Genomic DNA, 57671 nt, shown 5'->3' with positions numbered 1-57671 from the left:
GCGTCCCACACGGCGACGTAAGGGTTTAGGTGCTTCTTGCCCAACAAAGGGTAATAAAATAAACTCAGTAATTTTTGCTGGATAGCCGTTGTCGATCGCAGTTTGCTGGAGCGATCGCAATTTTTCTAAATGTCCGATTTGCTGTTCGGGACTTTCAATATGCCCTGATAGCATGGTGCTAGTAGTGTGCAAGCCTAATTGATGGGCTGTAGTGACAATTTCTAGCCAAGTAGCCGTGTCAATCTTTTCGGGACACAGTACCCGCCGCACTTCATCATCTAACACCTCAGCTGCTGTTCCTGGCATTGAGCCTACACCAGCATCGCGCAAAGCCGCAATTACTTCCGCATACGTCAGTCCATCAACTCTGGCAATAAATTGCACTTCCTGGGGCGAGAAAGCGTGCAAGTGTAATTGAGGAAACTCTTGCTTGATGGTTTCCACCAACTTGAGATAATAAGGCAACGATTTACCGTTGACCTGGGCTTGGGGGTTCAATCCCCCCTGCATACAGATTTCCGTCGCCCCTCGCCGCACTCCATCTATGGCTTTCTCCAAAATTTGCGCCCAATCTAACCAATAAGCACCATCATCACCATCATCACGACGGAAAGCACAAAAACTACAGTGCTGCTCGCAGATGTTAGTAAAGTTAATATTACGATTGATTACGTAGGTGACTGTATCGCTGGCTTGAATGCGACGGAGTTTGTCAGCTGTGCTTTGAATCGCAGCGATCGCCTCTGGATCTGTTTGTTTTAACAATACCACTCCCTCTACGGGAGATATATCGTATCCCAGCAGGGCACGGTCAAGAATAGCATCAACAGTTTTATGCTTCACAAGGCATTAGTGAAAACCAAGTTACTCCTACCATTTTGCCAGGAATTATTCAAGTGCAGGAATTGCAGCCAAAAATTTATGATTATGGAATTGTTTGGCTCGAAAATTTCAAGACATCTCAGTAATTAAATATTGCTAGAGAAATTTTGATGGAAATATCCTTAAGTTTCCTTATTTGTTAATTTCCAAAGTAAAGGATAGAGTGTGTTTAACTTTGAGGTATAAACTTGTTCAATTCCTGCTTTTAATGAATCAGATGGTTTGAACAAGAATATATCAGTAAAGCCATCAGCTTTTTTTGGTATTTGCGGTTGAGCGACAATTTGAAATCGCACTTTTGGATCGAGGGAGTGACTAAGAATTTGTAGGGAAATGATTTCAGAATCACTAATTACAAGTGGTTTATTAGCCTGATTAATAATGTCAGCAATTTTAGGATATTCTTGGTATAGCTCAGGCAGTTTGTCCCACCACATTTTGCTTTGAGAACTGAGCGTACACGATACGACTCCGCTCGTAATTACTAAGAACCCTACCAGTGACCAGAGCTTTTTTTGCCAACTGTTAGTGTCAACAGATGTGATTTTAGTGCCAATCAAGTAAGCAACAGCTAACTCTATACCTAAAATAGAGGGAAGTATATATCGGGTAGTCCCGTATCGCTTTCCCAATATGAAGTCTACTAGTATTAGAGGAAGCCCTATAGAAGCAATTAAGGTTAAGACAAATAACCACACACGCTTAGAGGAACTTCTACAAAGAAAATAAATTGAGTAGATAATTAGAGCTAAGACCAACAAAATCAAAGGAATTAAGGCAAACTTAAGTTTCCCTGAGTCACTATGGCTAATACCTAAATCAAGAAACGCACGACTCACAATCCCAGCCCACCTTGTAGCTGAAGCAAAGACTGTTTGTTTTGTATTAGTCCAATTCACCATTCCTGGAGGAGTTGGATTGGTAATCATAACCAAAAGCCAAGGTATGCAAATTAAAACTCCTGCAAGCAATGAAAGTAGGTAAATTATGAATGTTTTACTCAATCGGAAGCGTTCAATTGCAAATACATAGATTCCCTGTGCAATAGCAACCAAACTAAAAAACAATTGAGTATAAAACCCTAATGATAATGTTGCTGTATAAATGCACCAATTAACCTTTTTTTTCAGGCGCATAGCTCTCAGTAGTGCTGCGCTCGATGCTAAGACAGTTACTATCCATAAACTGTAAGGTCGCGCTTCTTGTGCATATAAGTAATGAACAGGTGAAATGGCTACCAACGCAATAGCTAGCCACCCGATTAGTGAAGACTTAAATAATTCTTGGCATAGCCAATAAATACAAGGAAATGTAAGCAGGCTAATTAATGCTGAAAAACTTCTCGTTACTGCTACTGAATTGCCAAACAACTCTACCCACCATCTGACCATTACAAAGTATAGCGGCGTTAGCTGCGATTCTTCTAAAGCTAATCCTCTAATTGTATCAATTGTGTTTTTTTCAAGGTTGGGATACTGGTATTTATGTAAATCTTCTATACTAAGTAAACTACCTGTACGTAACTGCTCGTCCATTTCCTTTAGAGTATAGCCAGATACTCGTAAAGAAGTATAAACTTCATCATTCCAGTAAAGTTTGCGGTCAATATTACCTAGGCGAAAAAATATACCTAATACCAATAAAATAACTATTAAAAAGCGTAACCAAGTTGGAGGAAGATGCCATTTTTGTGATACTTGCATGGTTATTTACTTGTATAAATGCTTAATCTAATAAAAGTTTTATAAAAACTTTGATATTATTTTGGTATCCTTTTATAAAGAAATAAATATGTCAATCGAGGGATGATAAAAAATTATCATCATTCAGTTAGTTATTAAACTAAATTTTAGTAAAAATTGTATAAAGATATCACCAAGATTAACAATCAGTATTAACCGTAGAGTAAATTCGTACTTTAATTAAGCTAAATCAAATAGAAAATTCTTTTATTTACTATCTCAGCATTTGGATGTAGCTAATGTTTCACAACCAAGCTAACTCTTTATTAAGAGTACCAACTGGGTCATTACAGATTCCAGAATTGCCTCCCAAAATTACAGATACTCATGGAGAAGCTATCCTGCTTTCCTTAGTAATTCCCACTTATAAAGAGCGCGAAAATATTACAAATATCGTTAACGTATTGAGCCAGTTGTTGAATGAGTCGATTCCCGGACAATATGAACTAATTGTAGTAGATGATGATAGTCCAGATCGCACTTGGGAATTAGCACAATCCTTGACGGAGCAATATCCTCAATTGCAGGTAATGCGACGCCAAAACGAACGGGGACTGTCCTCAGCAGTGATTCGCGGCTGGCAGGTAGCAAGAGGAAGTATCCTAGGAGTGATTGATGGAGATTTACAGCATCCACCAGAGGTATTAACGCAATTGCTGGCGCAGATTCAGCAGGGTGCGGATTTGGCTGTAGGTAGCCGTCATGTAGAAGGAGGCGGTGTCAGTAGTTGGAGTATCGTGCGGCGGTTTTTGTCCCGTGGTGCCCAAGTTTTGGGATTAATTATCTTACCAGGAGTGTTGGGGAGAGTTTCTGACCCGATGAGTGGTTATTTTATGGTGCGTCGCCATGCGATCGCCAACACAACTCTCAATCCAGTAGGATACAAAATTCTGTTAGAGGTAATTGGGCGAGGTAAAGTACGAGAAATTGCTGAAGTGGGCTATGTATTCTGCGAACGCCAAGAAGGTGAAAGCAAAGTGACATGGAAGCAATACGTAGATTATTTACATCACCTACTGCGATTGCGGCTTTCCACAGGACGTTTGCAAAGAGTTAGCCAAGCCACAGAACAGTTAGAACAGTTGAGTCAAAACATTGGTTTTCCTATTGGTCGATTTCTCCGGTTTGGATTAGTAGGACTAAGTGGGGTATTTGTGGATATGGCAATACTTTATTTACTTAGCGATCCTACAACCCTAGCCCTACCCTTGACTCGCAGCAAAATTATTGCTGGTGAAATTGCAATTTTCAATAATTTTTTGTGGAATGACGCTTGGACTTTTGCTGATGTCTCGATGAAGCAGCAAGAATGGCGTCAACGTTTGAAGCGCTTTTTGAAATTTAATTTAATTTGCTTGGCTGGATTAGTATTAAATGTGCTGGTTTTGAATTTAGTATTTAATTTCCTCATTCCCAATCGCTATATCGCCAACCTAATTGCGATCGCAGTTGCTACAATTTGGAATTTCTGGGTGAACTTGAAACTTAGCTGGCGAGTAACTGATGTTAAATAACTAGCTACTTAGCAAAAGTTATCGCTTCTTGCTACTTTGAATAACCTTGCGGTATACCTACAGGTGACAAACCTGCGATCGCCCGTAAGTTTTGGCAACGGATCAGCTCGGTAAAATGTAAACCAGAACGCCCCTCAATCTTAGCTACTTCTTCAATTGCAGATAACAAATGTTCTGCGGCTTCAGCTTCTGAGTAACCCCGTCGCCCTGCGATGCGAATTGCAGCTGCATCAGCATTTAATTCTAACTCTGGAGATTTATGGGTACGCCAAATCCGAAAACCAGCGATCGCACTTAATCCTACTGCGATCGCTACACCTACAACATCAGACTGTGATGATTCTACGAGTCCACCCAACAGGCCTACTAGTATAACACCTTGATAAATATCGGGTTTGAACCATTTCACACCCGTCAACCAGCTAACCATTTGCAACAACAGTAAATCTCTTTGTGATTTCGACAGACGAAACCACAAATCGAAATTAATACATATTGGTCGTTCTTGATTCCAAGGAAGCGGAAAAGAAGCGTCAATTACCTTTGACTGTTCGGGCTTGCTCACAATTTTTGTCATCATGCGCCCAGAAGCAGGCATTACATCTAGTAAACGACGAATTTCAACGTTTGGCTCCATAAATTTAACGATTAGCCATAATTATGCATAGTATTTAATTATGCAAAAAATAAACTTTTTGTGCTAACCTTTGATTTGCGAATCACTTCCCAAATACATGGATGCTTTTGCTACTAACCCGCCTGAATGGACAAATCAAGCAACTCACGCTCATCAGTTTTGCTGTCCTAACTGCAACTCAAGTAGCCGAGAAGCTGTAGAAGTTTGGATTAATAGGCGATCGCCTGTGATAACAGAAAACTATCGCCGCAAATGGCAGGAGTTCTACAATTGTCACTGTGGTTGTGCGTGGTGGGGTTGGAGTAGCGATCGCCCGCCAACAGATTTGTCTAATCAACAAGATATTAAACCCACATAGCTATTGTCGATCGCAAAAAACCCGCCTATGGGCGGGTTAAGTTTTTGTAAATTAAGAAGTTAGTAGTAATGTTTATAGTGCTACTAACTTCTCATCGATTTTAGAAGCTGAAAGTAGTACGAAGAGTACCTACGTAAATAGTATTGTTGTTATCGTTGTGCTCTGGATTAAAGATTACCAACAAACCAGGAGTAACCTGAATATTATCAGATACGTTCAGCTTGTAAAGTCCCTCTAAATGATAAGAAGTACCAGATTCTGAAGCAATACCGCTACCACCAGTGATTTTGGGTGGTTGGCCGAAAATCACACCAAGTACGTTACCTTTACGACCTAAGTCTCTCAGTGCTACTGCACCAGCCCAATACCAAGCATCTGCACTTCTGTCAGCACCAGTGAGAGAATCAGCATTGGTATAACCACCCCAACCACTCAAAGCCAACTGAGGGCTGGGTTGGAAGGTAGCTTCTATACCATAGTGGTTGGCTTCAGTACGAGCACCAGCAAAAGGGTTATTCGCAAAGGCACTTCCTATCCCTTGGAAGAGGCTGGGAGTGACTTGATAGGTGCGGGCATAACTAAATCCAACATTGAAAGCTTGGCTGGGCTTGAAAGCTACCTGACCAAAAAAAGTATTACTACCATTAAATAAACCGCTACTTTCAGCTGGATTATTAGGACTACTTATTGCTTGATTTTGAGCGAAATAAGCTGCACTCAATGTCAAAGGGCCTTTAGGAAGGAAGTTCACAGTTATACCAGCACCGTTACCAGCTTGGCGATAGATGGGGCTGAAACGTCCATAGGCTGATAGAGCACCTTTACCAGAACTAGCAAAATCAGGATTGAAGTTGTTAACGTTCTCAAATATCTCAGCACCAGTAGCATCAACCTTGACCCGTACTGCATCGCTCAGATTGAAAGCATAGTTGATTTTATCAATACCAACAGAGTTGTTTTCACTACCGTCATAAGACAAACGGGTCATATTGGTTCCAGTTACACCAGCATTAGAGATAGTATTGCGTGCTTGCAAACGAATTTGCAACTGGTCTTTACCAACAAAACTACTGTACAAGTTCAAACGAACCCGGTCGGAGAAAACTGTATTAGAAACTAAATCACCACCACCAGCTCTTGTGTCACCGAAAGCCTGAGACACACTAAAAATTGCTTCCCCAACGAGCTTGGTAGTGGTAGAGAACTGATTAGCTTCTAATTCCGCAGTACGAGCTTCTAAACCATCCACACGACCACGCAGAGTAGCTAATTCAGCTGCAAATTCTTCTTGCAAGCGCTGTAAAGTAGCTAAATCTTGTTTTGTCACCAAGTCACTGGTAGCTGTCGCAATCAGCTCGTTAACTCTGTCTAAACAAGCATTCAAACCAGCAGCAAATTCATAACGGGTCAAAGCACGGTTTCCACGATAAGTACCGTTGGGATAACCTGCAATACAACCATATCGCTCAACCAAGGATTGTAAAGCTTGAAATGCCCAGTCTGTGGGCTGTACATCCGAAAACTGGGAAACAGATGTAACTTGATCCATGCTGCTAGAGTCTTGCGACAACTGAGCCACACTATTTACAGGTTCGTTGGCTTCAGCTACCAATGTACTATTAGCCGCTAAAAATGTAGCAGCAACAACAAATGGGCCAACCTTTATAAGATCCCAAAATACTTTTGCCATTGTTTTTTCTCGCTCACACCTAAACTAACTCACTCTCAAGAAAACTCTCCCAAAATTTTTATATTGGGGAATCTACTTACTTAATTCAAACATCATTTTACCAAACTGAATTGGTAATTGTTCAAGTAAACTAGGATTATTTTACCCTATTTTGTGATGACTTTATTAGGTAAGCGAAGAATCATTCGGCGTTTTTTGCGCAAAATTTGACCTGCTTCTTCAAATTGCTGTAAAAGTCTGGTGACAGTGACTCTTGTCGTATTTAAAACTTCTGCTATTTCTTGATGAGTCAAATTTAGGTCAAGCAATTTGCCATCTTCTACTTCACGACCAAATTTTTCACTTAACCAGATTAAAAATTGCCACAAGCGTAATGCAATAGGTTTTCGATGTACTATACTCAGCAATTCTTCGGCTTGTTGAATGTGAGAGACTAAAGCGTTGATATCTTGATACCAAAGATGTGGCGGCAAAATACTTACCTCCACGCTTGTTAAAGATTCAATTTGATAAGGTTTAACTTTAGATAATGGATAACCAATGATATCGCCTGGCCCCCAATAACCCAGAGTGATAAATGTTCCATCTTCACTCCAAGTTAAGGTACGAACTGCTCCGCGCTCAATTCTCCAGAGTACTTCATTCCGAGGTGGAATTACTTCTCTACGGGCAAATAGCCTTTGCGGTAACTCTCCGTTTATTATGGAATTATTTAATTTAGTAGAAGATTCTGTGGTCAGGCTTGTAGAATACATTCAGATAGTGGTTTTATGGACGAAAAATACTTGATTGTTGTTACAATATTCAAGACAAATTTAATATTTAATTAATAGATTACAACAGTTGTTAAATTTATTTAAAATCTAAATAGAAAGAATAATAAATACTTTAAATAAAAAATATATTATTAAAACAATAAATGGATATCGGAGCTAAGACGTATCTAATTAAAGATGAGAAGAGTTAAAAATTAAGATTTACAGTATATTTTATTTTTAGATCTAAATAATCTGAACTAGTAAAGATAATCCATTGGAATATATGACTCTAAATATAGATACTACTCAATAGTATATTCCAAAAACGTGAGAAACTTTGAATTAGTTGTGAGTCTGCATTAATAGCTAAATTTTTCATTTACTATGTTCATTTAATGAAAAGTTAACTTTATTTTTACAGTTCATACTTGCTTAAAAATTTTTTGCTTGGTATGACTTTAGGAAAATTCATAGCTTTAATGATTTGTTTGGTAGATTAAGTAAAAAATAAAGTATTAATTCTAACAATATTGTTAAACTTTCTCAGTTCTAAATCTGTGATACTCCATACATTTTTCTACTTAAATCAATAATCAAAAACCAGAAATAAATAATACTTGGTACTATTTAAGTACAGCGATCCTCGAATAGGTAAGCTACACGGAGAAATAATTAACCATAAATAAATGCGCACTTCATCTGACTAGGAAACGCCATAAAGGTAATTGTGCTTCCCACGCTTTAATTGCTAAATATAGTAAAACAGACGTATTATTAAATACTAGTATTAACTGTATCTACATTGGTCTAGCCAAACTTTCCTTCTAAACATAAAGACATATCAGCGCTACAAGTCTTGCTGTATTATCTTGGCCTAACTTTAAAGTTGAAAGTTTAAGAACAGGTAAGCTTTTAGTGAAATATATGGTAGTTTGCTAATTTTTTATGCAATAGTTTGCGCTGATTGCTGATATTGCGCCAGGATGGAAAAACTTATATTAATTGAAACTCTGAGTTGTCAATGCTTTCGGCAATTATAATGCTCTAGGTTGTTTAGATTAGGGCAGACCTTGAGCGATCGCAACTTGAGCTAATAACCCTAACGCCAGCATTATTTTTAGGCTTTAGTAGCTGTAATCAGGAACGCTGACCAGTAACAATATATGCTACTCGTTGACCAATATTAGTGGCATGATCCGCCATGCGTTCTAAACAGCGAATAGCCAATGCTAACAAAACAATGGGTTCCACTACGCCAGGAACATCCTTTTGAAAAGCTAAAGTCTGATATAGACGCTCATAAGCATTATCGACAGCATCATCCAAGTGCTTTACACTGCGCCCGCCAGCTTCATCCAAATCAGCTAAAGCCACTAAGCTAGTAGCTAACATAGCTTGAGCATGATGGGACATGACTGCAATCTCTGGTAACGATGCATGAGGCGGGTAAGGAAAAATTTTAATGGCAATTTCCGCAAGATCTTCGGCGTAATCCCCAATCCGTTCTAAATCTCGTACTAGCTGCATAAAAGCACTCAAGCAACGCAAATCTTGTGGCGTAGTTGCTTGCAGTGCCATGATTGTCGTACAGTCTGACTCAATTTGTCGATAAAAGCGGTCAATTTTTTTATCTAATTGCGGAAGTTCCTCAGCTGCTGTAAGATTGCGGGAAAATAAAGCTTGGTGGCTAAGACGAAACGATTGTTCCACCAAAGCTCCCATACGTAATACATCTCGCTCTAAGCGCCTAATAGCGCGTGCCAGCTGGGTTCCATCAGGATTGGGGCTATAATAGACTGCTTTCACACTTGTATTCTCAAACGTGAAGATATTTGTTTAACTATAGTCTTGGCTTGGGTTATTTGCCATCGCTTCTGGGAGATAGACTTGTATCCATGCGCCACCAGTTTCCGGGTGATTCATGGCTTTGATTAAACCACCATGAGCGATCACAATTTGTTTAACTATTGCCAAACCTAAACCACTACCAACAATTGTAGTTGTGGAATTAGTATCTTGTAGTCGATCGCGCGTCCGAGCTTTATCTCCTCGGTAAAAACGCTCAAAAACGTGAGGTAAATCGGTTTCTGAAAATCCCACTCCCGCATCAATGATATTGATTTCCAAGGTAGGGAAAGTAGGATTGCCCTTATGAGTATCTTTTGCCGCTAATATTTTGGCTTGGACTTGAATAGTTGTACAAGGAGGACTGTATTTAATGCTGTTATCTAGCAAATTCAGAAACACTTGGTACATCCGAGAGCGATCGGCTTTAATCCACAGAGATTCTGCTCCAGAATAGTTAAGATTGAGATGCTGCCTTTGTGCCAATGGTTCTAAAGTTTCCCAAACCGATGCAATTAGCGATCGCACTTCTACTGCTTCTGGGTGCAGTTGAATGCTAGGATTGGTTTCCATTTGAGTCAGATCTAACCAACCTTGTACCAAGTTGATCAAGCGATCGACTTCCTGCATCAGGCGGTTAACCCAACGATTTAAAGGTGGTTCTAAACGGTTTTGCAAAGTCTCCACCACCAGACGAATCGAAGTCAAAGGTGTTCTGAGTTCGTGGGCTAAATCCGAAAAAGAACGATCTCTTACTTGATTCATATCTAGCAGGGGTTGGCGATTTTCTAAAAATACCCCGACTTGCCCCTGAGGTAAGGGGAAGCTAGATGCCTTGAGAGCCAGCGATTTTATTTCTAACATTGCTGTTGCATCCTCACAAGAGGGGTGAAATACCCACTCTTTCACCCGTGGTTGTTGAGAATCGCGAGTTTGTTCAATTAAGCGATCGAGTTCATAAGAACGCACTAATTCCAGTAATAATCGCACTTGACCTGGTTGCCATCGCTCCAGATACAATATCTCCCTAGCCTGCTGATTGCACCACAGCAGTTGATTTTCTTCATCTACCTGCAAATATCCCAATGGAGCAACATCCAGCAGTTCTTGATAGGTTTCCAGCGACTGCTGTAAATCTTGTCGTTGCTGCTTCACCATTGCAATTTTCTGCCGTAAATCAGGGATTAGCGGCAATACGAGTTTGGAAGAGTGATAATTTAAAGGTTTGAGTACTCGCTCTAGGTAACGCTCTAGTTGAACCTGTTGCCAAATCCAAAACCCAATACCTAGCGCTAAACCCAAAAAAAATCCCAATAAGAGCATTTAAGTCATTAGTTTTTTGATAACTACTAAAAACTAACAACTATCCTAGGCAATTATCCAAATCGATAGCCAAAACCTCTGACAGTCACAATATACTCCGGACGACTAGGATCTAGCTCTAATTTTTCCCGCAACCAACGGATGTGAACGTCTACAGTTTTACTATCGCCGACAAAATCAGGCCCCCATACCTGATCTAATAGTTGTTCCCGCGACCAAACTCGTCGCGCATAACTCATAAACAGTTCTAGCAGTCGAAATTCTTTCGGCGACAAACTCACTTCTTGACCGCGAACCAACACGCGACACTCTTGGGGATTTAAGCTGACATCTTTGTACTTTAATACTGGTAGCTGAGGCAAAGCGCTGAAGCGTTGACGGCGCAGTAAAGCCCGACAGCGAGCAACTAACTCTCGCATACTAAAGGGTTTGGTGAGATAGTCATCTGCTCCTACTTCTAAACCCAGAACCCGATCAGTTTCGCTACCTTTGGCACTCAGCATTAAAATCGGTACTGGGTTGCCTTGGTGACGTAGCAAGCGACAAATATCTAATCCATTGATTTGTGGCAGCATTAAATCAAGGATTACCAAATCAAAGGCAACTTCTCCTGAGTTGGGTTCAAAACTCTTGAGATATTCTACAGCCGATCGCCCATCAGTAGCTGTGACTACTCCATAGCCTTCTTCCTCCAACGCTACCACTAGCATTTCCCGGATTAGTTCTTCATCTTCTACTACTAGAATGCGGCTTGTTTGGCCTATGTCCGCTTTGGCAGAAAACTTGGTTGATTCGCTGGTATACATTGGATTACAAAAGTTTGGGTCTGTGCTGCTATCAAGACGATGACTGAATCAATTATCGAGCCTCAGTGCATTTACGCTTCTAGCATGATGCTCTACTTGATAAAACGTAACATACATAACAAAATATTGCATATTATAAATCACTACGGTTAAAAGCAGGTAGGAGTATTTTTGCAAACTTGCAAAGCTTAATTTTTAGATACCTGCAATTCCTCACTTGACAATGACGGAATTAGTTGAGTATATTTTCTTTAGTACTGATGTACTAAAGAAATAAAGCTTTTCCACTGAAATAAGCAGACACTTGTGTAGACAGTTATGAGCAACTTTAAGTGTCTTTCGATTCTTTGTTTCAGTATTTGCACTGCGTGAAAAACGCATATTTACAGGCTACTCTGATGTCTGCATAGGTAAGCCTTGGTATGGCTTGCTACCTAATAAATTGTTGCGTGTTTAAAGGAGTTAGAACATGACTACAGTTGCAGTTAAAGACAGCAAACAACAAATAGTACAAGCATTTCAACAAATTTTAGCAGAACGAAAAAAATTAGAATCAAAAATCGCTACTAAACAAGAAGAAGCAGAAAAAGCAAAAAACCAAGAAATCTTAGCAGCTGCTTCTACATATACTGTGGATAGTATTGTTAAAGGTTTAGCTGATCTACAATTAGAATTTGGTAGTATTGTCAATACTCTATCAGAAAAATTAGCTAAAGAAAACTCCAAATTAGATGAACTAAATCGGGCTATAGAAATTCAAACTCAGCGCCTACAAGATCTGCAACAAATCAGAATCGTAGCAGATGCTTTAGATATTTTAAATCAGGAACATCAAGAAAAATTAAAAATTTTAGAGCAAGAAATTGCTAGTAAACGCGAAGCTCTAGAAAAAGAAATTACAACTAGGCGTAAAGAGTGGCAAAAAGAGCAAGCAGAATACGAAGAAGCAGTACAAGCCTATATTGAATTATTAACTAAACAGCGCTCTTCTGAAGCAGATGAATATCAATATAAGTTAGAAACCACTCGAAAACTAACTACAGATGCTTATGAAGCCCGGAAACGTAACTTAGAAAGAGAAATACAAGAAAGCACTCAAGAAAAACAAAAAAACTGGGCTGAACGTGAAAAAATCCTCGCTCAAAATCAACCTCTGTTTAAAGAATATCAGCAAAAAGTAGCAGCATTTCCTACTGAATTGGAAGAAGCAGTTAAAAAAGCTAGAGAAGAAGCTATTAAAGAAACTAGTCAAAAGGCTAAAGTCGAAGCTGATTTATTTGAAAAAGAGTGGGAATCTAGCAAACAGAGTTACGAATTAAAAATTCAATCTTTAGAAGACACTATCAAAAAACAAACTGAGCAAATTGAAGGAATTTCTGCTCAACTACAAACTGCATTGAAACAGGCACAAGATTTAGCAATGAGAGCCTTTGATAGTTCTAATACAAAATAGCTGATTAATACGTATTTGAAAACAAACATTGATTTGGAAAATTATGGAGGTTACTTGTGGTAGCTAAAAAACCAACTGATAAGAGTACTAAAGCTGAAATACTTCAAGCTTATGAAGAGTTGGCAAAAGAAGCAGCAGCCGTTAAATCACAACTCAATCAAGCACTGAAAGAAAACCAGTCTGTTGCCAAGGAAAAGCCCAAACTAGAGCCAAAACCTACTATGAATCCGCAATCTACTGTTCAGCAAAAGATGAATTATACAATTGAAAGCTTGGCTAAAATTCAGTTGGGTTTTGGTAGTGCAGCAAATGAATTATCGGAACAGCTAACTACGCAAGCTTCTAAATTAGCAGAAATTGGAGAAAGTGTAGAGAAGGAAGTAGAACAGCTAAAACAACTCCATAATTTAGAAATATCTGAAGATGTTTTAGATACCCTAATTAGCAACTATGAAGAGAATTCCAAAACCTATCAAGAAGAGTTTAGCCAACAAAAGGAACTATTATTACAAGAAATAGATGAGCAGCGAAAAACTTGGATAAAGGAACAAGATGAAAATAACAGATTAACCAAAGAACGAGATGAAAATCTTAAAAAAACTCGGCAACGAGATGAGGCTGAGTATAAATATAACTTGGAACTGCAACGTAAATTAGCAAAAGATGAATACGAGCAGCAGCAAAAAGAATTAAATAAGCAGTTAGAAGAATTTCAGCAAGAAACAGAAAAAAATTGGACTGAACGAGAGAAAGCGATCGCGGAACGCGAAAAACAATTTGAGGAATATAAAGCTAAGGTAGAAGCATTTCCTAAAGAGAAAGAAGCTGCTCTCAAAAAAGCAGCAGAAGAAGGTAAAGGTATTGCCTACTATCAAGCTAAAATTAAATCAGATTTATACAGCAAAGAAGTAGAAGGACAGAAGCGTTTTTATGAACAAAGATTGCAATCTCTAGAACAGACTATTAGCAATCAAGATACTCGCATTCAAAACCTTTCTAAGCAACTTGAATCTGCTCTCAAACAAGTTCAGGATTTAGCAGTGAAAGCAATTGAAGGAACTGCTAATGTGAATTCCTATCAAGCAATCAAAGAAATAGCTTTAGAACAAGCAAAGAGTCAGGTGAAGAATAAATAACCTACTTTTACTCTGAAAATAAATGTTTCGTAGTCAGAACTAAATTGCTGGCTACGAACTTAATAATTTCTCATACTTAATGCAACGAATTGATAATTTCACCAAGCCTAATTTTTAATCTCTAAATATTTAAGGATCTCTCTTTGGTGGAATCCCATTGTTTAGAGGTTGCTTTCTGCTTTTTACTTGATTGTCTATATTTTGTTTTTTGGATGGTTGTTGTGAATTACTTTGTTGATTGGTCATAAACTCAAACCTTTTGAGTGCGAAAAATTTATGTATGTTTTAATCTACATGATATGCAAGGCTATTTCCGAAAACTATTCAAAGTCTTTATATTTAAATTCATTCAAAATTTAAAACTACTAAAAAATTACAAAAAAATAGAGACGATATGATTTTACGTCTCTACAATAGAGGAAACCCATTATTTTTAAAATAATAAAATTAAAAAGTTTAAAAATTAGAATTTAAAAAAATTGACGGACGAACACCTAATTTGTATCATCTAGTTTTTTAGGCTGCTGTTGATTGTCAGTTTTTGGTTTGCTATCGATTCTGATAGCACCAGGTTCAGTTTTGCGAGGCTTGCCATTGTTGGGAGGTTTTCGACGAGCCATAAAAATACAATCTTGGATTGTTTAACTCTCTACAACTTGAACTACAAGAGTATAAATTATTAATCCGGAAAATTTAGGCAAAGAGCTAAGGTGTAGCCTAATATATCTTGCTACTTGTAGATGTTCCCGATTTTCTGGAAAAGGATGGGGAGGGAAAATGTCCCATATCCCCATATAGCGAACGTTTCCACCTTGTAGCTAGATTAACTTTGTTATCTTGTCACCGAGGGAGGTAATCTTAAGCAAACGGAGAAAAATCTAGATTGGGCGGAATATCTTGAATACGTCCTGGCCCGATCGCACGCAGTGCTTCTTTGAGGTCAATATCGCCTGTATATAAGGCACGACCAACAATTACACTAGTTACACCTTGTGGTTCTAATGCCAACAAGCTCAACAAATCGGTGACAGAACTCACCCCACCAGAAGCAATTACTGGTATAGAAATTGTGGCAGCAAGTTCTCGTAAAGCGTCTAAATTAGGGCCAGAGAGAGTACCATCGCGGTGGATATCAGTATAAATAATCGCGGCTGCACCCAATTCTTGCATTTGTACAGCTAGTTGTGTAGCTAAAACTTCTGAAGTTTCTAGCCAACCGCGAGTTGCTACAAGTCCGTTTCTCGCATCAATACCAATAACAATCTGTCCGGGGAATTCTTGGCAGAGTTGCTGTACTAGCTGCGGTTGTTCTACAGCAATGGTTCCAAGAATTGCTCGCTGTATGCCGATATTTAGTACTTGTTGTACGCTAGCGCGATCGCGCATTCCCCCGCCAACTTGAATCGGTACTGATACCGCTTGAGCGATCGCTTCAATTGCTCTCAAGTTTACTACTTTACCGGCTTTAGCACCATCTAGATCGACTACGTGTAGCCTCGTAGCACCTTGTTCAACCCACTGTTTGGCAACATCAGCAGGGTTTTCGCTAAAAACTTGCGAGCGATCGTAGTCTCCCTGATAAAGTCTCACACAGCGGCCTTCTAGTAAATCAATTGCTGGAATTACATCCATTACCTCATCCTCAAAGCAGTCACAAAGCTAGCTATACGTGGGTTTTATCTGTTGAAGTTTTCAGTTTTAATTGCCTTACAGCTTGCCAAAAACCCAGCACAACTAAGATGTTAGCCAAGGTCAAAAAAACTTCTGCACCACCGTGCAGCCAATCGACATTTGCCAAAGCCTTACCGTAATGGACTTTGGCATAAATTCCTGCTGGGATGGTGACACCAACAAACACTAAAGTGCCGTAAAATCCATACAAAGCCAAACGTGGCATTTGCTTACTGCGGCTGATAAACCACAAGAAACCCAAATAAGGAAACAGTGAAAGGGCAAAAAGGGCGTCTTTAGATATCATCGCTCTGATTTGATAGGTTGGGCGGCAATAGAATTAATTCCCTTGTGGGCAGATTTGCTGGAACGCCAAATCCATACCGCAGCTGCCCAAAGGGTAAAATTACCAACTAAGGTCATGGTAGCTTGAAGCGTGACCAGCCATTCCAAAGATTCTGGATTGTCGAAATAGTGCCAGGTGCAAGCACACATAGCACTGACCAAAGCCGGTAACATGGCGAAGGATAATCCCCACCAAGTCCGATTACCAGTAAGTTCGCCATAAGTCCAGATTAACCAAATGGCGGCAATCCACTCAATGACGCTAGAAACGTGAATAATCCAGGTGGGAATCGAAAGGGCGTGCATAAGATAAGTCAAGAGTCAAAAGTCAAAAGTCAAAAGTCAAGGGTGAATAGGCAACAGTCAAGGACATTTTTCATTTCTCCCCCTGCTTCTCCTCTCCCCATCTTCCCACAAGAAAAATCCGATTTTTTGGCAAGTATGCCAGCCATCTCACCCAACATCTGTATAACTGATAGATAATCAGGTGCAAATCAACTCGATTAGCTAAAATCTAAATTTAAAAATGAAACCGATGCGGGCGTTATTATCTGGATATTACGGAAAAGGTAATGGTGGTGACGAAGCTTTATTGGCAACGCTTTTGCAAATGCTACCGCCTCATGTCACGCCTGTAGTGCTTTCTGGTAATCCTGAGGAAACCCGCGATCGCTATAATGTAGAATCTCACGATCGCATGGCTTTTTTATCTGTACTGCAAGCTTTGCGCTCTTGTGATGCTTTGATTTGGGGCGGTGGCAGTTTAATCCAAGATGTTACCAGTATGATGAACCCATTTTATTATGGGGGATTGATGACTTTGGCACAGAAAATGGGTTTAAAAACTGTTGCTTGGGCCCAAGGAATTGGCCCTTTAAAGCGTCCGCAAACTCGTTGGTTAGCAAGACAAACTTTTGCTGGTTGTACCAAGGTCAGCGTACGCGATCGCGCTAGTGCTAATTTATTAGCTGATTGGCAAATTCCTTGTATTCTTGCACCCGATCCCGTTTGGGCTTTGGAATCGAAGCCAGTACCCGGACTTTGGGATTTACCTGCTCCCAGAGTGGCTGTGACTTTGCGATCGCATCCTCAACTTACAGAAACGTGCTTGGCAAATTTAACTCGCGCTTTGGCTGATTTCCAAAAGGCGACGCAAACGTTTATTCTACTACTGCCATTTCAAAAAAGTGAAGATTTAGGTATTGCTGAGGCAATTCAACCTCAACTCAAAGATGTAAGCCAGATTATGTGTCTGGAAGATCCGCAACTTTTAAAAGGTGTGTATCGCGGTGTGGAGATGGTCATTGGTATGCGCCTGCACAGTTTAATTATGGCAGCAGCTGAAGGATGTCGCTGTTTTGCTCTCAGTTACGACCCTAAGGTAAATCGTCTGATGGAAGACTTGTCTATGCCAGGGTGGGATTTGACAGCCATACCTGAAGATCCCAATTTAATTAGTACAACTTGGATGGAGCATTATGCTAATGGCGATCCACTGTCGCCGGAGCAAATTCAGTCTTTGGTAGATCGCGCCTTAATGCACCGTGAATTATTGAGTGAAGCTTTAACAGTCTACTAATGATGAGATGAGCGAAATAAATGATGATGTTCGGGATGGTATAGGCGCGATCGCCCTGCTGCTGGTGAAAGTGCCGGGCTGATAATGTAAAGTGTGGTGCGTATCAGCTGTTCTTTCTGGGTACAATCTGCCATCTCCTTTAGGGGAACCACCCGAATTTTTTCATCAGCCCAGCCGACACGAAAGCAAATCGCCACTGGGGTTTCGGCTGGATAATGTTCTAGTAACTTCGCTTGGGCTTCTGCAACATGACGCGCACTCAGATATAAGCAAAGACTAGCCTGATGTGATGCCAAAGTTGCTAATTCTTCTCTAGCAGGAACTCCTGTACATCCGCTAATGCGTGTCAAAATGATAGTTTGCACTAAATTAGGGACAGTTAGTTCGACTTGGAGCGTGGCGGCTGCGGCTTGAAAAGCACTGATCCCAGGAATGATTTCAAAGGGAATCTCAGCTTCTTTTAGCAGTTGCATTTGTTCGTGGATAGCGCTGTAGAGGCTGGGATCGCCGGAATGAAGACGCACTACAGATTTATGCGATCGCACCCGTTCTGTTATCAGGGGTACAATCTCTTCTAAAGTTTTATTTGCAGTCCGAATAATTTCTGCATCTGGACGACAAATATTTAAAATTTCTTCGGGTATTAAAGAATCAGCAAATAAAATTACCTCGGCTACAGCCAGTAGTTTTTGCGCTTTGACCGTTAATAAATCGGGATCTCCAGGGCCTGCCCCGACAATGTAAACCTTTGGTTCTAGTTGCTCTAGGTTTTTTGGGGAACATATTTTATCAGTAACTCTACTCATATAATTCGTCTAAAGCAAATCTTCAAAAAAAATTTTTGATAAATTTTCAGTGTCTTTCCGGATGGACTCTATTTCCCTAGTAGAGAGTAATGGTAGATGCACCCTGGTTAAGCCCTGGAGAACCCTCTGGGGCATTTTTTATTTCTGGGGATCTTTGGTCAATAGCTCAGTAGGGGCAGGTTTTGTGAAATATTCAATAAGTTATGAGATATGTGAGTTAAACCCGCCCATACAATAATCAAATATCGTTGATTATTTTTTCCCTGTCTTGCCTGTTTCTCTTATTCCCTCTATCGCTCCATTACTTCTAGGGCTGGAAACGACATCTGGCAAAGGACGTTTAGCCAAGTAAAGCCAAGCTAACCCAGCTAATCCTAATAGAATTCCGATTAAACTCACGACTTGAGCCATTCTCAGCGGCCCTAACATGAGGCTATCAGTACGAAAACCTTCAATCCAAAAACGTCCTAGGCTGTAGGCTACTAAGTAAGTTAGAAACAGCGTCCCGATCTTTAAGCGTGGTTTTCCTTGCAAACTCCGAACAAATAACGTTATTAGCAAGGCAAACACCATTAAATCCCATAAAGATTCGTAGAGAAAAGTAGGATGAAAGTACTCAAAATTAGCTAACTCTGGAGGACGACGATCCGGTGGAATATATAGCCTCCAAGGTAAATTGGTCGGGTCGCCAAAAGCTTCTGAGTTGAAGAAATTTCCCCAACGCCCGATCGCCTGCCCTAAAATCAGCGAAGGCGCTACTAAATCTGCTAGTTGCCAAAACGAAACTTGCTTGAGTTTGGCAAATATTAAAGCCGCCACCAGCCCACCTAGAATTGCGCCGTGAATTGCAATTCCTCCTTGCCAAATAGCGATTATTCGGTCTGGGTGCTGGGCATATTCTGGCCATTGAAACAAAACGTAATATAGCCTTGCTGCCGGAATTGCCCCAACCACCAGCCAAATTGACAAATCGCTGAGTAAATCCGGGTTAACGTTACGACGCTTTGCCAAATACTGGGAAAGGCTGACACCAATTAACACTGCGGTGGCGATTAATAAGCCATACCAGCGAATAGTTATTGGCCCTATTCTCCAGAGAATCGGCCCTGGAGAAGTAAATTGAAATGCCAAAGGCAAAGTGGAAAGATCCAGTGCCATGCAAAATTACCTAGATAACTAAATTTATTAATCAGCGTTAGCAGCTTCCCATCATAGGACAAGAAGCAAGGAGCTAGGAGTATATAAACAATTAGAGCAGGTTTTGCTGAGGTAAAAACTTGTCAAACTTGTAGTCAGGACTTGAGTGCTGAAAAGCTAGGACTCAACTCCTGACTAAGAATATACGGAGTTGATACCGATTACTTAGTATCGTTAATTTCTCTAACAAAAAGAGTATTTCCCTAAGATTCGATGGCTTTATCAGCAGCTTTAGATATAATCACCTACATAACTTTGATGTATCGAAGATTGTGATTGCTATTTACCCTGGTAGCTTTGACCCCATTACTTTGGGACATTTAGATATCATTCAGCGCGCTAGTCGGCTGTTTGAGCAGGTGATTGTAGCTGTACTGCGAAACCCTAACAAAACCCCACTGTTTAGCGTAGAGCAACGGCTAGAGCAAATTCGTGTATCAACACGACATCTGCCCAATGTCGAAGCAGATAGCTTTGATGGTCTGACGGTCAACTACGCCCAAATGCGTCAAGCACAAGTGTTATTGCGGGGTTTGCGAGCAGTTTCAGACTTTGAAATCGAGCTGCAAATGGCTCATACTAATAAAACTCTTTCCACTCACATAGAGACTGTTTTTCTAGCCACCTCCAATGAGTATAGTTTTTTAAGTAGTAGTGTGGTAAAAGAGATTGCAAGGTTTGGTGGCTCTGTCGATCATCTCGTTCCCCCGCATGTTGCTCTAGAAATATACCAATGCTACAACCACAACTCTCCAATGTTGAACCCAATCACAACGGAAACAGTTACCCCCCGCAAGACGATCCCGAAGGATCGGGAAGCGTAGATATTCAGGAGGAACTCAATCGCCTAGAGGAAATTATTCTTTCAGGGCTGAGAATTCCGCTGACTGGACGCACGCTAGTAGATGATGAAAAGCTACTAGAACAGCTCGATTTTATCAGAGTTTCTTTACCATCTGTTTTTCAAGAAGCAGCAGCGATCCTCGATCAAAAAGAGGAAATTCTGCTGGAAGCTGAAGAGTATGGCCAGCAAGTTGTTGAAGCGGCTCAAGCTAAACGTGCCCAAATCTTAGCTGAAAGCGATATTATTAACCAGGCAGAGCGTGAAGCTGAACAGCTAAGACGGCAAGTAAAACAAGAATGCGATGCCATGATGCAAGAAACTCTGGCAGAAATTGAGCAAAAGCGCCGTGCTTGTATGCAAGAGTTAGAAGAAATGCGACAAACTGCGATCGCACAAGCTCAAGAAATCGAAAGCGGAGCCGATCGATATGCTGATAGTGTTCTAGAAGGTATTGAGCAGGATCTGAAAGATATGTTGCGAATTATCACCAATGGTAGACAAGAACTACGAGCAGATTTGCCCCAGCAACGCAATTCTTCACCATCCAAGAAAAGATAAGCGAGATCGTGAATTTATCTATTTAGTTAGGCTATGAAGAAATAAAAACAGGATTTGATCAAAAATTCAACATTAGATAATCTCAACACAGAAAATATTTTGGCTACTAATTAGCCGCAAATAACCTGTGTGATATTTTATTGTGTTCCTAAATTTAAAGAAATACTTTGTTTAAAAAAACGAATTTAAAGCCCATTTTGTAAATAAAGCGGAGGTAATTGTAATTCGCATTTAACATTTCAAAGATTCCCAACTTCTTCAAGAAGTCGGGAGCTAACAACGTAACTAAACTCATATAATAAAACCAACCCTAGCAATATATAAAGTGATTAAATGCTTGAGGAATAATATAATATGCCCATCTTAAATGCATTATTTTTACAGCAAGTTAATTTTGGTTTAAATACAGCTAGCTTGCTGGGAATACTATATATAATTTTCGGTATATTGTATATGATTTTTATGGTATTTTTGCTATTTAGACGTGCTAGCAGGCTTAATAGTATAGCTTTTGTTATTTATCTGTTTCAAGCACTTTTAATACCAAGTATTATGTTACTTTGTGGCTTTATTTTTGTTTTTCAGGGCTGGCGATTAGATCCAATCCTGCAATTTGCTCAATTTTTATTAACTATATTAATTATTTACTTCAGTGCTAAAGATATTCTCATCAATGAAGTTTACAGAAATAGGTAAAATAGCCAACTTTTGATTGTCATCTCTAATAGAGAAAATTGCAGAGTTTGCGTCAACCAAATTTTGGAAGCAATCAGGCTCAAACTTGTGTGCAGCAAGTAAATCTAGCTAAAATTTTGTACTTTCTGTTTTTAACACCTATTAGCTGACGCAATTTTATAGTCAATTACAACGTATATGTAAAATCTCCAACCAACATTCCCGGAACTAGGCTACCTCCAAGTTGACGACTTTCGTAGGTTCCGACTTCAGGGATAAATTCTTGAAAATTGGTCAAATCTATTAAATTGTCTCCCCAGAAACGATAGAGGCTTTCATCGAAACGTAAGTTTTCGATGGGGGCGATAATTTCTCCTTTTTCTACCCAAAAACAAGCATAACGGGTCATACCTGTAATTCTACCCGTGGGGCGATCGCTCCAATTCAAGTAATGTAAATTCGATACATACAAACCTGTATCTAAACTTGGTAAAATCTGCTCGAATGCCAAATTTCCTGGGCTGACTTCTGGCGCACGTAACGTTTCTGAAATATTAGCACTGTTAGCGGTTTTTTGATATTCTTTGGCAGTTCGAGAGTTCACTAAAGTATTTATTAAAAATCCATTTTCGATTATGGGTAACTCTGGTGGTGCCATTTCTCCCCAGCCATTAAATCGTGGTACCAACCCTAACTGAAAGTTTTCTTTTAAAATAAACTTTGGCGAAAGTAGCTTTTCTTGTCGAGATAGTGTAGCTAATGCACTGTTCCCTTGTTGAAGGTCGGCTTCACTCACAGCGCCCCATGAAAGCATCATTACTAAATCAGCAACTGCGGCGGGTGCAAAATAAGTTTTGTATTTTCCTCTAGGCAATTCTTTAGGAGTAACAGAAAGTAATTGTAATTGCCTTTTATCTTCGTTAATCCTTTTGATATAAGCAGATTCATCCCAATTACTACCAGCAAAAGTTCCTTTAACTGCTTGTCCTGATGCTGTAAACAGAGAATAGTCTAAGGTAAATGTGTCTGTAGAAAACCAATGTTTTTGCCCTTGAGAATCGCCGTAACCTTTAATTACAGTTCCCCCAGCGTATATTCCAGTAAAATCTAATTCTGCAACTATTTCTAGTATTGTAGAAACTACATCTTCTCTTGCCAATAATTTACCAGAATGTACTTCCCTACTCCTATTATTTCCTGATGGCAAAACCAGATAGGGATCGACAGGTAACACGCGGATTTCTTCACGTAATTCTTGTAAAGCTGTGTATGCTATTTGCCAATCAATATCCCAATTCCCAGTAAAGGGAAACTGCCGAAAACTACTGCGCCGATCCTCCATTAAAGTTAGTTCAATCCAGCCATCAGCAACATAACCACTTTGTCGCACTTTAGCATGATTTAATCGAGTAAACTGACTCCGTTCACTGCTGAGTTTGGCAGTGAATTCTTCAGTTACACTTTTTTTAATAAGTAGAGTTTCAATCAGTTGATTAAAACTGACCTCTAAAGCCGATAAATCATCACTTTTCATAGGCATTTTTGATTAGGGAAGAAAATAAAGGAGAAGAGAGGGATAAAGGAAATAAACAATTCAAAATTCCAAATTAAGAAACTTATTTGATCGACTCTTGAGCAATAACAAATGACTATTTAACTACCACCACCAAACACTTCGACGTTAGCAAATAGACAAACTGGTGAACCATGTCCTACCCAAATTGCTTGATTTGGTTCGCCTTTACCGCAGAAAGGAGTACCGTAAATTTGCCAATTAGAAGCATCACCAACTTTGATTAAGCTTTGCCAAAATTCTGGAGTTGTGGCGCGATAGTTAGGGTTACGCAGGGTCTTGGTGAGTTTGCCATTTTCAATTAATTTGCCATACTCGCAACCAAACTGAAATTTATAACGGCGATCGTCTATTGACCAAGAACGGTTAGATTCCATGTAAACACCATGTTCAATCCCGGCGATAATTTCGTCAAAGCTGGCGTTTCCTGGCTCTAAATTCAAGTTGGCCATGCGATCGATCGCGGGACGATTCCAAGAGGAAGCACGGGCACAGGCTACACCTGCTACACCTGCTCTGGCTTGGCTTTCAAGACTACCCAAACCTCTTTGAAGTACGCCTTCTTTAATTAAATACTCTCGTGTGGCTACAGCACCCGTATCGTCAAAGCTGTAACTAGCAAATTCACCGGGTACAGTGGGGTCAAAGGTAATGTTCATCAGTGGCGAACCGTAGACTAAGTTACCAAAATCGCTTTTGTTAACAAAGCTACCTCCAGCGTAGTTACGCTCATCTCCTAAAATTCGGTCAATTTCTAAAGGATGCCCAACGCTTTCATGAATTTGCAACATCATTTGGTCTGGTGCTAACACTAGATTAGTGCGTGTATTGGGGCACTCATCTGCTGTCAACAGTTCAACTGCTTGCGCGCCAACTTGTTGTACCCGATGCCATAAACCTTCCTGTTTTAATAGTTCTAGTCCACCTTGGTAACAGTTGGCGTGCCAGCCGTTGTTAGTACGCTGCTGGACGATCGCACCATCTTGGGCAGTAGCTCCGTAATGCGCACCAACAGAGAGAAATTTCTGGTAAACTTCTGAACCATTGCTGCTGACAAACCATGTCTCTTTTTCGCTGCTGGTAAAGCTAGCTGTGGTTTGCACAACTTTGTCGCTAACTTTCAACGTTTGACAAATCCGAATCAGCAGATCGTTAATTTCACCAGGGCTGAGAGCATCTAATGGTTCTAAAAATGGTGAGTTATATTCACCCACGACTTTCGGGCGCTCAGTCTCACGGAAATCATATATCCGCCATTCGCTGGCTACTAGTGCCTGTTTATACGCTATTTCCGCAGCAGCTTGTAAGCTAGCAAGGTCTAGAGAATTGGTAGCAGCATAACCCAAACTGCCATTGACCAAAACTTCCAACATTGCCCCCATTGTGGAGTATTTGCCGTTAGCTTGCGGTAAGCCATCACGAACATGACGGTTAGCGGCTGTTTCTTTAACAGCTCTAATCCCGATCCAATCAGCGGGAATATTGAGATGAGCGATCGCTTTGGTTAGTTCAGAAAACATAATTTAAATTCAATTGTTAACCTCGGTGCCAACGAGTGCCATCCTTACTATCAATTAAGGTAATACCTTTAGCTTGTAGTTCATTGCGGATGCGATCGCCTTCGGCAAAATTCTTAGCTTTTCTGGCTGCTTGGCGTTGTTGAATTAAATCTTCAATTTCTGCATCGCTTAAGCCATCACTTGTAGGAGTTTCAGCTTCTAATTTGGCTTCTAAACCTAAAACTCCCGCCAATGTTACAAGTGTTTGCCACTGTTGAAGTAATTCATCTGCTGGAGTTTCTGTTTTGCCTTCATGCATGATGATATTTCCCTCGCGACGCAGTTCTTTAGCTAATTCAAAAATCACTGCTAATCCACCAGGAAAATTAAAGTCATCATTCACAGCTTCTTGAAAACGTTCTATATAGGAAGTGGAGATTTCTTTTCCATTCGCCGTGTCCTTGACATCCCAACCAAGTTTTTCGCCATATTCATAGCCAAACAGCAAACCTTCTTTCAGGGTGTGCCAGCCGTTGGTAGCAGCAGCGATCGCTTCATCGGTAAAATCGATAGGCTTGCGATATTGGGCTTGCAGCACAAACAACCGCACTGCCATCGGTTCCACCCCTCGATCTAATAAGTCGCGGATGGTGGTAAAGTTACCTAAAGACTTAGACATTTTCTCGCCATCTACCTTCACCATGCCGTTGTGCAGCCAATAGCGAGATAAAGGTTTGCCTGTCACCGCCTCAGATTGGGCAATTTCGTTTTCGTGGTGCGGAAAAATTAAGTCAGCACCGCCAGCATGAATGTCTATGGTATCGCCCAAGCGATCGCGCACCATTGCCGAACATTCTATATGCCACCCCGGACGCCCTTCACCCCAAGGAGAATCCCAAGCAGGTTCTCCTGGTTTTGCTGCTTTCCACAAAGCAAAGTCAAAGGGATCTTTTTTCTTTTGGTATTCTGGATCTTCTAAGTTAACGCGATCGCTTTTACCCGCTTGCATATCTTCTAGCTTCCGCCCCGAAAGCTTGCCATACTCAGAAAACTGGCGTACCGCATAGTAAACGTCACCATCGGCGGGGTAGGCATAACCTTTATTTTCTAAATCGTGAATTAGCCGTTGAATGCCATTCATCGTGTGGGTAGCACGGGGATACTCATCAGCTTTTTTAATTCCCAGCCTGCCCATATCCTCAAAGTAAGCTTTAATGAAGCGATCGGCAACAGCTTCCATTGATGAGTGTTCTTGCCTTGCTCGATTCAGAATCTTGTCATCAATATCGGTAAAATTCTGGATATAGCGCACTTCATAGCCGATAAACTGAAGATATCGCCGTACTACATCCCAAACAATACACGCTCTGGCATGACCCAAATGGCAGTAGTCGTATACCGTCACGCCGCAGTAATACATCTTAACCTTACCTGGTTCTACTGTTTCAAAAGGTTCCTGGCGACGGGTGAGGGTATTGTAAAGAGTTAGGGTCATAAGCAATTAAAACTTCAAAATTCAATATTCAGAATGGTCAAACCTAATGGTGGTAAACATCTTGACTACTTATCTATAATGCAGATAAAGCAACTACAGTTAAGATAAGTAATTTTGAATTAAGTAGATACGTAATAATAGGGTAAAGCACCTGGGATGAGAGTCCAGCATCCCTATCCTAGTGTTTTCTGGACTCTCTGCGCTACACTCCTACTTTTTGACTTTATTTGTTTTGATTAGAGCGCTATGCAATCAGCAGTTACTCCTGAATCTCAAGCAATGGATGCGCCAAAACAAGGTATACCTGTAACAATCATTACAGGATTCCTCGGTAGTGGTAAGACAACATTACTTAATCATATCTTGACTAATCAACAGGGATTAAAAACCGCTGTTTTAGTCAATGAATTTGGTGAAATTGGCATCGATAACGAATTAATTGTTTCCACCGATGAAAACATGGTGGAACTCAATAATGGTTGTATTTGTTGCACCATTAATAGCGATTTAGTTGATGCCGTTTACAAAGTTTTAGAACGTGAAGAAAAGTTAGATTATTTAGTTGTAGAAACAACTGGACTAGCAGATCCATTGCCAGTAGCTCTAACATTTCTCGGTACGGAATTGCGGGATTTAACCCGTTTGGATTCGATTATTACCGTAGTAGACGCGGCGAATTACAGCCTAGATTTATTCAATTCTCAGGCAGCGTATAGTCAGATTGCTTATGGTGATGTCATTATTTTGAATAAAGCAGATTTAGTTGATGAAGCTGCTTTAAATGAATTAGAACGCAAAATTGGTGAAGTTAAAGAAGGAGCCAGAATTCTTCGCACTACACGTTCAGATGTGCCACTTCCCTTAATTTTGAGTGTTGGTTTATTTGAGTCTGATAAGTATTTTGATAACGTGGCAGACGAACATGAGCATCATCACCACGCTCATGAGCATCACGACCACGATCATTCTACCTGCGGTCATGACCATCACGACCATGACCATGACCATGAGCATCATCACCATCATTCTGACCACTTAGAAAATGATGGTTTCACCTCATTGTCTTTCCAAAGTGATAAGCCTTTTTCTATTAGGAAGTTTCAATATTTCTTAGATAACCAACTACCTACTGCTGTCTTCCGCGCTAAGGGAATTATGTGGTTTGATGAAAGCCCCAAACGTCATATTTTCCACTTGTGTGGTAAGCGCTTCACAATGGATGATGATGAATGGAAAGGTCAACCAAAAAATCAGCTAGTTTTGATTGGTCAAAATTTAGATAGCGAAACTTTGCTCAGTCAGCTAGAAAATTGCCTTTGTCTTCCATCTGTTAGTCGAGGTAAAGGCTTCGGTAAATAACTTGAAGTATTTGTAGGGTGGGCAATGCTCACTCTACTACTATATAGATTTCAAAAATCAAGTATGAATAATAATATATTGACTATTGTGGAATTTTGAAATATTTACTATGCCCTTAATTAAAGTACAAACTTCTGTATCTGCTCCGGAAAAGTCTGAAGTTGAGACAATGCTGAAAAGCCTATCAGCTAAGTTAGCAAAGCATTTAGGAAAACCTGAATCCTATGTAATGACAGCTTTTGAACCCGAAGTTCCGATGACGTTTGCAGGTACTACAGATCCAGTTTGCTACATTGAAATTAAAAGTATCGGCACAATGAAACCCGACCAAACAAGTATTATGAGTCAGGATTTTTGTCAACAAATTAACCAAGCATTAGGTGTACCTAAAAATCGCATTTATATAGAGTTTGCAGATGCTAAGGGCGCGATGTGGGGCTGGAACGGTACGACATTTGGTTAGATGTTCATCTAATAAATTTCATAAAAGTTATGGGAGATTGGCACAAATTATATGCAACCCAGAAGGGTTTATCTCCCAGTTTCTTGCCTATCCATCGCTCAATATTCTATGTAATTGAATATTTATTTAACAAAAAAGTGATATTTATCACATTTTTTTGATACATCTAAACTCGCTTTATATCAAATACAAATAACTATAGAATTAAGTAATTTTTTTTAGCAAAGCTGCTGAGAATAATTTATAGGATAATTGTGCTAATTGATGCGATCGCTGTTTAACTAAGAATTTTCTAGGGAACACTATACTCAGTAGCTCCTCAGAAAATTAGTTAAGTAGTCTTATGATTGAGATATCTGCACAATTTAACACGCTTCCTGGTTATAAAATTAGCGATACTCTACATATGAGTGCTAGAAGTATTGTTTATCGTGCTAACCAAATACATTCACAAAAACCAGTTGCTATTAAAGTTCTGAATACTACTTATCCGCAACTCAAAGACTTAATTTTATTAAAAAATCAGTATTCTATATCTAGTTATCTTGACCATCCAAATATTATTAAATGTTATGAGCTAGAAACTTATGGCAATAGTTATGCTCTGATATTAGAAGATTTTGGTGGTATTGCTCTCAGTCAATATGTTAACTCTCAGCCTCTAGAAATCAATGAATTTCTTACTATTGCGATCGCCATTACCTCTGCTCTAGAGTACCTATATCAAAATAAAATAATTCATAAAGATATTAAACCTAAAAATATTTTAATTAATCCAAAAACTAAGCAAGTTAAGCTGATAGATTTTAGTATTTCTTCTATATTACCTAAAGAAAATTCTGAAATTAAAAGCCCTAATATTTTAGAAGGAACTTTGGCTTACATATCTCCAGAACAAACTGGTAGAATGAATCGCGGTATAGACTACCGCACAGACTTTTATTCTCTGGGTGTGACTTTTTATGAATTACTCACAGGACAGTTACCTTTTAATAGTACGAGTCCTGTTGAGTTAGTACATTACCATCTTGCACAAGAACCAATTAATCCCAAAATAGTTAATGGTAATATTCCTCAGCCAATTGCCAATATGGTGCTGAAGTTAATGGCAAAGTCTCCTGAGTCACGTTATCAAACAGCTAGAGGAATCAGGCATGACTTAGAAATTTGCCAGCAGATGTTATTAAGCCAAGGGGAGATTACAGATTTTAAATTGGGAGAAAAAGATATAAGCGATCGCTTCCTTATACCTGAAAAACTTTATGGTAGAGAAAGCGAGGTTAGCACTTTATTAAATGCCTTTGAGCGTGTGAGTTTAGGCAATGTAGAATTGATGCTAATTGCTGGGTTTTCTGGTATTGGTAAAACTTCTATTGTTAATGAAGTCCATAAACCAATTGTTAGACAAAATGGTTATTTTATTTCTGGAAAATTCGATCAATTTCAGCGGAATCTTCCTTTCTCTGCATTTGTACAAGCTTTTCGCAGTCTCATAAGACAATTACTTACTGAAAACACAGAGCAATTACAAGAATGGAAAAATAATATTTTATTAGCTTTAGGCCAACAAGCTGGCGTAATCATCGATGTTATTCCTGAACTAGAATTAATAGTAGGTCAACAACCAGAAATTCCTGAACTTACAGGAAATGCTGCGCAAAACCGCTTCAATTTGCTATTTAGTAAATTCATTCAGGTAGTAGCAACCAAACACCATCCCTTAGTTATTTTTTTAGATGATTTACAATGGGCAGACTCTGCATCTTTAAAATTAATTCAATTATTAATGAATGAAACGGATTCTATATGTCTGTTGCTCATCGGTGCTTATAGAGATAATGAAGTTACTTCTGGTCATCCTTTACTTATGACCTTAGATGCTATTTATAAAACTCCCACTACGGTCAATCAAATTGTTTTAACTCCTTTAGATGAACCTCATATCAATCATTTAATAAAAGATACTTTAGGTTGCCCAGATGAAATAGCCAATCCTTTAACAAGGTTTATATTCCAGAAAACACAAGGCAATCCTTTTTTCACCAATCAATTATTAAAAGCTTTACATGAAAATAAAATAATTAATTTCGATTTTCATGCTGGATATTGGCAATATAATCTTAAAGAAGCAGAGATTTCATACCAAAGTGATGATGTTGTTCAGCTGTTAACTTATCGATTAGAAAAGTTGCCTACATCAACTTTAGAAATATTAAAAATAGCTGCTTGTATTGGCAATAAATTTGATTTAAATCTCTTGTCATTAATTTCAGAAAAATCTCCTGATGAAATAGGAGCTAATTTATGGCAAGTTTTGCAGGAAGGGTTAATTATACCAACAGACGAAATTTATAAATTGTATGCATATGAGCAACCTGAAGCTAGTAATATCTCAGAAATAGAGTTACAAGATTTAGAGCAAAAAATTAGCGATCGCGAAAAATTAACAGTTAACTATAAGTTTCTCCACGATCGCGTACAGCAAGCAGCCTACTCTCTAATTCCAGAAACAGATAACCGAACTATTCACCTCAAAATTGGGCGAACTCTGTTAAAAAATACGAGATTAGAAAACCTAGAAGATAACATATTTGAAATAGTCAATCAACTCAATATGGGTGTTGGCTTAATTACTAGTAAATCAGAAAAATCTGAATTAGCTCAACTTAATTTGATTGTCGGTAACAAAGCTAAATTAGCTACTGCTTATGAAGCTGCTATTAGATATTTGCAGATAGGTTTGCGATTGTTGGAAGCAGATAGTTGGCACAATCAGTATCAGCTAACATTGGATTTATATGTAGCAGCAATGGAAGCCGAATACTTAAATATCAACTTTGAACAAGCAACAATCTACGCAGAAATAGTCAAGCAAAATGCAAATAGCCTACTCGATCGAGTCAAGGCTTATGAAGCTCAAATGCAAATGTATATGGCTGAAATACAAATGCAATTAGCTATTGATACAGGGCTAAAAGTATTAGATATGTTGGGAGTGAATCTGGAGTCAGCACCTCCTGAAAATTTGGATGTTGAAGATTTGATCGACTTACCAAAAATGACTGCTCCCGATCGACTCGCTGCTATGCGTATATTAATTAGCATGATTTCTGCGGCTTATTTTGCAAATCCTGCATTACTGCCATCAATTATATTTACAATGATACATTTGTCTGTAAAGTATGGAAATTCTTCAGCTTCTACTTACGGATATGTTTTATATGGCTTGTTGCTATGCGGTATGTTATCAGAAATTAATGCTGGATATCGCTATGGTGAAGTAGCTTTAATTTTATTAGATAAATTAAATGCTAAAGAACTTAAATGCAGATTATTCTTAGTCTGGAATGCAAACATTAAATTTTGGAAACAGCATCTACGAAAAACTATCGATCCTTTAGTAGAAGGCGTGCAATCTGGTTTAGAAAATGGAGATATAGAATATGTAGGTTATTGTTCTTCAAACCATTACTTACACCTGTTGTTTGCTGGAGAAAATTTGACATCTGTTTCTCAGCAATTAGAACAATATAGTATCTTGATGCACAAGCTGAAACAGCAGTGGACTGTGAATTTACAAAAAGTTTGGTTGCAATTGGTGTTTAATCTACTAGAAACAACTGCTAATAAATATCAATTAAATGGTGTTTTCTTCAATGAATCGGAAATATTACCATTATTTATAGAAACAAATAATTATAATTCCCTCTTTTGTGTATATTTAGCAAAAACCATATTATTTTATTTATTTAACCACTTAAATAGTGCAGTCGAAAGTGCGCGTTTAGGCAAACAATATGTAAACTCTGTTGCTGGACAAATTTCTGTCAGTCAACACAATTTTTACTATTCTCTAGCACTGTTAGCTGAATATAATAACCAGTCTAGCATTGAGCAAGAGCAATATCTAGAACAAGTTTTAGCTAATCAGCAACAAATGCGTCATTGGGCATTTCATGCACCAATGAACTATCAACATAAGTACGATTTAGTAGAAGCAGAAAAGGCAAGAATTTTAGGTCATAATTGGCAATCTATGGAACTTTATGACCAAGCTATTAGAGGTGCTAAAGAAAATCAATATATTCATGAAGAAGCAATAGCTAATGAATTGGCTGCTAAATTTTACTTAGCTTCTGGTAAAGAAAAAATTGCCCAAACCTATCTAATTGATGCTTACTATTGTTACAGCCGTTGGGGAGCTAATACCAAAATTGAAGATTTAGAAAAATGCTATCCTCAGTTACTTTCACCAATTCTCAATCAGAAACAAGTTCCTTTTAATAGGAGCGATACCAATACCTTAGTTGCTGCAACTGTTGATTCCAGCAGTACTGGTGTGACAGCAATATTGGATATAGAAACTGTAACTAAAGCATCCCTAGCTATTGGCTCGGAAATTCAGCTAGATAAATTAATCCAAATGCTTCTGCAAGTAATGTTAGAAAACGTAGGAGGTAATAAAGCTGCGTTAATTCTCCAAGAAGATGGTAAGTTGAACCTTGTAGCAAAATACCAAAATCATCAACCGTGCGAACTACTATCTATACCTATCAATAAAACTCAAGAACTACCAGTTAGTTTAATTAATTATGTGGCTCATACTAAAGAATATTTATTAATTCATGAAGCCACAAAAAACACAAATTTTTCTAGGGATACATATATCATTAAATATCAACCAAAATCTATATTATGTACTCCTATCCTTAACCAAGGAAAACTAATTGGTATTCTTTATTTAGAAAATAGTTTGATAGTGGATGCTTTTACTACCGATCGGTTGCAAATCCTGAAACTTCTTTCTTCCCAAGCAGCAATCTCTTTAGAAAATGCCCAGCTTTATGCAAGATTAGAAGATAAAGTAGCTGCTAGAACCCAAGAATTAAATGCCAAAAATCTTCGCTTGAAACAAACATTACGCGAACTGAAAGTTACGCAAGCTAAACTTATACAATCTGAAAAAATGTCTAGCTTAGGGCAATTAGTAGCTGGTGTTGCTCATGAAATTAATAATCCAATTAATTTTATTTATGCCAATATCGAACCTACTAATAACTATATTGCATCGATGTTGCAACTGATTAATATTTATCAGCAGGAATATCCTCAGGTGACACCGTTGATTCAGCAAATTCAAGAAGATATAGACTTAGAATTTATGGTAGAAGATTTACATAAAATTCTGGATTCTATGAAAGTGGGAGCTAACCGTATTCGTAATATTGTACTTGGCTTACGGAACTTTTCCCGACTGGATGAAGCTGATATTAAGTATGTAGATATCCACGAGGGTATAGATAACACTCTCATGCTGTTACAGTCGCGGTTAATTACAAATGCTAATTATCCAGAAATTACTGTAATTAAAAATTATGCCAAATTACCTTTAGTCGCCTGCTATGCTGCGCAATTAAATCAGGCATTTCTCAATATTCTTAATAATGCAATTGATGCTTTAAATGGGCATAATCAAAAGCGATCGCTCGCAGAAATTCAAAATAATCCTAGCAAAATTACCATCAGTACTCAAGTTATTAAAAATGGCTGGGTGAGTATCTCTATCAAAGATAACGGCCCTGGTATTCCGAAAAATATTAGAGAACGAATTTTTGACCCTTTTTTCACAACTAAACCTGTAGGAGAAGGCACTGGTTTAGGATTATCTATTAGCTATCAAATTATTGTAGATAAGCATGGTGGAAAAATAGACTGTATTTCCGTACCAGGAGAGGGGGCAGAGTTTTGGATTGAAATTCCTATCAAGAAATATTCTTCAGAGTTGATCGTGCAGAATAAAACTAACTAATTTCGTATACTATAATCAGCAAAATTTAAAAGGAAAATTTTAAAAATGAGTTTATTGTATCATGCTTATTTTGTTAAAACACAGGAGTCCAAAGCAAAACTCCAAGAAAAATTCTCCCAAGTAGATTTAATTCCTGAATCAGAATGGATTGTATGTAATTTGAGTGATGATTATTCAGACGAATTATTTGATCCTGAAATTTACTTAACCACAAAAATTTCTTTACAGTTTGGTGAAGTAGTTTTTATTTGTGTAGATACAAGCAACGATCAACTTGATTATGAACATTCAAAAGAAGGTATCTTACTACGAAAAATGTGCTGGCTGTCAGATGGTTGTCAATCAACATGGGCTTGCATAGAAGGAGAAATCGAGGAATGGGAAAATAATATTATCTTCTCTGAAGAAAATTTTGCTAAAACAATAGAAATAATCAAATATGATGAAAATCTTCAGTTTTTACCTGAAGAACATTTTCTGCAAAAGCAAAAAGAACTTCGTGCAATTTGGGATGAGAAACAATATTTAATTGGGGAAAATCTTCCTTTAGGGGATGCAACAATAGGTATTGCTATTCAGAATTTTTTTGGAATAAAGATGCCAAGTTCTTTTGAACAATAGGCAATAAACAGAGAACTAATTGAATTCTTGATTTTTAAGATTCATGATTACTAGATGCAGAAGAAGCAGTTCAATCTACCCCAGTCTGAGTCAAGAAGCTATAGGATAGAGATCCTAGCATCAACTCGCGATCATTTATGTCTGCCACGCCGCTGATTTCTCCAGCTAACTCACTAAACTCCCAACAGTTAGAAAATATCCCTCCCTTATTAGGTGCTTCCGTTGCTGAATTGACTGCTTGGGTGCAGCAACAGGGACAGCCAGCTTATCGAGGTAAGCAGCTACATGATTGGATATATCACAAGGGAGTGCGATCGCTAGCTGATATTTCTGTATTCTCAAAACAATGGCGTGCGGAAGTCGCAGAAATTCCCATCGGACGTTCAACTATACACCACCGCGCTGTTGCACCTGATGGCACTATCAAGTATCTCTTGCAACTTGCAGATGGACAAATCGTAGAAACTGTTGGTATTCCCAGTGATAAACGTTTAACTGTCTGTGTTTCTACTCAGGTGGGTTGTCCGATGGCTTGTGATTTCTGCGCCACTGGTAAAGGCGGTTACAAGCGTAACTTAGCACGTCATGAAATTGTCGATCAGGTGTTGACGGTACAAGAAGATTTTCAGCAACGGGTAAGCCATGTAGTATTTATGGGCATGGGTGAACCGTTGTTAAATACTGAGAATGTCCTAGCAGCTTTAAGATCCTTAAATCAAGATGTGGGAATTGGACAGCGATCGCTCACTGTCTCTACAGTAGGAATACGCGATCGCATTCGTCAGTTAGCCCAACACCATTTACAAATTACTCTGGCTGTTAGCCTTCATGCGCCCAACCAAGCACTGCGAGAACAATTGATTCCCAGCGCGCGTCCCTATCCCATTGAAGATTTGCTGGCTGAATGTCGGGAATATGTGGAAATCACTGGCCGCCGCGTTAGTTTTGAGTATATCCTCCTGGCTGGAGTCAACGATTTACCAGAACACGCTTTGGAACTAGCAAAACGCTTGCGGGGTTTCCAAAGCCACGTGAATTTAATTCCTTATAACCCCATTCAAGAAGTAGATTATAAACGCCCAAATAGCGATCGCATTCAAGCCTTCGTTAAAGTCCTCAAGCAGCAACAAATTGCTGTCAGCGTCCGTTACTCCCGCGGTTTAGAAGCTGATGCAGCTTGCGGACAACTTAGAGCAAGTAAAAATTAAAGATGCAACCAACTGTGGAGCAAGTTATCAGTTAACCAAAATGCTCATACCAATAAATCTTGTTCAGAATAGATGAAAGCACAGGCGAATTGGTAATTCTTGCTGGAGATGAGATTGAGATAACGGTCGATAAACAAGGAATAGTAAATTATGACCAAACCTGATTTTAAGACAATGCCCAAAGCAGAATTGAGGGCTTACGTACTGCAACATCCTGACGATAATTAAGCTTTTTATGAATTGTCGGATCGGATAAAAGCTAATGCTAAACCTCTCAAAATTGAAGACTTGCCTCAAATTATTCAGCGTCAGCGCGAGCAAGCATAGTCAAGTAAATCTATTAGTAATATTAAGAGCGTCGTGCTACTAACACAACGCTCTTTTTTCTCAAAAACTAACAGTTTACGTTACTAGAGAAAACAAAAGTTTTACATCTTAGCATGAATACCAGGGGCATAAGCCTCAATGACTTTGCCAGTGCGAGTGCAGCTAATCATCAAGTAATCACAAGCTGGGCATTGGGTACGAGTTATATGACTATCAGAAATATAGTGACGTTCAGCTTTACTACCACAGTTGGGGCAGCAAATTTGTTGTACTATCTGCATTTTAAAATCCCTGGTTGTAACGATTTCTAGTAAATAAAGACAGTGAAATAAACCAGTAAACATTCTGGTTTACTACCACCTCATAAAAAGCCTATATAATTGGCTAACTTCTTTAAACAAAATTAAAGCTGGTAAAAACAACCCCTATTTTCTAATTATTATCCTAGTAGATCTATGGGTCTAACATCTCACTTTGGATATATAAATTAATTTTTGCTGTAGCTCCTGTTTAGATATTTACTGATCCCCAATGTTAATACCTCTATATCAAATGATTTATAGCGATCTCCAGCTAGAGTAAGTATATTAATAGCAAAAAGCTAAAATTAGAAGATTACTGTATAGTTAGTCACAAAATTTTTATTTTAAGCTTAACTTAAGATTTGTGAAGATTGTCATAGGGATGAAATTGTCGTGAAACAATTTAATCAAAACTTCCAATACTCACCCTTAAGAGTATCGTTTATGTCTGCTAGTCTAGTTGTTGGTAATGGGTAATGGGGAATGGGTAATAGGTAATGGGTGTATCCAATTATCAATTACCCATGACTTCTTCTTGTTGTCAGACTCATAACCTTCGATACTCAAGCAAAATCATGACTTAAAGCTTCAAGCTAGAGTATTTAAATACACAAATATAGACGCTACTATAATTCAATTTCGTAGTAAGGCAAGGGGTTTTGACCTGCACCCATAAGCCAACGGGCATCAGGTTTCCAAGTACCATTGGGTTCTTCTCGGCGACGGGTTTGAACTGTTAATTTGTTACCTTCCAATTTCAGAAGATTGTATTGCAGTGGATAACCGGGAACCCACTCGCCTATTGGTGCGCCAAAAGTTCCAGCACAGACAATATCTAGTTTGCGACCGCTGGTACTAACGTCGTAGCGGTAAAAACTGTTCTCGGCTTTGTGAATGTGACCGTGAAGCGCAAAGCGAAAGCCGGATTGTGCTAGCCTTTCCATAAAGCCAGCATCTTTAATGCGGTCTTCAAAGGGACTGTTAACAGGGTGATGCCAAACTCCTATTTTTAGTAAATTTCGATATGCGGGATTTTGGCGAATCTGTTTGAGAGCATTGGAAATAGCACGAGGATGAATGCTGGCACGATTTCTGTAATGGTGGTCAAGTTGCCAAGCAGAATTTAAACCTACTATCAGCAAGTTTTGTTCGGGGAAGTGGTGCAAAATTGCTTGCTCTTCGTATGCTAAAGGATAGGGTTCGCCTTTGATATCCTGATAAAACTGGCTGAAGTTGGCAAAGCGCTGTTTGTATTTTTCTAGATCTAGAACTTCAATATATTCGCCTTTATCAATAATATGATTTTCATCTAAGGGGCCTGTATATTCTTTGCGTCGTTGCAGAGTATATGCTTGTTCTGCCAGTCTCCAGTTGAGGTCATGGTTCCCAGGAACAATCACTATCTGCTGTGGTTGCAGTTGAAATTCTTGGCAGAGGTCATTGAGAAATTGTTTCGCACCACAGTATTCTTCCAGGTTAGATTTCTTAGCGATATCACCAGAAAGAATTAAAGCATCAAGAGTTTCACACTTGAGTTCCCAATGCAAGTCTTCTGCTAAGGTGTCGTACCAGTTATAAGCATCATCTGTACTACCAAAATGCAGGTCAGAGAGGTGGAGAATGTTTGTCAAGGAGAAGGAAATAGACGGTTGAGCTAAAGTACTAAAAGTATTCTCAACAGCCTGTGATTGATGTCCTTGTGTCAGATTTTTATCTAGTTCTGCAATTAATCGGGTGATTTTATCTCGTTCTGCCTCTGCTTGTTCAATTTCTTTATCTAACTGGAAAATAACTAAAGGATTAGCCTCAATAATTTTTTTCTTACGTAAGTAAAGTATCTTTTCTTCTGCTAAATCAAGCAGGTTCAGCAGTTCATTCCTGCGATCGCTATGTGGATCTTGACTAGAGGACATCAGTTACCTCCTCACCCTTTCACTAACTTTTATGAGCTATTAATCGGAAGAATATTTTCTCTAACTCCACCCAAACAAACATTAAGCCACTAAACCCAAGACAAACAGCTAATTGTGTACCATCTAGCAAGTGAGTTCCAAAGAAACTTCGCAAGGGTGGAATGTAAATTAGCATCATCTGCAAAATTGTCATCAAAACCACAGTTCCTAAGAGATATATGTTAGAGAAGGGATTTATTTCTATGGCTAGTCGGTTATTTGAGCGCATAGCTATGGCATGACCCATTTGGGCAATACACAGAGTAGTAAATACCATTGTCTTCCAAGCCTCAGGATCGCCTTGATACCCAGGTGCATGAGTATAACTGTAAGCCCACGTCATTAAACTAATTGTAATCACCGCAAAGATAATCCCAATGCGGATGATATAGGAACCCAACCCCCTAGCAAAAATACTTTCACGAGGGCTGAAAGGTGGACGCCTCATCACATCTGACTCAGGGGGTTCCACAGATAATCCTAGGGCTGGTACACCATCTATTACCAAGTTCATCCAAAGAATTTGTAAAGGTGTGAGGGGAACGCCTGCCAAACCGATTAAAGGTGCAGCAGTGATGACGAGCACCATCCCAATATGAAATGCTAGGATAAACTTGACGCAACGCCGAATATTAGTATAAAAAACACGCCCTTCCTTAATGGCAGGGACAATATTAGCAAAATTATCATCGAGTAAGATCGTGTCGCTGGCTTCTTTACTCACATCTGTGCCAGTGATGCCCATTGCAATACCGATATCAGCCTGTCTAAGAGCTGGGGCATCATTAACGCCATCACCAGTCATGGCTACAAATTTGCCGCGACGTTGCAGGGCTTGCACAATTCGCAGTTTGTGTTCTGGAAGAACTTGAGCGTAAATACTCACTAAGTCAACATTTTGCTCTAGGTCTTGGTCGCTCATGCGCTGTAATTCTTGACCTGTGAGGATGCGCTCGCCTTCAGCCGCAATACCTAGATCGGTTGCGATCGCTCTTGCTGTTAATTGATAGTCACCTGTAATCATAATCGGTCGAATGCCTGCTTCTCGACATTCTTGTACTGCCGCCCTGACTTCTGGACGAGGTGCATCCAGCATTCCCACTAATCCCAGCCAGATCAGTTCTTGCTCGGATGTTTCAGCTGAACTTTCTGGGGGAATTTCTCTAAGCGGTTTATAGGCAAAACCCAGTATACGTAAACCCTGAATCGCCATTCGGTTATTTTCTGCCAGGATTGTATACCTTTGTTCTGAGGTCAAAGGAACTGAGCTATTGTTTAACAGAATATGAGTGCAACGTACTAAAATCAATTCTGGTAAGCCTTTGGTAAAAATTAAATAATTTCTCGCATTACCTAAAGGCAAAACCCCAGTTTCAATTGCCTCGCTCACACAAATCACGCTCATCCGCCTGCGTTCTGGGGAAAAAGGAAATTCTGCTACTCGGCTCAGCTGACTTTTATACCGATCTTGTTCAATTCCAGCTTTAGCCGCTAGTGCGAGCAATGCTCCCTCTGTCGGATCTCCCAAAATCTGCCATTGACCTTTTTCTTGTTCCAGAACCGAGTCATTACAAACTATACAAGCAACGAATAAAGCTTGTAATTCTGGATAATCTAGTGGTTCAATTACATTCCCTTCTAGTTGAAATTCGCCAACGGGGATATAACCTTCCCCAGCAACTTGGAACGAGTGGTTATTTGTATAAACTGATGTAACCAGCATCTTGTTCTGTGTCATTGTGCCAGTTTTCCCAGAACAGATAGTACTCACGAAACCGAGAGTTTCCACCACCGACAATTTGCGAATCAAAGCATTGCGGCGTACCATACGTTGAGTTCCCAATGCCAAGCTGACAGTGATGACTGCGGGTAGTCCGACGGGAACTGCCCAAAATGCGATCGCGAGAGCAACTGCTAAAAGTTCTTGTAAGTTACTCAAACCTCTGGCCTGAACGATACCGCCGATAACTACGATCGCTACGAGAATCAAAGAACCCGTGACTTGGACGTTACCTATTTGAGTCATCCGCTGTTGTAACGGGGTTGGTTCACTCTCCACCGATTGCAATATGGTGGCCATCTTGCCTAGTTCCGTGTGCATCCCGGTGTTGGTAACTAAGACTTTAGCCCGTCCTTGAATGACTTCGGTTCCGAAAAATACCATATTGACGCGATCGCCTAATGGTGTTTCTTCTGGCAATTGCAATGTTGCTTGTTTATTCACAGCTTCAGCTTCACCAGTCAGTGCCGATTCCCTTATTTGTAAATTAGATTGTTCAATTAAGCGCCCATCTGCACCTACCTGCATTCCAGCTTCCAGCAGCATTACATCTCCTGGGACTAATTCTTTGGCTGCGATCTCTAGCAGTTTGCGATCGCGGATGACTCGCACTAAAGGAGAGGTGAGTTTTTTCAAGGCTGCGAAAGCTTTTTCGGCACGGCTTTCTTGCACATAGCCGAGGATGCCATTAATGATGACAACGGACAAAATAGCGATCGTATCTTTGAATGGCATATTACCAGGCTTTAAGTTGCCTCCTTGCCAAGCCACAAAGTCTAAAACCCCAGAAACGATCGCTATAGCAATCAGCATCAATAACATGATGTTCTTGAACTGATCCAAAAGAATCTCCCAAGCGCTGCGGCCGCTGTTCTCTTCCAGTTCGTTGGGGCCGTATTTTTGCAAACGCTTTTCGACTTCTTGGAGTGATAAACCTGTGTCTGCGTTACTATCAAGCAGTTCTAGGGCTTGCTCGATTTCTAAACTATGCCAAACCGCAGCACCTTCTCTATTTTTCAGCCCTTGAGGTTTGGCGCTAGGAACTAGCTTAGAGGGGATATATAAAACTACTTCAGCAACTTGTGCTTGTTTTTCTTGCCCCAGTACTTTATCAAATTCAGCTGTTGCACCTTCCCAGTCACCACGAGCCAGCTTTGCTCTTCCACGGGCATAATTTTGCAACCGTTGAAAATCTGCAAACTCTCCTAGAGGTTCGGCAAATGTGTCTACCAACGATGCTAAACGGATGACCTCGACTCGATCCTCTAAATTTGTGCCAGAGAGGACTAACGCCAGTTCGCGAAATGTTTGTGTAGGTTTTTGATATGCTAAAGCTTGCCAGCTTTGAACGCGAGCAAATTCACGAATATCAGGATCGTCACTATGAAGTTGCTGTTGAATATAGTCCAGCAAGAAATCAGACAAATCTTGAATCCGCTGTTGCCCAAATCTTTCATCTACCTTTAATTGAGCCAGCAGCAGATTTTTGACTGCTAAATCTATTTCATATAATTCATAGCCAACGCGATCGCATAAGCCAGAAAGCAACAGATCTGACACAGCAATCCAAGGAATGTTGAGCAGTTTACCGCGTACATCTCTTTGAAAATTAGCCCATAAGCGGTATAGCAGATCGGGCGTAAGTGCTAAGGGAAAAGCAGCGTGATAGGCTAGGTATAAATGTGCTTTGCCAAAACGGTTTTCAAAAGATTTAATCAGTTTTTTGGCTTTTTTTTCTTTTCTTTCGGAAATTGATGCCTCCGAACTGCTCATACTGCGGCATTATCCCTTTGAATATTTAAAGCGTCCTCTTAACACATCAATTGTATTCTGTAAACCTCTGCGGCTGATTTCAAACATCGGTACATAATCGGCAATTTTTCCCGCCGTTGTCCCAGACCACCGCGCTTTCGGTACGGGATTAAGCCAAGCGATATAACGAACTTTTCGCTTTAGCTGATTTAAAAATTGAATCGTCAATTCTATTCTTTCTGGATTAAAACCTCCACGCGCCGAACCTGCATCGCTAAAAATCAATACTCCTGTTTGCGCCGATGGAAGATTGCCAATAATCTCATTGATTAATTTAGCTTCTAAATGAGATGGATCGTGGTAGAGATATTCCACAGGACAATTATGGAAATAGTAGATTTCAGCACTGCCCAAACGTCCACCCTGTAAGGCAGTTTCTTTGAGTCGCTGGGATAGCATATGAAAAGGCACCATAGAGCCATCCCGATCTATGAGTAACAGCACTTCGCTTTTGTTAACATAGCGCGGCTGGAACACAAGCTCTAGAAAAAATCTTTGGCGTCCAATCTGGTTGATTGTAGCTTCTATATCTAACTCTGTAGGAGATCCTTCACGAACTCGACGCCGCAAGTAGCGCCAGCTTTGTTTCATTTGCCGATGTGTCACTGGTAAGTAGTCAGTGGCTAGCATAAAGCGATCGCTACGCATCTCGTTATCAATGCTTGTAGCTTGTTGCACTAGTTGCGCTATATGCACTTCATCTGGCAAATTTTGTGTCAATGGTAAAAGTTCAGCTGGAGTAGTTTGGCTGGGAATTTGTTCTGGTACGGAATCAGGACGAGTGGCTACTAGCAATTCATCTTTCATCTGTTGTGTCAATGATGGAGATGTCGTGGAAGGATTCTTGTCTTTAATGGATTTTGGCAATGATGTTGCAGCGCTACTAGACCGATTTTGGGGATTCAGTTTCGTTAACCATCTCAAAAATCCATATCCAGCACTCAGAACTACGACGATGAATAGTAAGCTCGAAACAATCGGATCTATTGGGTTTCCGCCTACATTGACTGTTGGTGTTGGAGTCGGGTTAATTGTTCCATCTGAAGCATCTTTCTCCTCTTTGACAGTGGATGTGATTCCGAGAATGATTCCCACCTCTAAAATCCCTAGTACTGCGTAGCGAGACATTTGAGCAATTTGGCGCTGCTTGCGATCGCCTGTAACTTGCTGGCTATCTTCTGAGCTAGGAATAGTTGGTGTTTGCGAAGGTATGGGAATATTTGCATTGGCCATCACTTTTTGAAAGTGATAGTTAAACAAATGCATTTCCTCAGGTGATTTGATCCACAAAGTCTGACACAAGCGTTTTAAGGCATTCTGGTCAGTAATACCAAAGCCAGCCTGTAAAGCTTTCAGCAATAACTGATATTCATTAATGCCAAGTGGTAAGCCTGCTTCGCGCAATTGGTTGAACAGATCGAGCAGAGGTAATTCATTCGCTTCCACGGATTTGTCTCAGATAACGCATATGATCGTCCCAACTTTTCAGCAAGACGCTCATATATGGCAGCTTACCATCCAGTTTTTGCAAAACCTCATCCTGGGGATAGCGTTGCAGAACCCGAAACCAGTCAATTAATTCACTGGTGCTCACTTGTTTGCCAGCTTCTCCTTTCATTTGCTCGCGCAATTCCTGAAAGCGGTTGATAGACTTATTTACTAAAGCCGCTGGTGCTTCCGAAAAATGAGCTTTGAGAATGTCTACTAACTGGTGGCTATTGGGAAACTCAATGTAGTAAAACAAACATCGCCGTAAGAACGCATCCGGTAAGTCTTTCTCATCATTGCTAGTAATAAATACTATTGGCGGTGTTTTTGCTTGAATTTCTTGTCCCGTTTCCTCAACAATAAACCGTTGCTCATCTAGTTCCAATAGCAAATCATTGGGAAAGTCAATGTCTGCTTTATCAATTTCGTCAATCAACACTACTGTCCGCTGGTTGTTGAGGAAAGCCCGTCCTACGGGGCCCCATTGCACATAATTAGCGGGATTACTAATGCGTGGAATCTCTTCATCTTTAATTGTGCGGCCTGCGGCAACGAGTTGTGCATCCCGTAAGCGGCTGACAGCATCATATATGTAAAGACCATCCTTGGCTTTACTAGTAGACTTGATGTACCAGGCTTCAAAGGGTAGACCGAGTTCGTAAGCTACCGCACGAGCTAATCTTGTCTTACCACATCCCGGTTCTCCCTTAAGCAGCAGAGGTCGTTCCAAGTAAATAGCTAGGTTAACAGCCTCTACCAATTCTTCATTTGGTAAATAGGGATACAAAATTTGTCCCTTCCAATCTCGTTCTCCTGGCTGGGGCTGCGCCTTGCCTGTATATTCAAATTGGCGATTATTCATAGTGTTAACCATTTATCTTTTTCTGTATACCACTCACAACCGCAGATTCCACAAATTGCTTCTAGTGCTTCTTCAGGAATGCCATTCTCGCTTTCCTCCAGAATTTCCTTAACAGGATCTTGCATATTAGTAATTTTATTAGTGACTTCAAGGTTACATAGCTCAAAATCGGTTTCAAGCGTCCGAATCCAATCAGTCAAAATGCGATCGCAAAATGGATTTATCTGCGGCAGTTTGATAGGTTTTTTGGGTTGCCATGTCGGCTCGATTTTTTCTACAAAAATGGTATCTTCAGTGCCCACATCGCCTTGATAATCTACCAAAAACATTAGTAACTTGAAATTATTTACTGGCGATAAATTTTCTAATGCTCTGTTTGCCAATGGCAACCAAAAATTATTGAGTAATTCAGGTAAATAAGATTCTGGCATAAAGTCTATATCATGGAAAACGATGATTAGATGCTGAGTTTTCCAAAACTGATATGCTTTTTCCAGTATGTTTGGCAGGGATTTTTGTGGCAATGGCAGACCCAACCAACCACCTAATTCCCGCCAGAGAGTATTAATATCATTTTTACGGCTTATGCGCCGAAGTTCAATTGGTATTTCTTTGGGTTTTTTACCACCGTAGCTGAGATACTGCTTGACTAATCGATTCAATAACCAACGTTGTCCATAATCTGGCAAACCTTGTATCAGGAAAGCTCCTATGGACTCTGTTTTGAGAAATTGTGCAAAGGAGAATAGTTGATCTTGGTAATTCAATCTCAACAATACATTATATAATTCATGACTATTATTTGTTCTGGCTAAATTTTCTCTTTCGGCTTCGGCTTCTTGAATCTCTTTATCTAGCTGAAAAAGTATTAAAGGGCTAGCCTCTGTTATTTTTTTCTGGCGTAAGAACAATATTTTTTCATCTATCAAATCGAGCAATTTTTGCAGTTCATCTTGTTGGTTCATGTCAATCTTGACATAGGAGCGAGTGACTAGTTTGTGTTTATAAATTGTTACAGTAGTTATTTAACTTGTATAAATCCCAAACTAAAACAGGTTTTTAGAACTTTGCTGTTAAAAACCTGTGGATGTAATTAAAAAGGTAAAGCTAGTTAGACTGAATTATGAATTAGAGTGTATTCTTTTACAAGTTTTTTGGCATCAAGTATTAATAAATATTAAATCGAGTTGTCTAGAAAATTAGTATGATACCAAATTGGATCGATAATATTTTTTGAGTTTTTTGAAGTAGTTTTTGCTAACTAACGATTATCCCGAATTCCAACTTAGTATCAACTTAGTATCCTTTTTAAGGATGAAAATAATTGTAGATTTCTTGAGCCAAACGCGGCCCAATGCTGGGAACTTCAGCTAGTTGTGCGGGTGTAGCTTGGCGAATATAATCAACAGAGCGAAAATGTCCTAAAAGCAGCTTTTGGCGATGGTGTCCTAAGCCAGGAATTTCATCTAAACGCGATCGCTTTAATTTATCGCTGCGTTGTTGGCGATGGAAACTTACAGCAAAGCGATGGGCTTCATCGCGCAATCTTCGCAATAACTGCACTCCTGGTTGTTCTGCATCGGTTTCTAAAGGTAGAGATTCTCCCGGTAAAAAAATCTCTTCTCGTCGCTTCGCCAAACTGACTACTCGCAAGTCTTCTAATAAGTTCATTTCTTGTAAAATGGCGACAACCGATGATAACTGTCCTTTACCACCATCAATCATCACTAAATCCGGCCAGTCGGGATTACCCGATCGCTGCAATTGCGGATCTTCGATATACTTGCGAAACCGACGCTGAATCACTTCCGCAAGACTGGCGAAATCATCTGAATGTCCGGCTGTAACCGTAGGATTTTTAATTTTGTAGTGGCGATAGTACTGTTTGGCGGGTAAGCCATCGATAAATACTACTTGAGAAGCAACTGCATTCGACCCCTGAATGTGGGAAATATCGTAACCTTCGATGCGGTGGGGTAAGTCTGGTAAATCAACAATTGCAGCTAAATCTTGCATTGCTTGTTGGTTGCGATCGCCCAATTTTTGCATTCTTTGCAATTCATACTGGGCATTGCGCTCTACCATCTCAATTAATTCTGCCTTAGTTTGGCGTTGCGGAGCTAGAATCGTCACTTTTCTACCTTTACGCTGAGTTAAAACATCTGCCAATATTTCCGCTTCTGGTAACTCATGCTGTACCAAAATTTCGATGGGAATTTCCACTGAGTCAGCAGTTTGGTAGTGTTCTTCTAAAACTCGTTGTAAAATAGCTCCTGGTTCAGCGTGCGCATCCGCTACAAATGCCAAGCGTCCGACCAATTGCCCAGCACGAATTTGAAATAATTGAATGTAAGCAAGTTGTTCGTCTGCGGCTAAGGCGATCGCATCCCGCGACACTGTATCATCTGGTAAGGATACTTTTTGCTGTGCTGTGAGCGATTTTAACCCAGCTATTTGGTCGCGAATCCGTGCGGCTGACTCAAAATTCAACGCTTCGGCAGATTTCTCCATCTGCTGCGTCAAAATATCAATCAGTTCTTGAGTGCGACCTTGAAATACCATCGCCACCTTTTGCACGGTTTTACGGTATTCTTCCGGTGTAATTAGCTGTTGACACACGCCCGGACAGCGCCCCAAATCATAATTTAAACAAGGACGGTCTTTAAACAGTGGTTGCGGTCGTTGACGCAGCGCAAAAATCCGCTTCGATATGCGTAATATCTCGCGCAATAGACCTGCATCTGTATATGGCCCGTAAAACTTATCCTTTTCCTTCCCTAGTTGGCGTTTGCGGGTGATAAAAATCCGGGGATAGTCTTCTGACCAAGTGATGCAAACATAGGGATATTTCTTGTCATCCTTCAGCAGCACATTAAAATATGGCTGGTGCTGCTTGATCAAATTAGCTTCCAGCGCCAAGGCTTCTGCTTCAGTATCGGTGACAATAAATTCAATTTCTGCCACCTGCTTTACCATTGTGGCAATACGTTCGCTTTTGTTGTACCCGTCGCGGAAATAGGAACGCACCCGCGATCGCAACTTCCGCGATTTACCTATATAGATAATGCGATCGCTCACATCCCGCATAAAATAAACACCTGGTTCCGGCGGAATTTCAGCTAGACGGCTTTCCAAGCGTTCGGTATCTTTAACCAGTGTTTGAACAGATTTTGTCACGACTCAAGTTAGGTAAATTTACAAATCCACCTAATTTCTATTTTAAAGAAAATATATGGTAATCCGAGTTGATTCCTGAAATTGCTTGTTTAGTCTGTCGCAAAATCACGACAGAATTTAACAGATAGTAAATTTACTTATCTACTATCTGGTATCGTCTTTTAATCGTAAAAATTTTAACTTTGACCGACTGACTGCCTAAACTTTAGGGAATAGGCCATAGCCAACAGTCAAAGTTATGAGATTTCTCATCAGGGATATAACTGAAATTCTAACTAACATCAGTTATTGCATATTAGTGAATCTCGATATCTTTATGTTTTATACTCAGCTTGCAAATATTCTTTATCAAGAAGCAAGTTTTTCTTCAATTGTTAAGATCAGCTCTTTGAGATTCACAGGTTTTACAAAGTAGCGACAAGCCCCTAAACTCATCGCTCGCTCTTGATCGTCTCTGAAAGCAAATGCTGAAACTACGATAATTGGTATTTTTGATAATACTTGGTGATGCTTGATTTTTTCTAGCAATGAATAACCATCAATGTCCGGTAATTTTAAGTCTAGTAATATTAGCTCTGGTTGGAATTTCTCCACTATTGAGAATAAAGCAGAGCCTACCGATAGACTTTGAACGTTGAATCCACAGTAACTGAGATAGTCACTCAGCAACATTCGATTAACATCATTATCCTCAATTAGCAAAATTCGTCTATTTTGTTGCGACTTTAATCGCTGATTTATAGAGAGTAATTGTGCTGTCATTGTTAGCTATAATCTGATATAAAATTCAAAAATTATTGTCCAAAACTCAACCAAAACTCCCTAGCCGAACTTAGAAAAATAGCAAATTTGCTAAATGCAACGCAGGTTAAACTTTAATAAATAAAGTGTAGCTGCTGTTTACTGATGCTTCATAATATTATCCCTAAAATCGGGCTTAACGAAAAAGTTAATATTTTCTTTAGCTAATTTTTTATGAGTTTGTGGTATTAAATAATTGGCTAATTTTCCAATATTCTTGCCTTGTCCCCATACTATTTTAGATGAAGCATTGCTTGTATGCTGGGATTTTGTAAATATATCTGTCGTATTTTTTAATTATCCCCATTCATCTGAAATAGCCATCATGAACTGCGTACACCAACGCTATCTCGTGGGTTTACCGATGTTCGCAGCTGGTGTTCGCATAGTTCAAATGCATTAGTTTAGGAAATATGCTCCTAAAGAAATTCAGCAATTCTCTCAACAGCAGTTTCTAAAATAGGTGGTTCGTGTACTAAGGCAAAGCGAACATATCCTTCACCAGATTTGCCAAAACCAGCACCAGGGGAAGCCGCTACTCCGGTCTTTTCTACTAGCTGAGTACAAAATTCTCTAGAATTCTGGCTCCAAGCAGGGGGTAACTGCGCCCAGATATACATTGTGGCTTTGGGAGTGGGAACGTGCCAACCAATGCGGTGTAAAGCAGTAATAAATGTATCGCGACGTTGGCGGAAGGTAGCAACAGCTTTTTCCACGCCTGTTTGGGGGCCGCTCAAGGCCGCGATCGCCCCATTTAAAATTCCCCGATACTGATTAAAATCCACAGCCGCTTTTACCTGACGTAGCGCTCGAATTAATTCAGCATTACCAATGGCATAACCAATGCGGAAGCCACCCATATTGTAGGACTTGGAAAGGGTGAAAAATTCTATAGAGATACTTTTATCGGGGTCAGCTTGCAAAATTGAAGGAACTAGGGATTGGCGATCGCCCCGACTCTCAGCAAATACCAAATCTACATAGGGGAAATCGTGAACTAGAACGATATTATGTTGCTGACAGAAGGCTACAGCTTCTTGAAAGAAAGCTAAAGGCGCGATCGCTGCTGTCGGGTTATGAGGGTAACTTAAGACCATCATCCGCGACTGCGCCAAGACAGGCGCAGGAATATCGCTAAATACAGGTAAAAAATTATTTTCCGCCCGCAGCGCCATTGGATAGATTTGACCGCTAGCTAAGTAAACTCCTCCAGTATGAGAAGGATAGCCAGGATCGAGCAACAAAGCAAAATCTCCAGGGTTGATTATTGCTAGGGGTAAATGCGCTGTACCTTCTTGGGAACCAATTAGCGGTAGTACTTCTGTTTCTGGATCGACTTTAATACCAAATTTTTTTTCGTACCAATTAGCAGCAGCTTGACGAAAGCCGAGAGTACCGTGAAACAGTAAATAACCGTGGGTACTGGGGTCGTAAAGAGACTGAGCGATCGCTTCAATTACATGAGCTTCAGCTGGCAAATCCGAAGACCCCAAAGACAGGTCAATTATCTGTTTACCAGCAGCCAAAGCAGCCGCTTTGGCTCTATCCATATCTGCAAATACATTAGATTGCAGTGGTTGTAAACGCTTTGCAAATTCCATAATCATCAATAGTTAATCGTCAATAGTCAACTTTCAATAGTCACTAGTCAATAGTCAAAAATCTTGGGAATTTGGACTATTAGCTAGCGACTTCGGACTTTAGACTATTAACTAATTGCTATTTAAATGTGTCTCTAACAGGCTGAGTAATTTGTCTTTACCAATAACTCCCTCAGAGGATACCAATAGTTCCTGACCTTTTATTAGCCTGAGGGCAGGTACGCCTTCCACTTGGTATTGCTTAACCGTGAGTGGGTTGGGGTCAATTTCTATTTTAACGACTTTGAGGCGATCGCTGTACGTATTGGCAGCAAAATTTATCAGTGGTGACATGAGTTGACAAGGCCCACACCAGGAAGCCCAAAAGTAAACCAATACTGGCAGATCGGCTGTCAAAACTTCGGTTTCAAACTCAGCATCAGTTATGGTGATTACACCTTTACTCATTGCAGTCTCCATCAGGTGGCATCGATCAAAGTTGGCACACAAAATACTCTATCCCAATCTGAGTGCTGAGTCATTGGTCATTGGTCATTGGGCAATAGTTATTTCTTCCTTGTCCTCCTTGTCCCCTGGCTCAGAACTAAGGAAGCAAAATCCCACAACGTTTAGTTGTGGGACTAGCTGTAAGAATTTATCTAACAAAGTTACATTTGATCCAATTGCTTGCGTAAGGAATCCAACTCAGCATCTACCACTTCATTAGATTTAGGAGATGTGGTTTGTTGCTGCGGTGGTAATTGGGGTTGATTGGGCGAACTAGCAGGGCCTAGGGTCATTTGAGCTTTCAAAGCTGCCAATTCATCATCAACATCGCTACCAGATTCCAAAGCTGCAAATTGGCTTTCTAGATCTGCACCTGCTAACTCTGCTGCTGACTGCGCGCGCGCTTCTTGCATCAAAACTTTTTCTTCCATGCGCTCAAAAGCCGACATAGCACTGCTGGTATTCATCCCCCGCACCATACCTTGCAGTTGCTCTTGGGCTTTCGCAGTGGTAATCCGCGCTTTGAGCATTTCTTTCTTGGTTTTGGCCTCAGAAATCTTGCTTTCTAGCTGAATTAAGTTGCGCTTGAGGGTGTCAACTTGAACGTTTTGCTGATCGAGGCTAGTTTTGAGGGCAGTGCTAGTGTCAGTGTAAGTCTTTTTACGTTCTAGGGCTTGCCGTGCTAGGTTTTCATCACCTTTTTGCAGAGCTAGTTGAGCATTACGCTGCCACTTATTGATTTCGTTTTGGGCATCATTGTACTGCTTCTCAGTGCGTTTTTGAGCAGCGATCGCTTGAGCAACACCCTGACGCAGCTGTACTAAGTCTTCCTGCATCTCCAGGATGGCTTGTTCCAGCATTTTTTCGGGGTCTTCAGCTTTATTTACCAGGTCATTGAGGTTAGCACTGACTACTCGCTTAATACGATCGAATAATCCCATAAGTTTGTTTTTTCCTTGTGTTGTTTACGCAATTTGTTGGACAGTTAAGCTTTTTACTGTTTAATAACTACTTATTCCAATGTAATCTTTCCGGCCTGGAACAGTACCCCCCAACACCCCTTAATTGTTAAGATATACTCCCGCTTCGGTAATTGCCCAATCATTCAGGGTCTTGACTTTTAGGTAACTGTTGTTCTAGTTGTGTGTTATTTGGCTCATCTAAAACTTGATGTTTCATCGTTGCTAGTTCGGCATCAATATCATTTGTAGATTCCAAAGCAGCAAATTTTTTTTGCAAGTCATCACCACCCAGTTGAGCTATGGCTTCTGATTGAGCCTCTATCTGCAAGACTTTTTCTTCCATGCGCTCAAAGACATTTAAGGTGCTAGTAGAAGAAACTCCACTGAGCATTTCCTGGAGTCTAGCAGATGCTTCCGCCGAACGGGCGCGGGCAATATAGAGATCTTTTTTAGTTTTCGCCTCCGAAATTTTTAACTCCAGGGTGCGCATATCCTGCTTGAGTTTCTCAACCAAATCGGTTTGCTCTGACTTTTGGTTAGAAAGAGCTTTAGCCGTTTCTTGGTAAACTCGACGTTTGGTGAGTGCTTCCCGTGCTAGCGTTTCGTTACCTTGTTGCAGTGCTAGTTGGGCGCGGCGATACCATTCTTCGGCTGTAGACTCAGCAGCCCTTGCTTGGCGTTCGGTACGTTTTTGGATCGCGATCGCTTGTGCTACCCCCCGTCGTAGTTGCATTAAATTTTCCTGCATCTCCAAAACGGTTTGTTCCAAAATCTTTTCTGGATCTTCCGCACTGCCGAGCAAACTATTAAGGTTAGCCCGAAACACTCGTAGGATACGCTTCATCACTTCCATGTCGGCTCTCCATTCACTGTTTGCCAATCATTACTAGGGAGATGAGGGGCAGGTAGCAGAGGAGAGGTCTTTCTTTCTCCCCTACACCCCTACCCTGCGGGAACCCTCTTCGAGGGAACGGGAACGACTTCGTCGAACGGGTGACGCTCCTTTGTCGCTCTAAGCGAAGCTATGCCGAAGGCTTTACGCTGCGCTAACGCCACTTTGCCAACCCTGCGGGAAGCCCTTCGGGTTCAGCAGTTGCTTCAAGTCGGGAAACCCGACGACACTTGCTTCAACGCGGGGAACCCGCGCAACGCAGTGTCTCCCCAACGCACTGCTTCACCGCTTCGCGTCTACGTAACGGGAACCGCCCGCCGAAGGATGCCCGAAGGGCTTGACGGCAAGTGGACTCACCTGCGCCCTGCCCCTCTGCCTCTTTAAGGCTGCTGCACTCTGGCTTGAATTCCGTTTTTCTGTAGTAGTTGCAGCTGTTTTTGGACTTCCTTTTGAGTTTTCAAAGCACCCAGGAAAATCAACTTGTTATCGGTTGATAAATAAGCGTCAGGAACTACTTGCCGTGCCGAGGCGAAAGAGCGCTCATTTTGATTATCGATGACTATATGATAAAAACCATCTGCTGACGGTTTTAGTTTTGCCAGGTCAGTTGGGGTGATGGTTGGTGATTTAGGCTCTACAGGTAAATTGCTGGGAGATAAGGGTTGTAATGTTGGAGATGGTGCTACTGCGATCGGATTAACAGGTTGTGGGGGAGATAATTCTATGGGGGCTTTAACGAGGGGAGCAACTGGTTGTGCGGGGATGGTGTTGGGCAATGCTACGGGGCTTGCTTGGGCTTTAGGTTGTAAGCCAACAACATCATTAGGATCTTTAACTTCGGGAAATTCTTTAGCTGCCAGATTGGGATACTTGGGTATAGGCGTGAGTATTGGCTCAGGCTGCGGTTGGGAATTGGCAACAACTCCTGTAGTATTTTCTGTAGGGCTAGATGATTTAGAACTAAATAATTTACTGAAATTCAACTGTGTCAAACCTTTAGGATTGAACGCCACATAGCCTAGAGTCAAACTTGCCACTAATAGCAGTAGCATAGAACCAATTCCCAATGGTGATAAGATACCATCGTTAGAACTGCTGGGCTTTTTCGTTTGTGGTTGTTCATCTGTGGCACTCCGCAGCAGTGCTTCACTAGATTCTAAGTAGTCATCAGGCTGGGTAGGGGTTTCATCTGCCTCTAAGAGATTTTCGTCCTGATGAACCTGTGCTGTAGGTATTATGCTGCTAGCAGGATTTTCTGAGGGTGATGCTGGAGTTAGTGTTTGGGTAATCTCTGGAGTGGGAGATAGCAGGAGATTATCGATATCCTCGACCTCAAACTCTGTTGTATTCGTTGATGCTTCTATCTGAGGAGTATTGGATATGCTAGCAGGTGATATGCTGGGGTTGATTTCTGCTGATTGAGATTGTTCTAGAATTGCAGCTGCGATCGCTTGCGGTGAACTGCCAACATAACTAACTACACGGGGTGGGTTGGCAATCCTGGCGCTGCTACGCGTGCGTCGGTATCTAGCTAACTCTTGATCTAGCTGTACTTCTAAACTTGATAATGCGGCACTTAATACTGGTTTTAAACCTGGTGTCTTATGAGACGATTGAATGCCAGAATCGATTCGAGGGTTTTGACTCATTGCCTGCTCCATAAAGCTGATACAAAGCCGGACATATTATAGTTATTAATTTTGACTGACTACTGCTTGCGGGAGTGTTAACAGTATCCCACTTACAGGCAGAAACGTTTGAAATAGCTGCGTTTGCTAAATATAGCGTTTCTATTTAGCATCTTGAATGAATTTTTCTCGATCACGTGTAAAATCCCATCCCTTGTGTTATGTCGTTTAAATCAGTTAATGATATTTTAGGTGTTCTGGAAAAGCAGGCTCAATGGCAAGAACAACCTTTTCAACGCTTACTACAATTTTGGGCAGAAGTTGTCGGAGTAGTAGTTGCCAAGCATACTCGACCATTATCGATTCAACGTGATGTTTTACGAGTAGCTACTTCCAGCGCGGCTTGGGCGCAAAACCTAACTTTTGGGCGTCAGACTCTACTTGTGAAGTTGAATGAGAAACTGCCAACACCTCTAATAGATATCCGCTTTTCAACTGCGGGATGGCAATCCTCTCCAGAAGTCAGAAACCCACAAATCGCAGTTTTGCCATGCGAACATCCCAGTTATCTAGATACTGCGAATCACTCTCCTAGTGAGGCAAAATCTCACGCGACTAATCCAAATACTGCTTTTGGGCATTGGGCTGAGGTAATGCAAGCGCGATCGCAGGGTTTACCCCTTTGTCCCCAGTGTCAATGTCCCACCCCACCTGGCGAACTACAGCGATGGCTGGTATGTTCTTTTTGTGCAGCCAAGCAGTTATGAAATTAGGGGCATGGGGCAAAGAGGAGAGAGTGTGGGAAGTGTGAAGAAAATTACCCTCACTCCCTACTACCTGCTTCCTTAGGCTGTCCTCTCTTCCCGCTTGGACACTTTATTTGTTTTATATATCTTAATTTTTATTCATATATATGTGTTTATTTGTATCCGAAATTGGGATAAATAATATTGTTTAAGATTACTAGCTCAGTTTTTTACTAGAGACTTTTCATTGCACATGCTATTTAGCGCTCTTGCGGCAAAAGGAAACTATGCCAACAAGTAGCTCAACATGACAACAAAATATTCAATCCAAAATTACTATGGCACATACCCCAGAATTTTATTTTGATTTCATAAATGTCTTTTGAGATGATTGCTAAATTACTATAGTACGTTTTGTTGAAGCACTTAATGCCTATAAAAGTGCCATAGCCAGGGTGCTATGACTGTTTTTGTCATGTCATCTGAAAGGCATTTGTTAAAACACGTAGCATGGTTAGCAAAACTTCTTGTTGATTCTAATGCCCAGAATTGATGCTGAAGTAAGGTGCGGCTGCTTTCTTAAATAATTCTAGTTTTGTATTAGCTAGACAGTTTCCGTTGGGAATATGCCATAGGCATGATAAACAAAAGGGCTTATCTACCTTAAAACATATGCCTTAAGGATGAGTTGGAAAAACTCACCGAATCTAAAATTTTGTCTTTAGCGTTGATCCCCAATGGTTTTTAGTCAAAATTTATCATGTACACACTCTAGCGAACATTTAAATATATAACAAGATTCTAAAAACATAATAAAGTTAATTTTTTCATTGGGATCGCTAAAACCTAGACATAATAATGCCTTTTGGCTTTACTACGTATTTATATCTAGAAGCAAAATATAAACAGATAAATTCGCCCTCAACAGCACTAAAAGATGAACCCAAATGAAACCTAATAAATTTTTGACATCTGCCTGTAAATATTGTCGTCATTACAACCCAGAGGGTCGCCGTGGTGGAATGTGCCAACAATTAGGCGCACCAGTTCAAGGAAGTTGGAAAGCTTGCTCTTTAGCACTTCCACCTTTTGCTCCTTCTTGGGAAACTTTAGAAGGTGCTTGGAGTCTGCCAGATGCAACACCAGTGCTAGTTGCTTCTGCAACCTTAGCTTCAGATTTAGAAACTACTAATCTTGTTCCCATTGAAGAAACTCCTACCCGTGCTGCTGAACAGGCAAAAATTGAGACAGTACTAATTTAGTCATTCATATTATTCCCCGACTAATACCAATTTTGGATTTTAAATGTAGAATTGCTAAGACTTATAGTTAGACAAACTTGGTATGAGTTTGTATTTGCTTCAAATTAAAATTTGCCTTTAACATTTCTGGTGCTGTCAAAATTAAGTTCAAGAAAAATCGCGCCTTATATTTAAGGTGCGATTTTTGCATTTCTAAGGTAGCCAAGGAAAGTCGCGAAAATTTGGTGGGCGCTTTTCTAAAAAGGCTTGTTTACCTTCAGAACCTTCTTCTGTCATGTAATACAGTAGGGTGGCATTTCCAGCTAGTTCTTGTAAACCAGCTTGTCCATCACAATCAGCGTTGAATGCTGCTTTGAGACAACGAATTGCGATCGGGCTTTTTTCTAAAATTTCTTGTGCCCATTGAATACCTTCGGCTTCTAATTGTTCCACTGGCACAACAGTATTAACTAAACCCATGTCTAGGGCTTGTTGGGCATTATATTGACGACAGAGAAACCAAATTTCTCGCGCTTTTTTTTGTCCCACAACACGGGCGAGGTAGCTAGCGCCAAAGCCACCATCAAAACTCCCAACTTTGGGGCCAGTCTGCCCAAAAATGGCGTTATCGGCAGCAATTGTCAGGTCACAAATTAAGTGTAAGACGTGTCCACCACCGATCGCATATCCTGCTACCAAGGCAATAACTACTTTTGGCATGGAACGAATCAGGCGTTGTAAGTCCAGTACGTTTAAGCGGGGAATACCAGCATCATCCACATAACCCGCGTGTCCCCGAACACTTTGATCGCCACCAGCACAAAAAGCATATTTACCATCAGTGTGCGGGCCTGCTCCCGTAAATAAAACTACTCCAATTGTCGTATCCTCGCGGGCATCACAAAAAGCATCGTATAGTTCAAATATAGTTTTGGGGCGGAAAGCATTGCGTTTATGAGGACGATTGATGGTAATTTTCGCAATACCATCCGTTTTTTGATACAAAATATCTTCGTAGGTTTTGGCAGTTTGCCAGTTAATTTGCATGAGAATGAAGTGCGCGATTGTGCTTGAGAATTTTATCGCGGACGCAGGGACAAGCGATACCTGCGGTGGGCTACGCCTACGCTAAAATTAGTCTCTCTAGCCTTTACAATCAGGGCTGGTAATTGACTTGCTGTAGAAAAATGCGCCGCGACTCCATCTTTTACAAATTGTTCAAGCAATTTCCGGGATTATTGTTTGAATTGGTAGACTCACCACCGCCAGATGCAGCTGGCTATCAGTTTGAATCGGTTGAGGTGAAAGAAACGGCGTTCCGGATTGATGGAGTATTTTTACCTCCCGCCAATTCTCCTTCCAAAGTAGTCTTCTTTGCTGAGGTGCAGTTTCAAAGAGACGAAGACTTGTATCACCGCTTTTTTAGCGAGTTGTTTTTGTTTCTCTACCGCCACTCCATCCGTTACGATGACTGGTTTGGGGTAATAATTTTTCCTTCTCGCAGTCTTGAACCTACGAATTCCACAATTCACCGTGCTTTGTTGGAAAGTGGTCAAGTCCGGCAGATCTATTTGGATGAGTTGGGGGATTTACGACAACAACCTTTGCCAATAGGGTTAATGTTGCTGACAAATATCACCTCTGAAACAGAAACAGTGGAAGCAGGACGGTATTTGTTAGAGCAGGCACGGCAACAGTCGGAGCAAGCGATAATTGATTTAGTGACGACAATTTTGGTTTACAAGTTTTCTAGCCTGAGTCGAGAGGA

49 protein-coding genes (2 of these 49 running past the window's edge) are annotated in these 57671 nt (G+C 40.2%); 18 read left to right on the top strand and 31 right to left on the bottom strand.

The genetic code is table 11. The annotated features are described in order from the left end of the window. Positions 1-843: the 5' portion of a 7,8-didemethyl-8-hydroxy-5-deazariboflavin synthase subunit CofH gene (cofH, locus tag AACU33_RS28060; protein WP_096592997.1), read on the bottom strand. It extends 291 nt beyond the left edge of the window; only the first 843 of its 1134 coding nucleotides appear in the window; its start codon is at positions 841-843; the stop codon falls past the left edge of the window. 161 nt (positions 844-1004) lie between these two features. Beyond that, entirely contained in the window at positions 1005-2417 is a 1413-nt protein-coding gene (locus AACU33_RS28055) for a glycosyltransferase family 39 protein (RefSeq protein WP_339376333.1), read from the bottom strand. Between the two features lie 446 nt (positions 2418-2863). Between AACU33_RS28055 and AACU33_RS28050 the strand changes: the two genes are divergently transcribed. Further along, entirely contained in the window at positions 2864-4138 is a 1275-nt protein-coding gene (locus AACU33_RS28050) for a glycosyltransferase (RefSeq protein ID WP_096592991.1), read from the top strand. 31 nt (positions 4139-4169) lie between these two features. On the opposite strand, the gene AACU33_RS28045 is transcribed toward AACU33_RS28050, so the two are convergent. Next, positions 4170-4775, bottom strand: coding sequence for a DUF3318 domain-containing protein (locus tag AACU33_RS28045; RefSeq protein ID WP_096592989.1), 606 nt, complete (start codon positions 4773-4775; stop codon positions 4170-4172). Positions 4776-4872: 97 nt separating this feature from the next. On the opposite strand from AACU33_RS28045, the gene AACU33_RS28040 reads away from it, so the two are divergent. Then, entirely contained in the window at positions 4873-5133 is a 261-nt protein-coding gene (locus tag AACU33_RS28040; RefSeq protein WP_096592986.1) for a hypothetical protein, read from the top strand. 100 nt (positions 5134-5233) lie between these two features. Here the strand turns inward: AACU33_RS28040 and AACU33_RS28035 are convergent, their stop codons facing one another. From AACU33_RS28035 to AACU33_RS28015, 5 genes are all read right to left on the bottom strand, one after another. After that, positions 5234-6823, bottom strand: coding sequence for an iron uptake porin (locus AACU33_RS28035; protein WP_096592984.1), 1590 nt, complete (start codon positions 6821-6823; stop codon positions 5234-5236). A gap of 146 nt (positions 6824-6969) precedes the next feature. After that, the gene (locus tag AACU33_RS28030; protein WP_096592981.1) at positions 6970-7578 is read right to left on the bottom strand and encodes a Crp/Fnr family transcriptional regulator; all 609 of its coding nucleotides are present in this window, start codon (positions 7576-7578) and stop codon (positions 6970-6972) included. A 1140-nt stretch (positions 7579-8718) separates the two neighbouring features. Further along, on the bottom strand, positions 8719-9387 hold the full coding sequence (gene phoU / locus AACU33_RS28025; RefSeq protein WP_096592979.1) for a phosphate signaling complex protein PhoU: 669 nt from the start codon (positions 9385-9387) through the stop codon (positions 8719-8721). Between the two features lie 30 nt (positions 9388-9417). Next, entirely contained in the window at positions 9418-10749 is a 1332-nt protein-coding gene (locus tag AACU33_RS28020) for a sensor histidine kinase (RefSeq protein WP_096592976.1), read from the bottom strand. A gap of 53 nt (positions 10750-10802) precedes the next feature. Then, entirely contained in the window at positions 10803-11555 is a 753-nt protein-coding gene (locus AACU33_RS28015; RefSeq protein WP_096592973.1) for a winged helix-turn-helix domain-containing protein, read from the bottom strand. 469 nt (positions 11556-12024) lie between these two features. On the opposite strand from AACU33_RS28015, the gene AACU33_RS28010 reads away from it, so the two are divergent. Both AACU33_RS28010 and AACU33_RS28005 read left to right on the top strand, forming a co-directional pair. Further along, positions 12025-13008 (top strand): hypothetical protein, encoded by a 984-nt coding sequence (locus AACU33_RS28010; RefSeq protein WP_096592971.1) that lies wholly within the window; start codon positions 12025-12027, stop codon positions 13006-13008. Between the two features lie 56 nt (positions 13009-13064). Then, on the top strand, positions 13065-14144 hold the full coding sequence (locus AACU33_RS28005; RefSeq protein ID WP_096592968.1) for a hypothetical protein: 1080 nt from the start codon (positions 13065-13067) through the stop codon (positions 14142-14144). Between the two features lie 494 nt (positions 14145-14638). Here the strand turns inward: AACU33_RS28005 and AACU33_RS28000 are convergent, their stop codons facing one another. From AACU33_RS28000 to AACU33_RS27985, 4 genes are all read right to left on the bottom strand, one after another. Then, entirely contained in the window at positions 14639-14764 is a 126-nt protein-coding gene (locus AACU33_RS28000; protein ID WP_339376332.1) for a hypothetical protein, read from the bottom strand. Between the two features lie 238 nt (positions 14765-15002). Beyond that, entirely contained in the window at positions 15003-15776 is a 774-nt protein-coding gene (gene hisA, locus AACU33_RS27995; protein ID WP_096592965.1) for a 1-(5-phosphoribosyl)-5-[(5-phosphoribosylamino)methylideneamino]imidazole-4-carboxamide isomerase, read from the bottom strand. A 31-nt stretch (positions 15777-15807) separates the two neighbouring features. Then, a complete protein-coding gene (locus AACU33_RS27990) occupies positions 15808-16122 on the bottom strand; it encodes a DUF3593 domain-containing protein (RefSeq protein ID WP_096592963.1) in 315 nt (104 codons plus the stop codon). Next, on the bottom strand, positions 16119-16466 hold the full coding sequence (locus AACU33_RS27985; RefSeq protein WP_096592960.1) for a DUF2499 domain-containing protein: 348 nt from the start codon (positions 16464-16466) through the stop codon (positions 16119-16121). The genes AACU33_RS27990 and AACU33_RS27985 overlap by 4 nt, the downstream gene beginning before the upstream one ends. 229 nt (positions 16467-16695) lie before the next feature. On the opposite strand from AACU33_RS27985, the gene csaB reads away from it, so the two are divergent. Then, positions 16696-17739, top strand: coding sequence for a polysaccharide pyruvyl transferase CsaB (csaB, locus tag AACU33_RS27980; RefSeq protein ID WP_096595418.1), 1044 nt, complete (start codon positions 16696-16698; stop codon positions 17737-17739). Here the strand turns inward: csaB and cobM are convergent. Continuing rightward, the gene (cobM, locus tag AACU33_RS27975; RefSeq protein ID WP_096592958.1) at positions 17736-18545 is read right to left on the bottom strand and encodes a precorrin-4 C(11)-methyltransferase; all 810 of its coding nucleotides are present in this window, start codon (positions 18543-18545) and stop codon (positions 17736-17738) included. The genes csaB and cobM overlap by 4 nt on opposite strands. A 252-nt stretch (positions 18546-18797) precedes the next feature. Then, positions 18798-19703 (bottom strand): prolipoprotein diacylglyceryl transferase, encoded by a 906-nt coding sequence (gene lgt, locus AACU33_RS27970; RefSeq protein WP_096592955.1) that lies wholly within the window; start codon positions 19701-19703, stop codon positions 18798-18800. Between the two features lie 311 nt (positions 19704-20014). Here lgt and coaD point away from each other — a divergent pair, with 311 nt between their 5' ends. The 3 genes from coaD to AACU33_RS27955 all read left to right on the top strand — a co-directional run bounded on the left by coaD (position 20015) and on the right by AACU33_RS27955 (position 21840). Continuing rightward, entirely contained in the window at positions 20015-20566 is a 552-nt protein-coding gene (gene coaD / locus AACU33_RS27965; protein WP_096592953.1) for a pantetheine-phosphate adenylyltransferase, read from the top strand. Beyond that, positions 20476-21144: a DivIVA domain-containing protein gene (locus tag AACU33_RS27960; protein ID WP_096592950.1), complete on the top strand. Its 669-nt coding sequence runs from the start codon at positions 20476-20478 to the stop codon at positions 21142-21144. Before coaD ends, AACU33_RS27960 begins: the two co-directional genes overlap by 91 nt. Positions 21145-21498: 354 nt before the next feature. Further along, positions 21499-21840 carry a Ycf66 family protein gene (locus tag AACU33_RS27955; RefSeq protein ID WP_339376331.1) on the top strand — a complete coding sequence of 114 codons (342 nt, stop codon included), beginning with the start codon at positions 21499-21501 and terminating at the stop codon, positions 21838-21840. Between the two features lie 166 nt (positions 21841-22006). Here the strand turns inward: AACU33_RS27955 and AACU33_RS27950 are convergent, their stop codons facing one another. The 3 genes from AACU33_RS27950 to cysS all read right to left on the bottom strand — a co-directional run bounded on the left by AACU33_RS27950 (position 22007) and on the right by cysS (position 26386). After that, positions 22007-23353, bottom strand: coding sequence for a TldD/PmbA family protein (locus AACU33_RS27950; RefSeq protein ID WP_096592947.1), 1347 nt, complete (start codon positions 23351-23353; stop codon positions 22007-22009). A 119-nt stretch (positions 23354-23472) separates the two neighbouring features. Further along, positions 23473-24912, bottom strand: coding sequence for a TldD/PmbA family protein (locus AACU33_RS27945; protein WP_096592945.1), 1440 nt, complete (start codon positions 24910-24912; stop codon positions 23473-23475). A gap of 16 nt (positions 24913-24928) precedes the next feature. Next, positions 24929-26386, bottom strand: a complete 1458-nt coding sequence (gene cysS, locus AACU33_RS27940; protein ID WP_096592942.1) for a cysteine--tRNA ligase — start codon at positions 26384-26386, stop codon at positions 24929-24931. A 246-nt stretch (positions 26387-26632) separates the two neighbouring features. Between cysS and AACU33_RS27935 the strand changes: the two genes are divergently transcribed. The 7 genes from AACU33_RS27935 (at position 26633) to AACU33_RS37650 (ending at position 36074) form a co-directional block, all read left to right on the top strand. After that, positions 26633-27745: a CobW family GTP-binding protein gene (locus tag AACU33_RS27935; protein ID WP_096592940.1), complete on the top strand. Its 1113-nt coding sequence runs from the start codon at positions 26633-26635 to the stop codon at positions 27743-27745. 109 nt (positions 27746-27854) lie between these two features. Further along, positions 27855-28208: a phenylpyruvate tautomerase MIF-related protein gene (locus AACU33_RS27930; RefSeq protein WP_096592937.1), complete on the top strand. Its 354-nt coding sequence runs from the start codon at positions 27855-27857 to the stop codon at positions 28206-28208. Between the two features lie 343 nt (positions 28209-28551). Further along, positions 28552-34017 carry a trifunctional serine/threonine-protein kinase/ATP-binding protein/sensor histidine kinase gene (locus tag AACU33_RS27925; RefSeq protein WP_096592935.1) on the top strand — a complete coding sequence of 1822 codons (5466 nt, stop codon included), beginning with the start codon at positions 28552-28554 and terminating at the stop codon, positions 34015-34017. A 45-nt stretch (positions 34018-34062) separates the two neighbouring features. Further along, positions 34063-34638, top strand: a complete 576-nt coding sequence (locus AACU33_RS27920; protein ID WP_096592932.1) for a hypothetical protein — start codon at positions 34063-34065, stop codon at positions 34636-34638. Positions 34639-34775: 137 nt separating this feature from the next. Then, on the top strand, positions 34776-35846 hold the full coding sequence (gene rlmN / locus AACU33_RS27915) for a 23S rRNA (adenine(2503)-C(2))-methyltransferase RlmN (protein WP_096592930.1): 1071 nt from the start codon (positions 34776-34778) through the stop codon (positions 35844-35846). Positions 35847-35905: 59 nt separating this feature from the next. Then, positions 35906-36010: a DUF6888 family protein gene (locus tag AACU33_RS37655; RefSeq protein ID WP_445291769.1), complete on the top strand. Its 105-nt coding sequence runs from the start codon at positions 35906-35908 to the stop codon at positions 36008-36010. After that, entirely contained in the window at positions 35997-36074 is a 78-nt protein-coding gene (locus AACU33_RS37650; protein ID WP_445291798.1) for a DUF6887 family protein, read from the top strand. Before AACU33_RS37655 ends, AACU33_RS37650 begins: the two co-directional genes overlap by 14 nt. A 200-nt stretch (positions 36075-36274) precedes the next feature. Here the strand turns inward: AACU33_RS37650 and AACU33_RS27910 are convergent, their stop codons facing one another. The 13 genes from AACU33_RS27910 to AACU33_RS27850 form a co-directional block, all read right to left on the bottom strand. Beyond that, positions 36275-36454: a replication restart DNA helicase PriA gene (locus tag AACU33_RS27910; protein ID WP_096595416.1), complete on the bottom strand. Its 180-nt coding sequence runs from the start codon at positions 36452-36454 to the stop codon at positions 36275-36277. Between the two features lie 647 nt (positions 36455-37101). Continuing rightward, positions 37102-38388, bottom strand: a complete 1287-nt coding sequence (locus AACU33_RS27905; RefSeq protein WP_096592928.1) for a metallophosphoesterase family protein — start codon at positions 38386-38388, stop codon at positions 37102-37104. A gap of 22 nt (positions 38389-38410) precedes the next feature. Further along, on the bottom strand, positions 38411-41227 hold the full coding sequence (locus AACU33_RS27900) for a cation-translocating P-type ATPase (RefSeq protein ID WP_339376524.1): 2817 nt from the start codon (positions 41225-41227) through the stop codon (positions 38411-38413). Positions 41228-41989: 762 nt separating this feature from the next. Beyond that, the gene (locus AACU33_RS27895; RefSeq protein ID WP_096592923.1) at positions 41990-43465 is read right to left on the bottom strand and encodes a hypothetical protein; all 1476 of its coding nucleotides are present in this window, start codon (positions 43463-43465) and stop codon (positions 41990-41992) included. Further along, positions 43452-44369, bottom strand: coding sequence for an AAA family ATPase (locus AACU33_RS27890; protein ID WP_445291768.1), 918 nt, complete (start codon positions 44367-44369; stop codon positions 43452-43454). Before AACU33_RS27890 ends, AACU33_RS27895 begins: the two co-directional genes overlap by 14 nt. Further along, positions 44366-45334: a hypothetical protein gene (locus AACU33_RS27885; RefSeq protein ID WP_096592917.1), complete on the bottom strand. Its 969-nt coding sequence runs from the start codon at positions 45332-45334 to the stop codon at positions 44366-44368. Before AACU33_RS27885 ends, AACU33_RS27890 begins: the two co-directional genes overlap by 4 nt. Before the next feature lie 343 nt (positions 45335-45677). Beyond that, positions 45678-47546, bottom strand: coding sequence for an excinuclease ABC subunit UvrC (gene uvrC / locus AACU33_RS27880; RefSeq protein ID WP_096592915.1), 1869 nt, complete (start codon positions 47544-47546; stop codon positions 45678-45680). 348 nt (positions 47547-47894) lie between these two features. Continuing rightward, positions 47895-48308 (bottom strand): response regulator, encoded by a 414-nt coding sequence (locus tag AACU33_RS27875; protein WP_096592912.1) that lies wholly within the window; start codon positions 48306-48308, stop codon positions 47895-47897. 458 nt (positions 48309-48766) lie between these two features. Beyond that, positions 48767-49948 (bottom strand): LL-diaminopimelate aminotransferase, encoded by a 1182-nt coding sequence (locus tag AACU33_RS27870; protein WP_096592909.1) that lies wholly within the window; start codon positions 49946-49948, stop codon positions 48767-48769. 111 nt (positions 49949-50059) lie between these two features. Continuing rightward, a complete protein-coding gene (locus AACU33_RS27865) occupies positions 50060-50395 on the bottom strand; it encodes a thioredoxin family protein (RefSeq protein ID WP_096592907.1) in 336 nt (111 codons plus the stop codon). A gap of 200 nt (positions 50396-50595) precedes the next feature. Then, positions 50596-51375: a PspA/IM30 family protein gene (locus AACU33_RS27860; protein ID WP_086835478.1), complete on the bottom strand. Its 780-nt coding sequence runs from the start codon at positions 51373-51375 to the stop codon at positions 50596-50598. 160 nt (positions 51376-51535) lie between these two features. Further along, entirely contained in the window at positions 51536-52249 is a 714-nt protein-coding gene (locus AACU33_RS27855; RefSeq protein WP_096592905.1) for a PspA/IM30 family protein, read from the bottom strand. A gap of 419 nt (positions 52250-52668) precedes the next feature. After that, complete coding sequence (locus AACU33_RS27850) at positions 52669-53937, bottom strand: hypothetical protein (protein ID WP_096592902.1); 1269 nt, start codon at positions 53935-53937, stop codon at positions 52669-52671. A 200-nt stretch (positions 53938-54137) separates the two neighbouring features. On the opposite strand from AACU33_RS27850, the gene AACU33_RS27845 reads away from it, so the two are divergent. After that, positions 54138-54683: a DUF721 domain-containing protein gene (locus AACU33_RS27845; RefSeq protein ID WP_096592899.1), complete on the top strand. Its 546-nt coding sequence runs from the start codon at positions 54138-54140 to the stop codon at positions 54681-54683. Positions 54684-55609: 926 nt separating this feature from the next. Next, positions 55610-55924 carry a hypothetical protein gene (locus tag AACU33_RS27840; protein WP_096592897.1) on the top strand — a complete coding sequence of 105 codons (315 nt, stop codon included), beginning with the start codon at positions 55610-55612 and terminating at the stop codon, positions 55922-55924. Positions 55925-56116: 192 nt separating this feature from the next. On the opposite strand, the gene menB is transcribed toward AACU33_RS27840, so the two are convergent. Beyond that, positions 56117-56950, bottom strand: coding sequence for a 1,4-dihydroxy-2-naphthoyl-CoA synthase (gene menB / locus AACU33_RS27835; RefSeq protein ID WP_096592894.1), 834 nt, complete (start codon positions 56948-56950; stop codon positions 56117-56119). 140 nt (positions 56951-57090) lie between these two features. Between menB and AACU33_RS27830 the strand changes: the two genes are divergently transcribed. Next, positions 57091-57671 carry the 5' portion of a DUF2887 domain-containing protein gene (locus tag AACU33_RS27830; protein ID WP_096592892.1) on the top strand. It continues 247 nt past the right edge of the window, so 581 of the gene's 828 nt are visible here — the first part of the coding sequence; the start codon lies at positions 57091-57093; its stop codon lies beyond the right edge, outside the window.

Origin of the sequence: Calothrix sp. NIES-2098 (assembly GCF_963875125.1) — a bacterium.
Classification (GTDB): domain Bacteria; phylum Cyanobacteriota; class Cyanobacteriia; order Cyanobacteriales; family Nostocaceae; genus Aulosira.
Note: the sequence above shows the minus strand (reverse complement) of the source record. Positions and strands in the feature narration are given on the sequence as shown.

Bases quoted from the DNA above. Each gene is read 5' to 3' on its own strand.
- AACU33_RS28055 (WP_339376333.1), bottom strand. From the start codon at position 2,417: ATGGACGAGCAGTTACGTACAGGTAGTTTACTTAGTATAGAAGATTTA.
- AACU33_RS28050 (WP_096592991.1), top strand. From the start codon at position 2,864: ATGTTTCACAACCAAGCTAACTCTTTATTAAGAGTACCAACTGGGTCA.
- AACU33_RS28045 (WP_096592989.1), bottom strand. From the start codon at position 4,775: ATGGAGCCAAACGTTGAAATTCGTCGTTTACTAGATGTAATGCCTGCT.
- AACU33_RS28040 (WP_096592986.1), top strand. From the start codon at position 4,873: ATGGATGCTTTTGCTACTAACCCGCCTGAATGGACAAATCAAGCAACT.
- AACU33_RS28035 (WP_096592984.1), bottom strand. From the start codon at position 6,823: ATGGCAAAAGTATTTTGGGATCTTATAAAGGTTGGCCCATTTGTTGTT.
- AACU33_RS28030 (WP_096592981.1), bottom strand. From the start codon at position 7,578: ATGTATTCTACAAGCCTGACCACAGAATCTTCTACTAAATTAAATAAT.
- AACU33_RS28020 (WP_096592976.1), bottom strand. From the start codon at position 10,749: ATGCTCTTATTGGGATTTTTTTTGGGTTTAGCGCTAGGTATTGGGTTT.
- AACU33_RS28015 (WP_096592973.1), bottom strand. From the start codon at position 11,555: ATGTATACCAGCGAATCAACCAAGTTTTCTGCCAAAGCGGACATAGGC.
- AACU33_RS28010 (WP_096592971.1), top strand. From the start codon at position 12,025: ATGACTACAGTTGCAGTTAAAGACAGCAAACAACAAATAGTACAAGCA.
- AACU33_RS28000 (WP_339376332.1), bottom strand. From the start codon at position 14,764: ATGGCTCGTCGAAAACCTCCCAACAATGGCAAGCCTCGCAAAACTGAA.
- hisA (WP_096592965.1), bottom strand. From the start codon at position 15,776: ATGGATGTAATTCCAGCAATTGATTTACTAGAAGGCCGCTGTGTGAGA.
- AACU33_RS27990 (WP_096592963.1), bottom strand. From the start codon at position 16,122: ATGATATCTAAAGACGCCCTTTTTGCCCTTTCACTGTTTCCTTATTTG.
- AACU33_RS27985 (WP_096592960.1), bottom strand. From the start codon at position 16,466: ATGCACGCCCTTTCGATTCCCACCTGGATTATTCACGTTTCTAGCGTC.
- csaB (WP_096595418.1), top strand. From the start codon at position 16,696: ATGCGGGCGTTATTATCTGGATATTACGGAAAAGGTAATGGTGGTGAC.
- cobM (WP_096592958.1), bottom strand. From the start codon at position 18,545: ATGAGTAGAGTTACTGATAAAATATGTTCCCCAAAAAACCTAGAGCAA.
- lgt (WP_096592955.1), bottom strand. From the start codon at position 19,703: ATGGCACTGGATCTTTCCACTTTGCCTTTGGCATTTCAATTTACTTCT.
- AACU33_RS27960 (WP_096592950.1), top strand. From the start codon at position 20,476: ATGCTACAACCACAACTCTCCAATGTTGAACCCAATCACAACGGAAAC.
- AACU33_RS27955 (WP_339376331.1), top strand. From the start codon at position 21,499: ATGCCCATCTTAAATGCATTATTTTTACAGCAAGTTAATTTTGGTTTA.
- AACU33_RS27950 (WP_096592947.1), bottom strand. From the start codon at position 23,353: ATGAAAAGTGATGATTTATCGGCTTTAGAGGTCAGTTTTAATCAACTG.
- AACU33_RS27945 (WP_096592945.1), bottom strand. From the start codon at position 24,912: ATGTTTTCTGAACTAACCAAAGCGATCGCTCATCTCAATATTCCCGCT.
- cysS (WP_096592942.1), bottom strand. From the start codon at position 26,386: ATGACCCTAACTCTTTACAATACCCTCACCCGTCGCCAGGAACCTTTT.
- AACU33_RS27935 (WP_096592940.1), top strand. From the start codon at position 26,633: ATGCAATCAGCAGTTACTCCTGAATCTCAAGCAATGGATGCGCCAAAA.
- AACU33_RS27930 (WP_096592937.1), top strand. From the start codon at position 27,855: ATGCCCTTAATTAAAGTACAAACTTCTGTATCTGCTCCGGAAAAGTCT.
- AACU33_RS27925 (WP_096592935.1), top strand. From the start codon at position 28,552: ATGATTGAGATATCTGCACAATTTAACACGCTTCCTGGTTATAAAATT.
- AACU33_RS27920 (WP_096592932.1), top strand. From the start codon at position 34,063: ATGAGTTTATTGTATCATGCTTATTTTGTTAAAACACAGGAGTCCAAA.
- rlmN (WP_096592930.1), top strand. From the start codon at position 34,776: ATGTCTGCCACGCCGCTGATTTCTCCAGCTAACTCACTAAACTCCCAA.
- AACU33_RS37650 (WP_445291798.1), top strand. From the start codon at position 35,997: ATGACCAAACCTGATTTTAAGACAATGCCCAAAGCAGAATTGAGGGCT.
- AACU33_RS27910 (WP_096595416.1), bottom strand. From the start codon at position 36,454: ATGCAGATAGTACAACAAATTTGCTGCCCCAACTGTGGTAGTAAAGCT.
- AACU33_RS27905 (WP_096592928.1), bottom strand. From the start codon at position 38,388: ATGTCCTCTAGTCAAGATCCACATAGCGATCGCAGGAATGAACTGCTG.
- AACU33_RS27890 (WP_445291768.1), bottom strand. From the start codon at position 44,369: ATGAATAATCGCCAATTTGAATATACAGGCAAGGCGCAGCCCCAGCCA.
- AACU33_RS27885 (WP_096592917.1), bottom strand. From the start codon at position 45,334: ATGAACCAACAAGATGAACTGCAAAAATTGCTCGATTTGATAGATGAA.
- AACU33_RS27875 (WP_096592912.1), bottom strand. From the start codon at position 48,308: ATGACAGCACAATTACTCTCTATAAATCAGCGATTAAAGTCGCAACAA.
- AACU33_RS27870 (WP_096592909.1), bottom strand. From the start codon at position 49,948: ATGGAATTTGCAAAGCGTTTACAACCACTGCAATCTAATGTATTTGCA.
- AACU33_RS27865 (WP_096592907.1), bottom strand. From the start codon at position 50,395: ATGAGTAAAGGTGTAATCACCATAACTGATGCTGAGTTTGAAACCGAA.
- AACU33_RS27860 (WP_086835478.1), bottom strand. From the start codon at position 51,375: ATGGGATTATTCGATCGTATTAAGCGAGTAGTCAGTGCTAACCTCAAT.
- AACU33_RS27855 (WP_096592905.1), bottom strand. From the start codon at position 52,249: ATGGAAGTGATGAAGCGTATCCTACGAGTGTTTCGGGCTAACCTTAAT.
- AACU33_RS27850 (WP_096592902.1), bottom strand. From the start codon at position 53,937: ATGAGTCAAAACCCTCGAATCGATTCTGGCATTCAATCGTCTCATAAG.
- AACU33_RS27845 (WP_096592899.1), top strand. From the start codon at position 54,138: ATGTCGTTTAAATCAGTTAATGATATTTTAGGTGTTCTGGAAAAGCAG.
- AACU33_RS27840 (WP_096592897.1), top strand. From the start codon at position 55,610: ATGAAACCTAATAAATTTTTGACATCTGCCTGTAAATATTGTCGTCAT.
- menB (WP_096592894.1), bottom strand. From the start codon at position 56,950: ATGCAAATTAACTGGCAAACTGCCAAAACCTACGAAGATATTTTGTAT.